We start from the raw sequence: 56,284 nt of genomic DNA, 5'->3' as shown, positions 1-56,284 counted from the left end.
TCCCGAAACTACGAACCAGACGATTGCGGCGGCGACGAGCGCCACGATGACCGCGACCGCCAGACCGCTGCACCCGAGGATGCACCCGAGAGGAGAGCGCCGCCGACCGTTCATGGGCACGATCGTTTCCCGCCTCACGCCACTGCCGTTCCCTGCCTCAGAACGCTGCTGATCCCTGCCTCAGAGCACTGCTGCTCCCCGCCTCAGAACAGCCCGGTGATCCGTCCGTCGTCGTCCACATCGATCCGCAGCGCCGCAGGGCTGCGCGGCAGACCCGGCATCGTCATGATCTCGCCGCAGATGACGACGACGAATCCCGCTCCGGCCGACAGCCGGACATCGCGGACGGTGAGGATGTGCCCGGTCGGTGCGCCGAGCCGCGCAGCCTCGGTCGAGAAGGAGTACTGGGTCTTCGCGATGCACACGGGAAGACCCCCGAATCCCTCCTCGGCGAACATGTCGAGCTTCCGCTGCACGGCGGCCGGGATGTCGATGCCGGCGGCACCGTAGGTGCGAACCGCGATCGACTCGATCTTCTCCGCGAGCGAACCGTCGAGGTCGTAGGCGTACCGGGGCTCGGCCGGAGCGCCTTCCGAGTCGGCCGCATCGACGGCGCCCATGACGGCTCGCGCCAGGTCGACCGCGCCCGCGCCGCCGTCGGCCCAGTGCGTCGCCGGCACTGCCGCGACCCCCTCGGCGGCGAGCAGCTCGATGAGCCGGTCGATCTCGGCATCGGTGTCGCTGGGGAAGCGGTTGATGCTCACCACGGTGGGTACGCCGAACACCTCGCGCAGGTTCTTCACGTGCTGACGGAGGTTCGGCATGCCCGCCTCCAGCGCGGTCAGATCCTCGCGCTCGAGGTCGGCGCGCGCCACCCCTCCGTGGTACTTGAGAGCGCGCACGGTCGCCACGAGCACAGCCGCGTCCGGCCACGAGTCCATCGCCCGCATGGTGATGTCGAGGAACTTCTCCGCGCCGAGGTCCGCGCCGAACCCGGCCTCGGTGACCGCCCAGTGGCCGAACCGGCGAGCGGCGGCCGTGGCGAGCACGCTGTTGCAGCCATGGGCGATGTTCGCGAAGGGTCCGCCGTGGATGAAGGCGGGCGTGTGCTCGATCGTCTGCACGAGGTTGGGCCGCAGCGCGTTGCGCAGCAGAGCGGTCATCGCCCCGGCCGCGCCGAGGTCGTCGACGGTGACGGCCTTCTTCGCACGGGTCCGGGCGACGACGATGCGGCCCAGGCGCTCCTTGAGGTCGTCGAGCGAGGTCGCCAGGCAGAAGATCGCCATGACCTCGCTCGCGACGACGATGTCGAAGGCATCCTCACGCGGGATCCCGCCGTTGTAACCGCCGAGCCCGATCGCGACCTGGCGCAGCGAGCGGTCGTTGAGATCGACCACCCGGCGGATGAGGATCCGGCGCGGGTCGATGTCGAGCTCATTGCCGAAGTGCATGTGGTTGTCGAGCATGGTGCACGCAAGATTGTTCGCGAGCGCGATCGCGGCGAAATCACCCGTGAAGTGGAGGTTGATGTCCTCCATCGGCAGCACCTGCGCCCAGCCGCCGCCGGCCGCCCCGCCCTTCATCCCGAACACCGGGCCGAGGCTCGGTTCGCGCAGCGCGAGCACTGCGGGCGCCTTGCCCTCGACCGCCGGCCAGTTCTCCTCGCGCGCAAGGTGTCCGAACGCATCGGCAAGCCCGATGCTCGTCGTCGTCTTGCCCTCACCGGCAGGCGTCGGGCTCATCGCGGTGACGAGGACGAGCCTGCCGGGTGCGGCGACCGCCTCGGCCCCGGTCGCGAGCACGCCCAGCGGCAGCTTCGCCGCGTGGTGACCATGGGGCACGATGTCCTCATAGCTCAGCCCGATCGACGCGGCGATCTCACCGATCGGCTTGAGCTCGGCGCGGGACGCGATCTCGATATCAGTCGACATGAGCCCAGTATGCCCGGACCACCCCATCGAACACAGATGAGCGATGCGCTCGTTTCGCAGAGTGCTTCCCGGCCAGCCCGGCCACAGCGCTCCGGCGACGGGCACAGTCTCGGACGCCTCCCCTCCACCCGGCTCGACCGCGGGCACCGACGGCGGCACGGCACGTCTCAGCTCACGCGGGGCGCCTCGGACGGAGCGCGGTTCAGGCCCAGCCGAATCGGTCCTGGTAGACGTGGTCGCACACGCTGGCCTCCGGCTCCCAGGGCTCGGGCGCAGGCAGCGGCTCTCCCGATTCGGTGTCGACGAGCCAGCAGTCGCCGGCGCGGATCCGCACCCGTTGCTCCTCCTGGTCGTAGTCGAAGACGGAGATCTTCGCGCCCAGCGTGAACACGTGGGCGTGCACGTGGGCGGCGACCGACATCGCCGAGGATCCCAGGCCGTGGATGAAGATTGCGCGCCCAGCCCGGCGCAGCGCGCCCTGCTCGAGGTAGAACTTCTCCCACGCCACCGGGTCGATCTCGCGGAGGTCGTCGATGTCGGGCACGTGGTAGCTCGGGGTGAGGAGCTGGTGGCGGAGGACCTCCTGGTCGGCGAAGTGCGCGTAAGGGTAGATGTTCTCGCCGAGGATCGGCTCGCTCGGATCGGTGAGACCGGCGTCACGCGCCTTGCGGATCATCTTCCCCATCGCGCAGGGGCGCCGCTCGGGGAAGATCGCCTTCTCCTCGAGCACGTCGTGCTGGTACTGCGCCTGCACCTCGGGCCGGCGCACGCTCGTCGCCTCGAGCGTGGTCTGCGGGGTGAGGGTCTGCGAGGTGTTCACAGTGAGCGAGTATACGAGCGGCGATGACCGGCAGCAGTCGCCGAGGTGAATGGCGCGCGAGCCTGCCCGAGGCCGAACGGCACCGCCGCTGACCGGACTCTTCCCCGGATTCCGGACCGGCACCGGCGTCACTCTGGCCCAGCGCCCCGACCACGGCTGAGGCCCGGCACCCTTTCCGCGGTGCCGTCGCCTCGGTAGGCTCGCACATGGCACGCATGCGCTCGCGCACCCGTGAGCACCCACCCTCACCAGCAGGAGGAACACATGGAATTCCGGTATCTCGGCAACAGCGGTCTCAAGATCTCGGAGATCACCTACGGCAACTGGCTCACCCACGGCTCCCAGGTGGAGAACGACATCGCCACGCAGTGCGTGCACGCCGCGCTCGACGCCGGCATCACCACCTTCGACACCGCCGACGTCTACGCCAACACCCGCGCCGAGCAGGTGCTCGGCGACGCGCTCGCCGGGCAGCGGCGCGAGTCCCTGGAGATCTTCACCAAGGTCTACTGGCCCACCGGGCCGCGCGGCCACAACGACTCCGGCCTGTCGCGCAAGCACATCCTCGAGTCGATCAACGGCTCGCTCAGGCGGCTGGGCACCGACTACGTCGACCTCTACCAGGCGCACCGCTTCGACTACGAGACCCCGCTCGAGGAGACCATGCAGGCCTTCGCCGACGTGGTCCGGCAGGGCAAGGCCCTCTACATCGGGGTGAGCGAGTGGACGGCGGACCAGATCCGCGCCGGCCACGCGCTGGCGAAGGACCTCGGCGTGCAGCTGATCTCCTCGCAGCCGCAGTACAACATGCTGTGGCGCGTCATCGAGGCCGAGGTCATCCCCGCCTGCGAGGAGCTCGGCATCTCCCAGATCGTGTGGTCGCCGATCGCGCAGGGCGTGCTCACCGGCAAGTACGCCGCCGGCGCGGAGCTGCCCGCCGGATCACGGGCGACCGACGAGAAGGGCGGCGGCGCGGAGACGATCAAGCGCTACCTCACCGACGAGGTGCTCGCCGGGGTCGAGGAGCTCAAGCCGATCGCCAGCGACCTCGGTCTGTCGATGGCGCAGCTCGCCGTCGCCTGGGTGCTGGCGAACGACAACGTCGCCAGCGCTCTCGTGGGCGCATCGAAGCCCGAGCAGGTTATCGACAACGTCGGTGCCGCCGGGGTGAAGCTCGAGCCCGAGGTGCTCTCCCGTATCGACGAGGTCGTCGGACACCTCGCGGTCACCGATCCGAAGAAGACGGTCTCCCCCGACACCCGCCCGAGCTGAGAGGCGGCGCCTTCTCGCTCTCTTCCCGGGATGCGGGTTCTGGGCGATCGGGTTGTCCTCGGGCTCGAGTGGTCAGCGGGTTCGGGTGGTCAGCGGGTTCGGGTGGTCGGGCGGGTTCGAGTCGTCAGCCGGGTCGGGCGGTCCGCCACGCTCGAGCAGTCAGCCGAGCTCGAGTCGTCAGCTGAAGCCGTGCAGCCGGGCAGGTTCGAGCGGTCACCCACGGTCGAGTCGTCAGTCGGGCTCGAAAAGCGAGCCACGCTCGAGTCGTCAGCCGGGCCAGGGTTGTCTGCTGGGCTCGAAAGGCAAGCCAGGTTCGAGTGATCAGCCGGGCTCGGGCTGTCAGTCAGGCCCGAATCGTCAGCCAAGCTTCGAGTAGTCAGCCAGGTTCGAGAGGCCAGCCAGGATCGAGGGGTCGGCCGAAGCCGTGCAGCTCGAGAGGCCAAACGGGTCGGATGGTCAGCCACGGCCGTACAGCCGGGCGGGGTCGAGACGCCAAACGGATCGAGTGGTCAGTTGACGTCGCGAGTGGTCAGTTTCGGTCGATTTCTGCTCGGATTTCGACCGAAGCTGACCACTCGACGTCCTTCTCGACCAGAAGTGACCACTCGACCGGACCCCCGACCGGGCATGCGAACCAGAACTGACCGCTCGACGCCAGGGCGATGTGTCGGAACCGGTACAACTCCGCCACGCGGGATGCACGGTTGAGGACTTGACTGGTGTGCAGCATCAGAACGCACCCTGAAGGAGTTCCTGTGCAGCGCTTCCAGCACTCCGCATCCCCCGGCGACATCCCCCGCGATCTCTACGGGATCCCCGTCATCCCCCGGTCCTCGGCCGTGCCCACCCCGGCGAGCGTCGCACCCCGGCGCACTCGCCAGGATGCACCCGGACGACGCGGGGTCAGGACCTTCCTCATCGTGAGCCTCCTCGGCGGCCTCGTCCTCACAACTTCCGCCGTGGCATCAGCATTCGGGATCATCTGACTCGCACCGCCACGAGCCCCTTCACCCGAGGTGACGCGCGAGTAGACTTGATCCATGGCTGAAGAATCCGCGTCATCGAAGACGTCGACCACGAATGCTCCCACGAAGTCGTCGAAGGCGAAGCGCTCGTCGTCAGCGAAAGCCGGATCCGGAGGCGTACCAGCGAAGGGTTCGGCCGCTGCGACCACAGCGAAGAAGAACGCTGGGAAGAAGTCCGCGAAGACGGCACCTGCGAAGAAGTCCGGCACCAAGGAGTCCACCGCAAAGGCGGCCACGTCGATGAAGGCCGGCTCATCGGCGAAGGCGGGCTCGTCGTCGAAGACGAAGACGTCGTCCTCGAAGACGTCGGCGAAGAAGGACGCTACGAAGGCCGGAGCGAAGAAGTCGAGCCCGAAGACCGCTGACGCGAAGAAGACGAGCGCAAAGGCCACGGCTGCGAAGAAGGACACTGCGAAGGCACAGGCCGCGAAGAAGTCCGACGCCAAGAAGACGGCTGAGGCGGCCACGGATCTATCGTCCGCGAAGAAGTCCACCTCATCTGCGAAGGCGCCATCTGCGAAGACGACGACTGCGCAGGCGTCGGGCGGGGCGAAGACAGCAGCCGCGCAGAAGTCGGGGACGACGACGCCAGCGAAGGCGAGCGACGCGAAGACTGCGGCGTCGAAGGCGGCCGACGCCACGACGACTCCGTCTCAGACATCCGCGCCGGCGGCAGAGAAGACCGCTGAGAAGACGGCGGAGAAGTCACCCGCCGCGGAGAAGACCGACACCCCGCAGTCGTCCCCCGCGAAGACCTCCGCACCGGAGTCGACAGCTGCGCCGTCGACCACCTCAGCGCAGTCGGTGAAGACGGAAGAAACGTCGCCGTCCTCATCGGCGGCCTCGCCGCAGTCATCGACCGCGGCGGCCCCGGCATCCCGGACTTCCCCGGTCATCGACCGGACCTTCGTCGAGACCTATGCACCGCGCTACGAGGTCACCGACCTCGAGAAGCGCGTCCTGACCAAGGACGGCCCCAAGGCCCGCAAGAAGGGGAAGACGAAGCGCAAGAGCTTCCTCCGGGTCGGCGAGTGGAAGGGCCTCGCGGTCCTCAACCGCCTCGAGCTCCACCCCAAGGACGACGTCGCGTTCATCACCGAGATCGCGATCGATTCGGACACCCCGGACCGGTTCCGCGTGGATATCCTCCGCACCCTCGACGGAGTGGGGGTGCCGCTCGCGAGCTCGCTGCTCTCCGCGGTGTACCCCGATCGCTTCGCGATCCTCGACGCCCGCGCGGTGAGCGCACTGCACGCCGCCGGCCACCTGAGCTCGGAGAACCCCGCCAGGATCGAGTACCGCGACTACCTCGCCGTCATCACCGAACTGGCCGACAGCACCGGGTGCTCTCCGCAGGAGATCTACCGCGCGCTCTACGCCTGGTCCGACGCGAAGTAGGCTGCCCGTTCCACGAGCTCCTGCTCCCTCGGCAGGGTTCTGGCGCGCCCGGTCGATCACCGGCGGGCGGACCAGTCACCGGTACCGCCCCGCTGCTCGCCCAGCCTCGTGCGCAGATGCGGGATGACGCGATCCCGGGTGAGCGGGGCGAACTGCCGCTCATCCGTGTCCGCCGGCAGGTCGTCCCACGGGAACCAGCCGGCCGCGTCGATCTCCTCGGCCACCTGCGGCGATCCGACGTCGAGCCCGCGCGGAACCCCCGCATGGAGGAACACCGTTCCGGTCACGGTGAAGCCCGATTCGTTCGCCGCCCGCGCGGTCCAGGTGCCGAGCTCCTCGAGGTCCGCGTGCTCGATGACGAGTCCGAGCTCCTCGGCGATCTCGCGGATGATCGTGTCGGTCCCGGACTCTCCCGGTTCCGGCTTGCCGCCGGGCAGCATGAACGACGTCGTTCCCGCCTTCCGCACCATCAGGAGGTGCTTTCCGTCCGGATGCACGACGACGAGCGCGAACACGACGATATTCACGTCATTCACTTCGCCATTCACCTCGCGCACCGCCCCGGATGATCCCCGGCGTCGTCCGGCTCGCACCCCGAGCCGGACGACGCCGGGGCCGCCCTCGGTCGCCCTCCGGTCAACCCCGTCACCTCGGCCACCGGCCCGAAGCTCCGCGCATGTGCGAGCCGAGCACGTGAGTGTCGACGATCCCCACCGCTTCGAAGAGCGCGTACATCGTCGTCGGGCCGACGAATCCGAAACCGCGCTTCTTGAGCGCCTTCGACAGCGCGACCGATTCGGGGCTCGAGGTCGGCACCTCGGCGAGAGCCCGGGGCTCGGGGGTGGTCTCCGGGGCGAAGCCCTCGATGAACGCGACGAGCCCGCCGTCCTCCCGCAGGTCGACCGCGGCGCGGGCGTTGCGAATGCACGCCTCGATCTTCCCGCGGTGACGGATGATGCCGGGGTCGGCGAGCAGCCGGTCGACGTCGGACCCGTCGAAGGCCGCGACCGCATCGACATCGAAGTCCGCGAAGACCTCCCGGAACCGCGGCCGCTTCCGGAGGATGGTGAGCCACGACAGACCCGCTTGGAAGCCCTCAAGGCTGAGGCGCTCGAACATCCCCGATTCCGTGGTGACCGGCAGGCCCCATTCGGTGTCGTAGTAGTCGAGGAGGAGCGGGTGCCCGTAGGCCCACGGGGTGCGCGCCCGGCCGTCCTCGCCGACGACCGGTCCGCCGCCGCTCTCCGGCACTCCGGCCATCCCACCTGCCGGCGCTCCGGCTGCCGGAGCGACTGCCGTCGAACGCGCCGAAGCACCCTCTTCCCCACCTGCCGTCGCCCCGGCGGCCAGCCCGTCAGTACCCGTCGGGTCGTCCGCCGCACCGGCCCCGAGGTCCTGCTCCCCGGCCACGAGGTCCTGCTCCGCACTCATGCGGACGAGTCTACGGGCGCGCACGCGAAGGCGCCCGCCGGCGGATGCCGACGGGCGCCTCGGGTGCGGGGAGACCCCGCGTGCGTCACTTCTGCTTGTAGAACAGCTGCTTGTTGCAGAACTCGTCCATCGCGAGCGGGCCAAGCTCACGTCCCACGCCGGAGCGCTTGACGCCGCCGAACGGCAGGAACTCGCGCGACTGCTCGGGGCTGTTGATGAACACCATGCCCGCGTCGATCTGCGAGCCCACCTTCGCCGCCTTGTCCGCGTCAGAGGAGAACACGGCCGAACCGAGCCCGAACGGGGTGTCGTTCGCGAGCTCGACGGCCTCCTCCTCGGTGGAGACCTTGAACACCATGAACGCCGGACCGAACAGCTCCTCGTGGTAACCGCGCTTGCCCGGCTTGACGTCGGTGAGCACGACGGGCTTCACGAAGGCGCCCGGGGTGTCGTAGTCGCCCTCGCCGGCGTGGATCGTCGCGCCGTCGGCGACGGTCGCGTTGACCTGCTCCATGAACCGCTCCTTGGCCGCCAGGCTGGACAGCGGGGAGAGCTTCGAGCCTTCGGCCGCCGGATCCTCCGGCGTGGCCTCCTTCGCCGCAGCGGTGAGCTTGGCGAGGAACTCGTCGTACATGTCCTCCATGACGATCATGCGCTTGGGCGAGTTGCAGGCCTGCCCGGTGTTGCCCATCCGGGTGCCGAAGAACGTCTTGACCGTCGCATCGAGATCCGGGGTGTCGAGCAGGATGTACGGATCGGAGCCGCCGAGCTCGAGCACGACCTTCTTGAGGTTCTTGCCCGCGGCCGCGGCGACCGCAGAGCCGGCGCGCTCGGAGCCGGTGAGCGACACGCCCTGGTTGCGCGGGTCGGGCAGGATGACGTCGGAGACCTGCTCGTTGGTCGCGTACACGTTGATGTACGCGTCCTTCGGCAGCCCGGCGTCCTGGAAGATCTGCTCCATGACCTCGGCCGACTTGGGGCACTGCGGAGCATGCTTGAGGATGATCGTGTTGCCCAGCGCCAGGTTCGGCGCTGCGAAGCGGGCGACCTGGTAGTACGGGAAGTTCCACGGCATGATGCCGAGCAGCGAGCCGACCGGACGGCGGAGAATGTAGGCCTCGGCATTCTTCGGGCCGCGCAGCTGCTCCTCCTCGATGAAGGCCTTCGCGTTGTCGGCGAAGTAGTTGTAAATCAGACCGCAGAGCGCGATCTCGCCCTGGCCCTCCGGCACCGCCTTGCCCATCTCGAGCTGGATGATCTTCGCGAGCTCCTCGGAGCGCTCGTTGTAGATCTCCGCAACCCGCGACAGCACAGCGGTGCGCTCCTCGATCGGCGTGTCCCGCCACGACTTGTACTGCTGGTGCGAGCGCTCGAGCGCATCGGTGATCTGCTCGTCGGTGGCAGTGGGATACTCCTCGACCACTTCACCGGTAGCGGGATTGACGACCTGGTACTGCGACATGTGGACGCTCCTCTTCGTTGAAGGTACTGGTCCCACGGTATGCCCGCGATTCCGGGCCTGGCAACCAGAACGGCCCTCGGGACCGCCAGGTGAGACAGGTCACACCCGAGCCTGGCGAAAGACTGTGATCCGGCGGCGAGGGGACCGTGAGTAGACTGCGAGGGACCGGCATCCGCCGCCGTCGACGCACCCCCGGACGAAGGAGTTCCCATGGCCGCCGCCGAGGCGCTCGCCCGCACCTACTACACAACCGTCGACGCCGGGGACCCGGCCGCCACCGCGGCGCTGTTCGCCCCCGAGGGCACATACGACCGGCCGGGCTACGACACGCTCGTCGGCGAGCAGATCAGCGAGTTCTACCACGGCGCCCGGGTCATCGAGTCCGGCGCTCACACCCTCGACGAGATCATCACCGACGGGAACCGGGCTGCCGTGCGCGGGCGGTTCGACGGGGTGCTCAAGTCCGGCGCCGAGGCGCACGAGGGCTTCGCCGACTTCTTCGTCTTCGACGACGCCGGGCTCATCACCCAGCGCACGAGCTACTTCTTCCGCGCCGCCGTCTGAGCGTGCGCGGTCTGAGCGTGCGCGTGGGCTGAGCGGGTGCGCGGAGCGTCCCACGGCGACCGCCGACGACTCAGCCGAGTTCGCCCCGCAGACGGAGGACCCCGTCCTGGACCGCGTCCCGGCGGCGGATCGCCTCGGGCGCGGCCTGCTCGCCGTAGGCCTCCTCGACCTGCGCGATGACCGGTTCCATCCTCTCGTCCGACATGTCCGGATCGGCGGGATCGATCGCCGCGAACGAGGGGCCGATGTGCTCCATGAATCCGCGGAACCCTCGCGCGCCGCCTCCCATGTGCATGCCCTCGAACGGCCCCACTGCGGCCCAGCGCAGTCCGAGCGAGTTCCGCACCACCGCGTCGACATCCGCCGGTGACACGACGCCGCGCTGGACGAGGGCGACCGCCTCCTGCAGGACCGCGTTCTGCAGCCGGTTGCCGACGAAGCCCGCGGCCTCGGCCCGGAGCACCACCGGCTCCTGTCCGCAGCGGCGGTAGATCCCGACCGCGCGCTCGACCGACTCCGGCGCCGTCCGCTCCCCCGGCACGACCTCGACGAGCGGCATGACGTGCGGCGGGTTGAAGGGGTGGCCGATGAAGACGCGAGCGGCGTCCTCGTCGGTCATCCGGGCGGCGATGGTGCTCGCGGTGATCGCCGAGGAAGACGAGACCAGGAGCGCGTCGACCGGCGCGTACTGGGCGAGGTCGGCGAACATCTGGACCTTGACGCCCGGGTCCTCCGGGCCGCTCTCCTGGACGAGGCGCACCCCGTCGACCGCCTCGTCGAGCGAACGGGCCACGGTGAGCAGCGCCTCGGCCTCGGGCACCTCGGCCACGAGCGCGGCGCAGACCTCGACGAGATCGGGCCGCGGATCGAAGATCCGCACCGGTGCCCCGTGCGCTGCGAACCGCCGCGCCCACGACAGCCCGATGGTGCCGGCACCCACCACGGCCACCGGGGCGAGACGCTGCGGTTCGGCAGTGCCGGAAGCGGTGTCCTGGGTGTCGGCTTCGGGGCCGGCGGCCGCGCGGGAGTCCGCTGCGGGGTCGGCGGCCTGGGAGGAGCGTGCGGGGTCGGCGGCCTGGGCGGATCGTGCGGTCCGATCCGTCCCGGTCGATGCCCCGGCCTGCTCGTCCGCTTCCGGTGCCGCGTCCGTGCGCGGCACGCTCACCGTGCTGAGATCGAGTTCCGAATCGCTCATGCGAGAAGGCTACTCCCCCGCGGAGGGCACCGCCGAGGTCGATGGCGGCTGTCGACCAACGCCTGTTGCGCGCTGACGGTGGCTGCACCGAGGCGGCGCGACCCACGGTGCGGGACTGCGCGACCACGGTGTGAGACCGCTGGGCACCTGTGCAGAGACAGCGGGCGCGAACGGTATCTGCGCACGGGCTCAAGTGGCAGAATGAGCGCATGAGCTCAGTTGATTCGAAGATCCTCGCGATCGCCGAGGACGAACTTGCCGCAGCCCAGGAATCCGCGCGGATCACCATGCGCGCGCTCCACTCCGCGCAGGAAGCGGCCGAGGCCTCGCTCCTGCTCGACGAGGTGTGGAACGTCGGCCGCGCCGGCACCACGCAGCTCGAGCCCGGGCTGATCGTCGCACTCGCCCACGCGGGCAACTACGTGGCCGGCGCATTCGACTCCGAGGACGACTCGCTCATCGGCGTCACGATCGGGTTCTTCGGCGAGCCGCTCGGCAAGATGATGCACTCGCACATCGCCGGGGTCCGCCATGAGCAGGTGGGCCGCGGCACCGGCGCGGCGATGAAGCTCCACCAGCGACTGTGGTGCCTCAACCGCGGCATCCGCCAGATGACCTGGACCTTCGACCCGCTCATCGCTCGGAACGCCTACTTCAACTTCAACCGCCTGGGCGTCAACGCCCTCGAATACTTCGAGGACTTCTACGGGCAGATGCGCGACGGCGTCAACGAAGGGCAGGCCTCCGACCGGCTTCTCGTGTCCTGGCGCCTCGACCTCCCGGCCAAGCGGACGCTACTCGGCGAGGACGCCCTCGGCCGCGCGGTCCATGCCCTCGACCTCGGCGAGCACGGTGAGCCGGTGCTGAGCGAGGTGCCCCGGAGCACCGAGGTCGCCGCCGTGCGGATCCCGGCGGACATGGAGACTCTGCGCGGTGACGACGCCGAGCTCGCCACCCGGTGGCGGATGGCCCAGCGCGATGCGATGGCCGGGCTGCTCGCCGACGGGTGGGAGGTCAACGGCTTCCTCAAGCAGGGCGTCTATCTCTTCACCCACCCCGACGACGGCGACTTCGCCGAGGACGAGATCAGCACCGCCGAGGAGGCCGGCCCCCGCGACTGAGCCGGGCCCGAGGCGGTTGGGAGCTGACGTGGGGCTCCCCGGCTGGCTGAGGGCGGGGCAGTGGACGTCCCTCCCTACCGGCCGGCACCGCCCCCGGGAGCGGACGCGCGGACGCCCCGGCCGATGCCGCCGGTCGTCCCGGAGTTGACTCACACGCAGAATCTGCCGCTGCGCGCGGATCCTGTACAGGATCTGCGTGCAGCTGCAGTTCTCGTTGACATCTCACCTGTAAAGCGCATCGAGAGGTCGGTTCGGGTCGCTCGGCGCCGACAGGCAGGCCTCGGCCCGAACTGGCGCGAAGATCCGTACACCGCGCGGCCGCGCGCCGAGCGGGGAACCGCTCTGTGCAACGGAAACTGCGGTGGCGGCCGGAGCCTTCACAGTTTCCGCCCGCCACCGCAGTTTCCGTCGCACTCTCCGTCACGACCGGGTTGAGGCTCTCGCCGGGCCGCCAGACCGTCGACCTCGGGCGAGCAGAACCACCGAACCGTCGAATTCAGGCGGGCAGCCGCCGACCTCAGACGAGCACACCCACCGGGCCGCCCACTCCACGCAGAACCGTCTACTCCACGAGGGTGACGAGGTCCGTGCGGAGGGTGGCCGGATCGACGTCCGGGCCGGGCTCGGTGACGTAGACCTCCCAGAAGGGCAGCCGCACCTCCGCTCCGCGGCTCCGGAGCTCCCCGAGGAACGCCTCCCACGCCTGCCCCAATCCGTCGTACCCGCCGAAGTGCGAGAGCACTGCGGTGCGCCCGCCAGGAATCCGCGACTGCTCGACCACGAGCCCGCCGTCGAGCTCTGCGGGCTCGCCGAGATCGGCATCGATCGGCACCCCGACCTCGATGTCGACGGTGTCATCCGGCTGCCGGTGATGGAGCGCGAAGGCCGGCCCGGCCGGAGAGATCCCCCGCAGTCCGAGCACCGCGAACAGCCCGGAGAACGCCGCATCGAAGAGCGTGCGGAGCTCGGCCATCGGGTACCGCTCGGCGCGGATCACCGCAGTGGTGACCTCCGCGGCGTCGATGATCGCGAGCTCGCGGCGGGGCTCATCCACGGAGCCTCCGGTCATGTCGATCACTCCGGCCCGGCGCCGCGTGCTGCAATGCCGCACGCCGAGGTTCCGGTCGCCGAGGTGCTCCGATGCACCGCCGCAGCGTCACGCACCTTCGCCCCTCCGCACTCCGGCCCGGCGCCGCGCACCATCGTGTTCATTCGCTCCACTGCGAGCGCAGGAGCTTCTTGTCGAGCTTGCCCACCGAGGTGCGCGGCAGCTCGTCGACGATGATGACCTGGTCGGGCAGCTGCCACTTGGCGAAGCGCTCGCCGAGCACCTCGGCGATGTCCTCGCGGGTGACGTCCCGGCCGTCGCGCGGGACGACGTAGGCGACCGGGCGCTCCTGGTACTTCTCGTCCGGCACGCCGATGACCGCGGCCTCGAGCACGTTCGGGTGGTCGAGGATCCCGTTCTCCATGTCGATCGAGGAGATCCACTCGCCGCCGGACTTGATGACGTCCTTGAGCCGGTCGGTGAGCTTGAGGTAGCCGGCCGGGGTGATGACGCCGACGTCGCCGGAGCGCCACCAGCCGTCGTGGAAGCGCTCGTCGTTGTCGGCGAGCTGGTGGTAGCTCGTGGTGATCCACGGTCCGCGGAGGAACACCTCGCCCACGCTCTTGCCGTCGCGCGGCAGCTCGACGCCGGTGGGGTCGGCGATCTTCATCTCGACGCCGGCGACCGGCAGTCCCTGCGAGCGCTTGAGGTCCCAGCGCTCCGCCTCGGACAGCTCGCCGAGGTCGGGCTTGATCTGCCAGTTCACGGACACCACGGGGCTCGTCTCGCTCGCCCCGTAGGCGTGGATGATCTGCGCGCCGGTGAGGTCGGAGAAGCCCTTCATGAGCGACAGCGGCGGCTCGGTGGCCCCGGACACCAGGCGGGCGCGGGACAGATCGGGGGTCTCCGGCAACGCCTTGATGTACTCGAGGATCGGTGCGAACAGGGACGGCGCGCCATTGGCGACGGTCACGCCCTCGCTGATGAGCGCCTCGGCGACGTCGCCGATGTTGTCGGCGGTGAAGCGGCCGGGCAGCACGACGCGGGCCCCGGCGGCGACCGCAGCCTGCGGGATGCCCCAGGACACCACGTGGAACATCGGGGTGACCGGCATGACGGTGTCGGTGTAGCCCATCTTCAGGGCGTTCATGATGCCGAAGGTGTGGAGGTACATCGAGCGGTGGGAGTAGTAGATGCCCTTGGGGCGACCGGTGGTGCCGGTGGTGTATCCGGCGTAGCTGGCGGTCGTCTCCTCGATGAACTGCCAGTCGTACTCCTCCGGCCGGCCGGCGAGCAGGTCCTCGTAGAAGTGGACGTTGTCCAGGGTGGTCGAGATCTCCGACGACGGTTTGTCCGTCATCACCACCCAGCCCTTGACGGTGGAGCGGACCTCCTCCTTCTGCGCGAGCTGCTCGGCGATCGGCAGGAGCGATTCGTCGACGAACACCCATTCCGCCTGCGAGTGCTCGACGACGTAGACGAGGTCGGCCGGGGCCAGGCGGAGGTTCATCTGGAGCATCGTCGCGCCCACCGAGGGGACGGCGAAGTAGAGCTCGAAGTGGCGCAGCTGGTTCCAGTCGAGCACGCCGGCCATGGTGCCGGCGCCGATCCCGAGCTCGTCGAAGGCGTGGGCGAGCTGCGCGACGCGGCGGCGCATGTGCCCGTAGTCGGTGCGGTGCCAGGCGCCGTCGATGCTCCGGTGGACGATCTCCGTGTCCGGGAACACGGTCGCCGCGTGCGTGAGCAGGGAGCTGATGTTCAATGGGTAGTTGTCGCCCATGGTCGACGGGATTCCTCTGAGCATCGGAGCTCCTTCTCACTTCGCTGTGGCCGGATGGTGCGGTGCTGGTGGTGCGGTGCTGGTGGTGCGAGTGAAATCATATCGCGTGATCGGCGTCACGCTCGCATTCCGGACTAAAGGCTAACATTTCTTCGTCGACCGCCGCCGAGGCGCCCGCCGGCAGGGCTGGTCACGTTCCGGGCCACGTACCCGGACCGCCGCCGACATGCCCGCCGGCAGGGCTGGTCACGTACCCGGGCGCGCACCCGGACCGCCGCCGAGGCGCCCGCCGGCAGGGCCGGTCACGTTCCCGATCACATCACGCACCCGGGCACGTGCCGTGGGGACGAGAACGGGCCGGGGACCGCTGCTGCGATCCCCGGCCCGCTGCTCGAACCGTGCCGGCACCTCGATCTCGACTCACACCTCGGCACCGGCCCGCACCTCGGCACCGGCCTGCACCTCGGCGGCGTGCGTCACTCCACCGGCTGGGGTCCCGGGAAGTCGGGCAGCCATTCGGGGTAGTCCGCGGGGATGCGGGCGGGGAACTCCGGCGGGCGCTTCTCGAGGAACGAGGTCACGCCCTCCTTCGCGTCCGACATCCGGCCGAGCTCGTAGATCCCGCGCGAGTCGAGGCGGTGCGCCTCCCACGGCGAGTCCGCGCCGAGCATCCCCCACAGCATCTTCCGGCCGGCGGCCATGGTGAGCGCCGAGGAGCCCTCGACGAGCTCCCGCGCCACCGCGTAGGTCGTGTCCATGAGGTCGCCGGCGGGCACCACGCGGGACACGAGCCCCGCCTCGAGCGCCTCCTGCGGGCCGAACACGCGCCCGGTGTAGACCCATTCGAGCGCCCGGTTGATGCCGACGACGCGCGGCAGGAACCACGTCGAGGCCGCCTCGGGCATGATCCCGCGCTTGGCGAACACGAAGCCGAACTTCGCGTCCTCGCTCGCGATCCGGATGTCGCACGGCAGCGTCATCGTCGAGCCGACGCCCACGCCGGCACCGTTGAACGCGACGATCACCGGCTTGCGCATCGCCGCGATCGCGAGCGACACCCGGCCGCCGCCGTCACGGCGCACGCCCTCGATGGTCTCCCCGCCGTCCCCGGCGACGTCGACGGCCGCGGATTCGCGCGCGTCGTAGTCGAAGGTGTTCGCACCTCCGGACAGGTCCGCGCCGGGGCAGAAGAACCGCCCCTTGCCGGTGAACACGACGACCTTGACGCCGTCATCGGCATCCGCGGTGCGGAACGCCGCGATGAGCTCCTGGCCCATGAGCGCGGTGAACGCGTTCTTGGTCTGCGGGGAGTCGATGGTGACGGTGGCGATCTGCTCGCTCACCTCGTAGGTGATGTGGGTGTACTCGGACATCCTCGTCCTCTCGCTCGGGTGGGGTGGTGCTCAGGCGCTGGGGCGCGGGTGCTCGCTCAGAAGACCGAGTACCCGCCGTCGATGACGATCTGCTGGCCGTTGGTGTAGGCGCTGCCGGGCCCGGCGAGGTACACCGCGGCGGCGGCGAAGTCCTCGGGGGTGCCCCAGCGTCGGATCGGCACGCGCTTGATGACCTTCTCGGTGAAGGTGTCGTTGCCGACCGCCGCGGACGTCATGTCGGTGTCGATCCACCCCGGCAGGATCGCGTTCGTGCGGATGCCGTAGCGGGCGTACTCGGTGGCGAGTCCGCGCATGATCGCGAGCACCGCGCCCTTCGTGGCGCCGTAGTGGACGTTCGTCGCCGCGCCCTCGATGCCGGCGAGCGAGCTCACGACGACGAGCGAGCCGCCCGACTCCTGCTTGATCATCTGCTTGATCGCGGCCTGGAAGCTCAGCACCACGCCGTCGACGTTGACCGCCGCGATGTCGTGGAACTCGTCGAGCGTCATCTCGTGGAACGGCCCCTTCTTCCCGCCGATCCCGGCGTTGGCGATGAGGCTGTCGACCCGGCCGAACTCCTCGATCGTGCCCGCCATCGCGGCCTCGACCTGGGCGGGGTCGGAGACGTCGCACGCGAAGGGCTTCACCGGCGCGAGCGCGGAGAGCTCCTTCTCCGCCGCCTGGTTCCGCTCGGTGTTCCGGCCCCAGATCGCGACCGAGGCGCCCGCCTGCGCGAGCCCGCGGGCCATCCCGAGCCCGATGCCGTTGTTGCCGCCGGTGACCACGGCCACGTGGCCGTCGAGATCGAGGAAATCACTCATCGTCGTTCACTTCCCTTCGAACTTCGCGGCGCGCTTCTCGCGGAAGGCGGCCACGCCCTCGGCGAAGTCGCCGCTGGACTGGAGACGGGACTGCCCCTCGGCCTCGCGGTCGAGTGCGGCGTCGAGTTCGGACAGCGTCGCCTGGTTGACCGCGTACTCGGTCTCGCCGAGCGACAGGGTGGGCCCGGAGGCGAACTGCGCGGCGAGCTCCTGCGCCCGCTCGAGGTAGGTCTCCCCCGGGGTGACCTCGGTGGCCAGCCCCCACTCGAGCGCGGTCTTCGCCTTGACCTTCTCCGCGGTGAGCGCCATCCGCAGAGCGCGGTGACGACCGGCCGAGGCGGCGACGAGCGCGGTGGCGCCGCCGTCGGGCATGAGTCCGATCTTGGTGAACGCGAGCATGAGATACGCATCCTCGCTGAGCACGACGTAGTCGCAGATGAGGGCGAAGGAGCAGCCCACACCGGCGGCGGGGCCGGACACCGCGGAGATCGTCGGGACCTTGAGGTCGCGGATCTTGCGGATGATGCGGTTGATGACGTCGAGGCCGACGCCCTTGCGCTCGCCGCCGGCCGCGGAATCGCCGCCGAGGTCCGCGCCGGAGCAGAAGGAGCGCTCGTCACCGGTGATGATGACCGCGCGGGCCTCGGACGCGGCGCGGTCGACGGCCGCCTCGAGCGCCGCGGCGACCTCGCGGGTCACGGCGTTGAGCGCCTGCGGACGGATGAACTGGATCGTCATGACACCGTCGTCGACGGTGACCTTGAGGTGCTGATCGTGCTGATCGGCCATGATCGGACCTTTCGTCTGTGGAGTGCGGGGTGAGGGCTCGGCCGGGCCGGGCCGGGAGGACCCGCCCGGTGGCCGGAATGCCGGCGCCGAGCGGGTCGCCGGCTCAGGCCTCGGGCTTGACCTCGAGGAGGACCTTGCCGAGCACGGCGCGGTTGTCGAGCTCGGAGATCGCGGCGGCGGCCTGCTCGAGCGGGTAGGTGGCGTGGATGTGCGGGTTGAGGCGGCCGGCGGCGACGTGCTCGGAGATCACGTCCCACTGCTCGGCGATGAGGTTCGGGTTGCCGCGGGTCGCCTCGCCCCAGGCCACGCCCACCACGGAGATGTTCTTCAGCAGCAGGCGGTTGACCTTGACGGTGGGGATCTCGCCGGCGGTGAAGCCGAGCACCTGGAGGTGCCCGAAGCGCTTGAGGCAGCGCAGCGAGTCGGTGAAGCGGTCGCCGCCCACCGGGTCGTAGACGACGTCGACGCCGTCGGGGAAGATCTCGAGGACGGCATCCTTGAAGCCCTCGGCCTTGACGACGTGGTGCGCGCCGAGGTCCTTGACCATCGCGGCCTTGTCGTCGGTCGACACGACGGCGACGACCTCGAGGCCCATCGCGAGCGCGAGCTGCACGCCGGCCGAGCCGAGCCCGCCGGCGGCGCCGTGGACGAGCACCGTCTGGCCGGGCTGCACATTGCCGCGCACGCGCAGCGAGAAGTCGGCGGTGAGGAGGTTCATCGGCATCCCGGCCGCGTGCGCGAGGCTCACCGAGTCGGGGACCTTGACCGTCTGCTGATCGGCGGCGACGAGGTACTCGGCGAAGGTGCCCTTGCCGGTGATCGCGGCGACGCGGTCGCCGACGGCGAAGCGGGAGCCCTCGCCGACCTCGACGACGGTGCCCGCGGCCTCGGAGCCGAGCACGAACGGCAGCTCGTGGCGCACCTGGTACATGCCGCGGGTCTGGAGGAGTTCGGGGAAGGTGACGCCGGCGACGGCGACCTCGATGAGGACCTCGCCGGGGCCGGGGGCGGGACGCTCGGCGTCGACGAACTCGACGGCCTCGGGTCCGTCGAGGCGGGTGACGTGGATGGCCTTCATGTGTCTGTCTTCTCTCTGTGTGGGTGCCTCGGGCCGGGCGGCCGGCGCCGAGGTGCCCGCCGGTGCTGCTAGGCGGACGCCTGCTCGGTGAGCTTGCGTTTGACGAGCTTGCCGGTGGGGGTGCGCGGCATCTCGTCGATGAAGTAGAACTTCCGCGGGATCTTGTAGCGGGCGACGTGGTCGGCCAGCCAGGTCCGGATCTGCTCGGCGAGCTCCTCGCCGGGGCGCACGTGGTCCTCGGCCTCGATGTACGCCACGGCGATCTCGCCGAGCTCCTCGTCGGGCTCGGCGACGACGGCGACGTCCTTGACGTCGGGATGGAGCGCGAGCTCGCTCTCGACCTCCTGCGGGTAGATGTTCACCCCGCCGGTGATGATGAGGAAGCTCTTGCGCTCGGCCATGAAGAGGAACCGGTCCTCGTCGAGGTACCCGAGGTCGCCGATCGTCGTCCAGCGCTCGTGGACGGGGTGCCGGGTGCCGGCGGTCTTGGCCTCGTCCTTGTAGTAGACGAAGAGATCCTTGTCCGGGTCGGCCTCGAAATAGATCGTGCCGACCTCGCCGGGAGGCAGCTCCTCACCGTCGGGGCCGCAGATGTGGGCGATCCCCATGAGGCCGTCGCGGCCCACCGAGCCGGGCTTGCGCAGGGCCTCCTCGCTGTTGATCACGGTGATGCCGTTGGCCTCGGTCGCGGCGTAGTACTCGTAGATCACCGGACCCCACCACTCGATCATCCCGCGCTTGACCTCGATCGGGCAGGGTGCGGCGGCATGGATGGCGGCCCGCATGCTCGACACGTCGTACTTCTCCCGCACCTCGGCGGGCAGCTTGAGCATCCGGACGAACATCGTCGGCACCCACTGCGAGTGCGTCACCCGGTGCTTCTCGATGAGGCCGAGCGCGGTCTCCGCGTCGAACTTCGGCATGACGATCACGGTGCCGCCGCGGGCGTGGGTGGTCATGACGAAGCGGATCGGGGCCGCATGGTAGAGCGGTGCCGGGGACAGGTAGACGGTGTCCTCGCCGAACCCGTAGAGGGCGGTGAAGAGCTGGATGAGCGGGACGTTCTCGTCCTCGACGGACTGGTCCTTGAGCGTCGGCAGGATCCCCTTGGGCCGGCCGGTGGTGCCCGAGGAGTAGAGCATGTCGTCGCCGCGCGGCTCGTGGTCCGGACGCTCGGGGCTCGCGGCGGCGAGCACCGCTTCGTAGTCCTCGGCTCCCGGGAGCGATCCCCCGACGGCGACCCGGTGGGGGATGTCCGCGCAGGCCTCGTTGAGCTCAGCGGCGGACTTCAGCCCGGTGGAGATGAGGACGACGGAGGCGTCGCAGTCGTGGATGATGTAGGAGCTCTCCGCGGGCGTGAGGTGCTGGTTCACGACGGTGATGAACGTGCCGCTGCGCAGGGCCGCCCAGTACGCCTCGATGATCTCCATCCGGTTCTCCGCGATCATCGCGACGTGGCCCCCGGGCTGCAGGCCGAGGCCACGGAAGTGGTTGGCGAGCCGCAGGGAGCGGTCCTCGAGCTCGGCGTAGGTGAGGGTCTCACCGGTGTCGGCCATGATCACGGCCGGCTTGTCGGGGGTCGTCGCCGCCCACTTGCCTGGGTACATGCACATCACTTCCTCGTGATCGGAGAACTGCCGCGTCGGCCGGGCGTCCGGACGGACCGACCGGCCGCGTCGCCGGCACACCCTTGTGAACCGGCGGTTGAGGACTACAATCAATCTTACCGAACGCTTGTTCAGAAACGTTAGTGGGAAACCCCGCAACGCACAAGACCCGACACGGCATCGGTCCGGGGACCGGCCGCCGCAGAACTGGAAGACGACCATGACCACGACGCCCTTCGCCGAACACCCCGCCCGCCTCACCCGCGAGCTCATCCACACGCTCGTCTCCGAGAAGGACGACGGGCCTCTCGCCGAGCACGTCGCGTTCATCGCGGAGAAGCTCGCCGCCGCAGCCGCGGACCCGGCGAAGATCGTCCTCGACGACCCCCACCCGCAGCGCAGCCACATCGCGCACGACATCACTCCGGCCTCCTCGGCGCGGAACCCGATCGCCCCGCCGATGGACATCCGCTGGAACGGCGACGAGTCGCGGTGCTCCCTCACCCTGCCGCTCCAGTACCAGGGCCCTCCCGGCCGGGTGCACGGCGGGATCGTCGCGCTCATGCTCGACCACGTCCTCGGCAACGCCGCGAACTCCGGCGGCGTCCCGCGCGCCTTCACCCGCTATCTCAACGTGCTCTACGACGCGGCGACCCCGGTGGGCGAGCCGCTCGTCATCACCGGCCGGGTGACGAAGGAGGAGGGCCGCAAGCGCTTCCTCGAGGGCGAGGTCACGTGCCACGGCGAGGTGCGGGTCAAGGCGGAGGGCCTCTGGATCCAGGCGAAGGATTCGTGATGGAAGGTTCGGTGGGTTCGGAGGACTCGGTGGGTTCGGAGCGCTCGGTGCCTGCGGAGCCCGGGCCGGACCGGGCGGGCGGGGCTGCCGGCGTGCCGGGTTCGGCCGCGGGCCTGGCGGGTGCGGGCCCGGCGGGTGTGGGCGCAGGCCGGACGGGTGCGGGCGCAGACCGATCCGGCGCGACCGCTGACCGGCCGGGTCCGGCCGCGGACCGGCCGGCTGCGACGATGCGGGCGGTGCGCCTCGGGCCGGGGATGGACTATGCGGTCGCGGAGTTCCCCGTCCCCGAACCGGCCCCCGGCCAGGTGCTCGTCGAGATGGCCTATGCCTCGGTGTGCGGGTCCGACGTCCACCTCGTCGACCCCGACTTCCACCGGCCCGAGATGGTCGGCTCCCCGGGGTATCCCGGGCACGAGGGCGTGGGGCGCGTCGTGGCCTCGCGCGCGGACGGGATCGAGCCCGGCGCGGTCGTGCTCACCGTGCCGAGCGGGCGGTTCGGCGGGTGCTTCGCCGAGTACCAGGCGCTCGATGCCGGCAGTGTGATCCCGCTGCGCGAGGGCGACGACCTGCCGCATGTGCTCATGGCCCAGCAGCTCGGCTGCACGATCGCCGCGCTCGCCAAGTACTGGCGCGAGGGCATGCGGAGCGCTGCGGTCATCGGCCTCGGGTCGGCGGGACAGTTCTTCGTCCAGCTGCTCCGCGCCCGTGGCGTCGAGGTCTTCGCCTCCGACGTCGACGCGGCGCGGATCGCGTTCGGCCGGGAGGCGGGGGCCCGGGCAGTGCACGCCGACGAGCTCGCGGCCACCGTCGCGCAGGCGCATCCGGAGGGCGTTGACCTCGTCATCGAGGCCGCCGGGCTCGATGCGACCCGGGCGCTGGCGATCGAGCTCGTGCGGGTGCGCGGGGTGGTGGGCAACTTCGGCTACCCCGAGTTCCAGGTCGGGACGTTCCCGACGATGGCGGCGTTCCGCAAGGCGGCGACCGTCGAGTGGTTCTCGAACGCGCAGGGCGAGCCCGGTCAGTGGTGCTTCCACGAAGCGCTCGATGCGATCCGCACGGGCGCGATCGAGGTCGGGCACATGACGGAGGTGCGAATGGGGCTCGAGGACGTCCCCCGGGCGCTCGCGATCACCGCGGCCCACGGCGAGGGCGCCGCCAAGATCACCATCGCCATCCGCCCCGAGAGTGCAATTTTCGAAGGTTCCTGAGAGCGAATCCGCACGATTTCGCAATCTCACGGCGCTTCCGGGTACCCCCGAGGCGCCTCCGGCCCTCTCCGGAAGGCCCCACGCTGCGCCTCCCACTGCGGGGGTGCATGGGTGCCTCCCGTTTCGGGGATCCGTGGGCGCCGAGGGGCAGGGCCGGGTACCCGGAAAGCGGCTGGAGGCAGCCACCGGGCGACTCCGGGAACGCTCCGGTGGTTGCCGGGAGCGTCCGGGTGGCCGCGGGGAGCTCACCTGCCCCCAGCGATGGCCTCCGCACTCCCATCAGATCCGGTCTAGTAACGCATCGATCGTGCGCAGGTTCCGCGCGGTGCCGCCGAGGCGCCGGAGGATCGCGGCCGCCGGCCTCGACGCCGACAGCCCGCCCGGGGTGAGGAGGTATGCGGTAGCCCCTTCAACCGCCACCTCCGTGTCCGTGCCCGAAGTCAGCCCCCGGATCTCGTCGAGCACACCGGCGGGCGGCGACGCGGCGAGGAGGATCAGGTGGCAGAATCGCGGATCGTCCGGCGCGAACGGGCACGCGCTGCGGGCCGCCGTGAGGTCTGCGGCGGCGAGGACCGTCGTCGGCACCGGGAAGCCGGCGTGCTCCTCGAGCGCGGCGGCGATGCGAGCCGCCCACACCTCGGCCTCGGAGGCACCCGTCCCGGTCCCGTCCGCCCTGGCCCCGGAGGCACCGGCCCCGGTCCCGTCCGCCTCGACCCCGTTGCCATCCGCTCTCCCGGTGAACACGATGTTCCCGGACTGGATGTAGGTGGCCACGTCCGAGGCGCCGAGCGCGTTGAGCACGGCCCGCACCTCGGCCATGGGCAGACGATGCGCGCCGCCGACGTTGATCGCCCGGAGGAATGCCGCGAATCTCTGCGGCGTCTGCTGTTCGGTCATCCGATCCTCCTGTCAGCGCGGAACTGCCACCGGATCCCCCTGCCGGAGCGACGGTGAGCCTCCGGATCCACCCTTCCGCGTCGCTGGGGTGAGTGTGCAATTTCCGAAGGTTCCGTTCACAGGAACCTTCGGAAATTGCACACTGCGGGTCAGTCGCCGGTGACCTGGTCGCGCAGCGCGCGCTTGTTGACCTTGCCGACCGCGGTCTGGGGCAGGGAGTCGACGATGAGGACCTGCTTGGGAGCCTGCACCGCACCCTTGAGCTCCTTGACCACGGCGATGAGCTCCTCCTCGCTCGCCGTCGCGCCGGACTTGAGGATGACCGCCGCGGTGACCTGCTCGCCCCACTTCTCGTCGGGAATGCCGAAGACCGCGCACTGCGACACTGCGGGGTGGGTGCCGAGCGCGTCCTCGACCTCGCGCGGGTAGACGTTGAACCCGCCGGAGATGATCATGTCCTTCTTGCGATCGACGATGAACAGGTAGCCCTGCTCGTCCATCCGCGCGATGTCGCCGGTGTGGAGCCAGCCGTCGACGATCGTCTCCGCGGTGAGATCGTCGCGGCGCCAGTAACCGGTCATCGCGCCGCGGCCGCGCACGCACAGCTCGCCCGACTCGCCGACCGGCACGTCCTCCCCCATCGGGTCGAGGATCCGCACGTCGACGGACTCGACCGGCTTGCCGCACGACAGCAGCAGCGCGGGATCCTCGTGGTCCTCCTTCGACAGGATCGACACCGGGTAGCACTCGGTCTGACCGTAGAGCTGCCCGAACACCGGGCCGATCCGCTCGATGCCCTCGCGCAGCCGGCTCTCCGACATCGGCGAGGCGCCGTAGAGGATGTACTCGAGGCTCGAGCTGTCGCGGGTGTCGAGGTCCGGATGGTCGAGGAGGGCGTAGACCATTGTCGGCACGAAGAGCGTGAAGTTGATCTTCTCCCGCTCGATCGTCTCGAGCACCGCCGCCGGATCGAATCCGGCCATGAGGTGGACAGTGCCGCCCTTGACGAGCGTCGGGAGCACGTTCGTCCCGGCCACGTGGCTCATCGGCGGGATGAGCAGGTAGCGCGGGGTCTCCGGGAGCTCGAAGTCGGCGAGGATGTCCGCCGTCGACGGCCCGAGGTTGAACTGGTGCCGGTAGGCGCCCTTGGGGCGTCCCGTGGTGCCGCCGGTGTAGTTGATGATGCTGAGGTCCTCGTGGTTCCCGATGACCTGCATGTCCTGCGGGCCCACCGAGGCGGCGGCGGATTCGAGGTCGGCGGCGAAGTCGGCGGGGCTCATCGTCCACATGTGCAGTCCGCCGTCCGCAGCGACCTTCTGGAGCTCGCGCCCGCGCTCCCCGTAGGTGGACTCATCGACGACGAGGGCCTTGACCTGGGCGTCGCCGATCTGGAACGTCTGGTCGGCGAGCGAGCCCATGGGATGGAGCCACGTGATGTAGAGCCCGAGGGACTGCACGGCGGCGCCGAGCACCCAGACCTCGTAGCGGTTGGCGCCGAGGGCCGCGACTCCGTCGCCGCGCTGCAGACCGGCGGCGGTGAGCACGGCCTGGTAGCGGCCGATGAGGTCGAGCACCTCGGCGTAGGTCTGCTGACCGCGGACGTCCTTGAACGCGATGCGCTCGGGATAGCGCTCGAGCGTGCGCTTGACGGTGGTGCCGTAGGCGGGTCCGGTCAGGTGGGCGGCGATCTCCATCGATGCTCCTCGTGGGTGATGGAACCCGGTGCGGGTCCGGTGGCTGTGGCTGACGGATTCGGCGGCGGGTGCTCTCGGGCTGGTCTGGGCTGGTCTGGGCTGGTCTGGTGTGGTCTGGTCTGGATTGAGCTGGTCTGGGCCGGTCAGGTGGGGCAGGCCGGTCAGGTGGGGAGTGCCGGGCTGGTCGGACAGACCGGGCCGAGTCGGGCCGGGTCGGGTCAGATGGGACGGTCGCGGGCCGCTGCATACTCCTCGGCGAACCGGGCGACGAGCGCCTCGACGCTCATCACGCTCCTCACGCCGGCCACGGAGTGCCCGGCCGAGTGGATGTCCGCCCAGCGCCGGGGGCCGAGGCCGCGGGCCCGGTTGCCGAACAGCTCGGCGGCGGCCTCGGGCCGGATCTCCTCGTCGAGCGCCGCCGGGTCGAGGCCGGCCGCGCGGATCGAGGGCAGCAGCATGTTCGTCGGCAGACCGGTGAACGCCGAGGTGAGGAGGATGTCATCGGAAGTGGCGGCGGTGATCTCCGCGGAGTAGTCACTGCTCGCCGGACTCTCCTCGGTCGCGATGAAGGGGGTCCCGGCATAGGCGAGGTCGTACCCGGCCACGCGGGCCGCGGCGAGGCTGCGTCCACCGGTCATCCCGCCGGCGAGCACGACCGGGCCGGAGAAGAACTCCCGGACGGCGGTGATGAACGCGAAGGGATTGAGCCACCCGGTCTGGCCGCCGGCACCCGCGGTGAGGAGGATGAGGCCGGTCGCGCCCGCGGCGACCGCCTTCCGGGCGTGGGCCACCGTGGCGACGTCGGCGAGCACCGCGATCCCCGCCTCGGCGAACAGTCCGGTGACCGGCGCCGGGGAGCCGACCGAGGTGATGACGAGCCGGGCGGAGGACTCGGCGACGAGCGCGGCGTGCTCGGCGGCGTGCGCATCGGCCATGACGAGGTTGGGGCAGAACAGGCCCGAGGCGCTGGCCTGGATCGCGTCGAGCTCGGTGAGCCAGTCGCGCAGGCCCGCGCTCGAGCGCGCGTTGAGCGTGGGGAAGGCGCCGACGATGCCGGCGCGCATCGCCGCCGAGGTCAGCGCGACATCGGAGATCCGCAGCATGGGGGCGGCGATGAGCGGAATCCTGAGTCCGGAGAGGTCCGAGGTGAGGCCCGTGGCGAGTCGGGCGGCGGGATCCGAGGTGGGACCCGAGGCGAGGCGCGTGCCGTGGCCCGAACCGAGACCCGTGGCATCTCCCGGAGCGCGGTCCGCGCCCGACCCCGCGCCGAGATTGCGAATTCCTGCGGAATCGCTCTCAGGAACCTTCGGAAATTGCGGTTTCGAGGGGGAGGTCATGGCGAGGTCACTGTTCGTGCTCGAGGAGGGCGAGGGCGGTGCGCACCCAGGTCTCGATCATCGGCTCGGTGTCCGGATCGCGGCCGGAGAAGGTATAGGTCAGGGCCATGCCGCGCATGCTCGTGAACACGACGTCGAGCATCGCCGGGAAGGCGGGGTCGGCGCACACGGTCTCCCCGAAGATCCGGTGCGTGTTCTCGCGGACGCGCGCGAGCACCTGCTTCTCGTGGTCGATGAGCTCTGCGGCGAGCTCGGAATCGGTGCGGGCGGCGATCCAGGTCTCGAGCGCGGCCCAGAAGTTCGGGTGGAAGAAGGTGAGCCAGATCGTCCCGATCGCCCAGCGGACTCGCGCGGGGACGTCGGACTCCGGCGGCGCGGCGGAGTAGTCCGAGGTGCGGGTGTCGAGCCGGTCGGCGGCGAGCCGGCTGATCGAGGCGGTGATGAGGGCGCGCTTCGACGGGAAGTGGTGGAGGAGCTTGCCGCGGGACACTCCCGCCCGCTCCTGCACCCGCATCGTCGTCGTCGCCGCATAGCCGTCCTCGAGCAGACACGCGATCGCCGCGGACAGGATCTCCTCGCGGGCGACTCTGCCGCGCTCCTGTCCGCCCGGCTGCTCGACTGGTCGTCCGGCGATCCCGGGGCCCAGGGTGTCCGCGACCGGCGACCCGGCGAGACGCAGGCGAGCGGGCGCGCCGCCCGGGCCCTCGGGAGCTTCCCCCGAGGGCCCGGCCGACAGCGCCTGCTCACTCGTCATCGGTCGATGGCCCGGATCACTTCGGCGCCATGCGGATGGCGCCGTCGAGCCGGATGGTCTCGCCGTTGAGCATCGGGTTCTCGATGATGTGCTGGGCGAGAGCGCCGTACTCGGAGGGCTGGCCCAGTCGCGAGGGGTGCGGGATCTGCTGGCCGAGCGAGGCCTTGGTCTCCTCGGAGGCGCCGGCCATGAGCGGCGTCTCGAAGATGCCCGGAGCGATGGTGTTGACCCGAATGAGGGTCGAGGCGAGGTCGCGGGCGATCGGCAGGGTCATGCCGACGACGCCGGCCTTGGACGCCGAGTACGCGGCCTGTCCGATCTGTCCGTCGAACGCCGCCACCGAGGCGGTGTTGATGATGACGCCGCGCTCACCGTCGATCGGCTCGGCCTGCTGCATCTGCGCCGCCGCGAGCCGGATGACGTTGAAGGTGCCGACGAGGTTGACCTGGATGACGAAGTTGAACTTGTCGAGCGGGAACGGACCCTTCTTGCCCGACACGCGGATGGCGTTGCCGAGGCCGGCGCAGTTGACGGCGATGCGGAGGTCACCCAGCTCCTTGGCCTTGGCCAGGCCGGCGAGCACCTGCTCCTCGTTCGTCACGTCGCCCTGGACGAACTCGATGCCGTCGATGTCGGCGACGGCCTCCCCGCCCTTGAGGTCGTAGGCGACGACCTTGCCGCCGGCGGCGACGATCGCCTTCGCGGTGGCCAGTCCGAGGCCCGAGGTCCCACCGGTGACGAACGCCACCTGATCCTTGATCTGCATATCGTTGACTCCTCATCGAATGAACGCGTGTGAACGCAGCGGAAATGCTTACCAGTCCATATTGACTGTTTTTCCCGGATATGTGAAGCTGATCGTACGTTTAGTCTGTTTTTTACCGATCGCATCCCGCACGAACAGAGGAGTTCCCATGACCGATGCAGTGATCGTCGCAGCCCGCCGCACCCCGACCGGAAAGCGCGAGGGCGTGCTCTCGGGCATCCACCCCGCCGACCTCTCCGCCCTCGTCCTCGAGGACCTCGTGAAGACCGCCGGCGTCGACCCCGAGCTCATCGACGACGTCGTCTGGGGCTGCGTCACCCAGGCCGGTGAGCAGACCGGCGACATCGGCCGCACCGCCGCACTGTCCGCCGGATTCCCCGAGACCGTCACCGGCGTCACCGTCGACCGCCAGTGCGGGTCCTCGCAGCAGGCCGTGCACTTCGCGGCCGCCGGCATCATCGCCGGCCAGTACGACATCGTCGTCGCCGGCGGCGTCGAGTCGATGTCGCGCAACCCCATGGGCTCGTCCTCGATGGGCAAGGTCCCCTACGGCGAGAAGTTCCTCGCCCGCTACGACAACACCAAGCCCAACCAGGGCGTCGGCGCGGAGATGATCGCCGAGCGCTGGGGCTTCGACCGCGAGGCGATGGACAGCTTCGCCCTCCTCTCCCACGAACGCGCGGCCGCCGCCACCGACTCCGGCGCCTTCGAGTCCCAGATCGTCCCGGTCGAGACCGAGCACGGCCTCATCACCGCCGACGAGGGCATCCGCCGCGGCGGCACCCTGGAGAAGCTCGGCAAGCTCAGCACCGTGTTCAAGGAGGACGGCGTCGTCACCGCCGGCAACGCCTCGCAGATCTCCGACGGCTCGGCCGCCCTCCTCATGATGAGCTCGGATCGCGCCAAGCAGCTCGGCCTCAAGCCGCTCGTCCGCGTCCACACCGCCGTCCTCGCCGGCTCGGATCCGGTGATCATGCTCACCGCCCCGATCCCGGCCACCCAGAAGGCCCTCAAGAAGTCGGGCCTCAAGGTCGACGACATCGGCACCTTCGAGGTCAACGAGGCCTTCGCCTCGGTCCCGCTCGCCTGGCTCAAGGACATCGGCGCGGACCCGGAGAAGCTCAACCCGCACGGCGGAGCGATCGCGATGGGCCACCCCCTCGGCGGTTCGGGTGCGCGCCTCATGACGACCATGGTCCACAACATGGTCAACAACGACATCAAGTACGGCCTGCAGACGATGTGCGAGGGCGGCGGCCAGGCCAACGCCACCATCCTCGAGCTGCTCTGAGCCGCTCGTCCACGACCGGCGAATCCGCCGCTACCACACCCAGGAGAGTGCGATGAAGCGCAATCTGTACACCGCCGACCACGAGGACTTCCGCAGGACCGTCGCGGCGTTCCTCGAGAAAGAGGTCGCACCCCACTTCGACGAGTGGGAGAAGAACAAGATCGTCGACCGCTCGATGTGGAAGGCCGCCGCCGACGCCGGCGTCATCGGCTTCTCCCTGCCGGAGGAGTACGGCGGCTCGGGTATCAAGGACTACCGCTTCGAGATGGTCCGCGGCGAGGAGGTCGCCAAGCGCGGCTTCGGCTCGGCCACCTCGGGCTGGGGCGTGTCCGACGGCATCGTCCCCGGCTACTTCGAGTCCTTCGCCAACGACGAGCAGCGGCAGCGCTACCTGCCGGGCCTCGCCGCCGGTGAGAAGATCGCGGCGATCGCGATGACCGAGCCGGGCGCCGGCTCCGACCTCCAGAACATCACGACGCGCGCCGTCCGCGACGGCGACGAGTGGGTCATCAACGGGGCCAAGACCTTCATCACCAACGGTCAGAACTGCGACTGGGTCGTCGTCGTGGCCCGGTCCAACCCGGACGTCCCGGCCTCGAAGGGCGTCTCGCTCTTCATCGTCGACTGCGACACCCCCGGGTTCGAGCGCGGCCGCAACCTCAACAAGGTCGGCCTCGCCGCGCAGGACACCTCGGAGATGTCCTTCACCGATGTCCGCGTGCCGCACGCGAACCTCCTCGGCGAGGAGGGCAAGGGATTCATCCACCTCATGACGAACCTGCCCTACGAGCGCATGGGGATCGCGACCGGCGGGCTCGCCGGCGCCCGCGCCGCGCTCGAGTGGACCTCGAAGTACGTCTTCGAGCGGGAGATGTTCGGCGGGACGCTCGGCGACCTGCAGAACACCCAGTTCGAGCTCGCCGAGCTCGAGGCCCGGGTCGATGCGTTCGAGGCCTACGTCGACCGCTGCGCGCTCGCGCTCAACGACGACGAGCTCACCGCGGTCGAGGCGTCGAAAGCCAAGCTCGTCGGCGCGGAGCTCCAGCTCGAGGTCGTCACCCGCTGCCTCCAGCTCCACGGCGGCTACGGCTTCATGCTCGAGTACCCGATCGGTCGGGCGTTCCGCGACAGCCGGATCCAGACGATCTACGGCGGCACGTCCGAGGTGATGAAGTACATCATCGGCAAGGACATCAAGAAGCGCTACGCCCCCAAGAAGTAGGCCCGAGGAGGCGGCGTCCGAGCCGCCTTCTCACCCTCCGCGGGACGCCCGCAGGAGAAACTTGATAACGGTTTCAGGTTTTTCCTGGGGCGTCTTGTATTTCTAATGAGCAATCGTTAAGTTGATCCAAGCGAGTCGGCATCATGCCGCAGCTCACACCGGCATCACCGCCGGTCCATCGTCGAATCAAAGGTGACTCCGATGTTGAAACTCAACCAGGGCGCGGACAAGGTCCTCTCCGTCCTCACCGCGATCGCGCTCATCGTCATGATGCTCCACGTCGTCGCGCACGCTCTCCTCCGGTACTTCTTCAACGCGCCGATCTACGGCACCAACGAGATCGTCGCGTACTGGTACCTGCCGATGATCGCGCTCCTCGGCATCCCGGCCGCGCAGCTCCAGAAGGAGCACATCACCGTCTCCCTCGTCATCGAGCGGATGAGCCACCGCACCGCGGCCATTTTCAAGATCTTCGCCTTCGCCCTGTCCGCCCTCGTGAGCATCGGCTTCGCATGGTTCGGATTCCACGAGGCGATGGAGAACATGGAGATGGGCTCGACCGCCGGCGTCACCGACATCATCACCTGGCCGGTCTACTTCCTCGTGCCGCTCGTGTTCGTCGTGCTGGCGATCCTCTTCGTCGTCGACATCATCGTCACGCTCCGCACCGGCGACCCTGAGGTCGACCTGCTCACCGGCGAGCATGCCCAGCACGACATCGAAGAAACCGTCATCTGACGGGCTCCCAGACAGGAATCGCACTTATGTCTACCTCCGCTGACACCAACCTGGGGACGATCCCCAGCGTCCTGCCCTCGGACTCCCGTCGCAAGAAGCCCGGGATCATCTCGCTCATCGTCGGATTCGCTCTCGTGGCGATCTGCCTCGTCGGCCTGTTCACCAGCCCGTCGGGCGCGGTCGCCGGCATGTGGTGCATCGCGATGATGATCATCCTGATGTTCCTCAGCGTGCCCGTCGCGATCGCCCTCGCAGTCCCGAGCCTCATCGGCGTGTACGCCCTCTCGGGCATCCCGGCCACGATCAATATCCTCTCGACCTCGCCGTTCCACGGCGTGTCGAAGTGGTCGTACTCCGTGCTCCCGATGTTCATCTTCATGGGCATGCTGCTCACCCAGTCGGGCATGACGACGAAGATCTACCGCGCCACCGACCGCTGGTTCTCCTGGCTGCCCGGCGGCATCGGCATCGGCACCACCGCCGCCGGCGCCGGCCTCGCCTCGGTGTCCGGCTCGACGATCGGCATGACCTACGCGCTCGGCCGCGCCGGCATCCCCGAGATGCTCCGCGCCGGCTACGACAAGCGCCTGGCCGTCGGCACCGTGATCGTCGCCGGCCTGCCCGGCAACCTCATCCCGCCGTCGATCCTCCTCGTCGTCTACGCCGGCATCGCCAGCGTGCCGGTCGGCCCGCAGCTCGTCGCCGGCGCCGTCCCGGGCATCCTCATCGCGGTGACCTTCGCGCTCTTCATCCTCGTCCTCGGAATCATCGCCCCCAAGCTCGTGGGCCGCGGCAAGGACGCCACCGGCGAGGTGCACCGGGTCACCTGGGGCGAGCGCTTCCAGTCCCTCGGTGAGATCTGGGGCTTCCCGGTCATCATGATCGTCCTGTTCGGCGGCATGTTCTCCGGCGTCTTCACCCCGACCGAGGCCGGCGCGGCCGCCGCACTCACCGCGCTTCTCCTCACGCTGTTCTACACCCGCAAGGACAAGCCGTTCCAGAAGGTCACCCACGCCGCGTTCTCCACGGTGAGCGCGACCGCCGCGATCTTCTTCATCATGATCGGCGCGGAGATGCTCACCAAGCTCCTCGCGATCACCGGCCTGGCACCGATGATGACCGACTTCATCCTCGGCTTCGGACTCAACCGGGTGGGCTTCCTCCTCGTCCTCGTCGTGCTCTACATCGTCATGGGCATGTTCTTCGACACCCTGTCGATGATGCTGCTGACCATCCCGATCCTGCTGCCCACCCTCGAGGCGATGGAGGTCAGCCCGCTGTGGTTCGGCGTGTTCGTCGTCCTCCTCGGAGAGCTCGGCATGATCACCCCGCCGGTCGGCATCCTGTCCTACATCGTCCACAACATCTGCAAGAGCCCCGAGGTCAACCTCGGCCAGACCGTCACCCTCAAGGACGTGTTCGTGTCCCTGGCCTGGTTCCTCCCCATCGCGATCCTGTTCCTGGGGATCATGATCGCGGTCCCGCAGATGACCGAATGGCTGCCCGACCTCCTCGAGCGCACGAGCGGCGGCACAGCCACCCAGTAGCCGGACACCGGCACCGGTCGTGCCGGGAACCCCGTTCCCGGCACGACCGCCCGGCCCGCACCGCACCACGGTGCGGGCCGCCTTTCACCCGTTCAACGGAGAACGACCACAAAGGAGACACCAGTGAAAGCACTCACCACGTTCCGGCCGTCCCGCCGGGCGCTGAGTATCTGCGCGATGGCCGCAGGACTGACCTTCGCACTGAGCTCGTGCGCCGGCAGCGCCGGCTCGGGCGGCGGAGGAGGCGGCGGAGGCGATGCCGGCTCCGGCTTCGAGTACGGCGCCTCGCAGGAGGACGTCAACGCCGCGATCGAGGGCCTCGACCCGATCACCATCACCTTCCAGCCCTCGGCCGCCTCGCAGAACTCCGTCATGGCCCCGGCCGGCACGGTGTTCAAGGAGCTCGTCGAGGAGCGCTCGAACGGCCAGATCGAGGTCGAGATCGTCTGGGGCCAGGCGATCGCCGGCTACGCCGAGGTCCACGACGCGCTCGCCGACGGCCGGATCGATGTCGCCTACACCCTCCCGGTGTACCAGCCCACCGAGTTCCCCGCGGTCAACGACCTCGGCACCGCGATGGCCGGCCTGCCGGCCTCGCCGTTCCAGGGCGAGCTCGTCGCGAACGCGGTCGGCAAGGAGATCGCCTGGGCCAATGAGAACGTCCTCACCCAGTACGAGGAGAAGGGCCTCGTGCCCCTCACCCCGCTCGCGGCGTCCGGCGGCAACTACACGGTGTGCGCCGATCCGGTGGAGTCCGCGGACGACTGGAAGGGCCTCCAGGTCCGCATCGCGTCCACCGCCCAGTCGGCGCAGGTCCAGCACCTCGGCGGCTCCCCGGTGTCGATGGAGTACACCGAGACCTTCGAGGCGCTCCAGCGCGGCACCGTCGACTGCACGCTCGGCCAGCTCGTGCCGAGCGCGGAGGCCGGGATCTTCGAGGTCGCCCCGCACCTCGGTTACACCACCGAGGCGAGCTTCTCCCGCTCCCCGGGGGCGTACCTCGCCGGATCGAGCTTCCCGGACATGCCGCTGGCCTACCAGCAGATCATTTTCGACAGCAACGCGCTCGCCTCCTCCGGCGGCATGAAGGCGGTCATCGACGGCAACGCGGCCGCGGTTCAGCAGGCCAAGGACAACGGCGGCGAGGTCAACCCCTTCGCCGACGACATCCAGCAGGAGATCATGGCCTACTCCGAGACCCTCACCGAGGACGCGATCGGCAACGGCCAGATCGGGGAGGACATCTCGACCGTCATCCAGGAAGCGGAGGAGAAGTGGACCCAGGAGTTCGAGGCCCTCGGCTACACCGACGAGGGTGAGACCAAGGACTTCAACGACTGGTACGACACCGAGACCGACTACATGGACTACGCCCGCACCTCCTACGAGAAGGGCGCGGACATGGAGCACCGTCCGAGCTGACGAGCGAGTATCATGCCCTAGGGTGGCGGGGACCGGCTCCGGTCCCCGCCACCGGCGAGTCCGGGGCGGGAGCGCCGCCGGGCCGCAGCCTTCCCCGGGCCGGAGCGACACCCGCCGGCCGCATCGCCGGCACGGACCCCACAGATCCGGACGCCCCACCGGGGCATCCACCCGAATGACCGAAGGAGTCATGATGAAGAACCAGCGCATCCTCTTCACGCGCACCCGCACCATCGGGGTCCTGTCCGCAGCCACCGCGCTCACCCTCGGGCTGAGCGCCTGCGCCGGCAGCGCCGGCGGAGGAGGCGGCGGCGGGGAGGCCGGCGGCGGCGAGGGCTACGAGCTCGGCGCCTCGCAGGAGGACATCGATGCGGCGGGGCTACGAGCTCGGCGCCTCGCAGGAGGACATCGATGCGGCGATCGCCGATCTCGACCCGGTGACGATCACCTACCAGCCCTCCGCCGCGTCCGAGGCCTCCATCCAGTCGCCCTCGGGCACGCAGCTAGCGAAGGCGATCGAGGAGAAGTCCGGCGGCAAGATCACCGTCGACGTCGTGTGGGGTCAGGCCATCGCGGGCTACGGCGAGGTGCACGACGCGCTGGCCGACGGCCGCGTCGATCTCGCGTACACCCTCCCGGTGTACCAGCCCACCGAGTTCCCCGCGGTCAACGCGCTCGGCGACATGCTCGCCGGCATCTCCCCCTCGCCGTTCACCGGTGAGATGGTCGCCAACGCGGTCGCCGCGGACGTCTCCTGGGACTCCCCGGAGATCGTCGAGGAGTACACCTCGAAGGGCATCACCCCGCTCGTGCCGGTGGTCGCCTCCGGCGGCTACTACTCGGTGTGTAGCGACCCGGGGATGGAGAAGGACGATTGGCAGGGCCGGCAGGTCCGCATCGCCTCGGCGACCCAGAACGATCTCATGGCCTCGATCGGCGCCTCGCCGGTGTCCATCGAGTACGTCGAGACCTTCGAGGCTCTCCAGCGCGGCACCGTCGACTGCACCCTCGCCCAGCTCGTACCGAGCGCCGAGGGCGGGATCTTCGAGGTCGCTCCGCACGTCGGCTACATGACGGAGACGAGCTACACCCGCTCCCCCGGCGCGATCCTCGCCGGCACGAAGTACGAGCAGCTGCCGCTCGCCTACCAGCAGATCCTGTTCGACGTCTACGCCGACTACTACCAGGGCCAGATGATGACGACGATCGGCGGCAACGCCGAGGGCATCAAGCAGGCCAAGGAGGCCGACGGCGAGATCGTCGAGTTCCCCGCCGACCTGCAGACGGAAATCGGCGAGTTCAACGACGCGAAGAAGGAGGAGATCCAGTCCTCCGGCATCCTCGGTGACGACATCACCAGCCGCGTCGAGGAATCCGAGCAGCAGTGGACCGAGAAGATCGAGGAGCTCGGTTTCACCGACGGCGGCTCCACCGCGGACTTCGACGAGTGGTACGACACCGAGACCGACTACCGCGAGGTCGGCCAGGCCGTCTACGACGACGCGTTCGTCGATCACCGTCCGGGCGCCGAGGGCTGATCGGGCTCACGCACCGATCGGGCCCATGTGCTGACCCGACTCATGCACTGACCTGGCACGCTCATCGGGTACACGCACGTCCACCCACAACGGCGCCGCCGGCAGGGGATCTCCCCTCCGGCGGCGCTGTCGTGCGTCCTGGAGGGTCCGCGGGCGCGCGTCCAGGGACCCCATCATCCGGGAACGGCCCACCGTCGTGCGCGCTGGACCACGGCACCGCCCTGGCGAGCCGGAGACGGGACTGTGGCGATCGTCATACCGCAGGCCCGATCGGATCGCCCACCTGCGGAATAGGGTGGGTGCACGCCCGCCAAACGCCCTAGGAGAACCATGCACCGCACCCCGGCCACCATCGCCCCACCCCTCGCCCGCCGCGGAGCCGGCCCGGGGATCGCACTCCTCGCCGCCGCCGGCCTGCTCGCCGGGTGCGCCGGCGGCGCGGGAGGCGCCGCGGACCAGGGGTCCGCCGAGGCGGGCGCCGGGTTCGCGTTCGGGGCCGCGCAGTCCGAGGTGGATGCCGCACTCGCCGAGCTCGACCCGGTGACGATCACCTACCAGCCCTCCGCGACCTCGGCGGAGTCGATCCTCGGCCCCAACGGCACCGACATCGCGGAAGCGATCGAGACGCGCTCCGGCGGGAAGATCACCGTCGACGTCGTGTGGGGGCAGGCGATCGCCTCGTACGCGGAGATCGACGACGCGCTCGCCGACGGCCGGGTCGACCTCGCCTACACCCTGCCGTCCTACGCCCCGACCGAGTACCCGGCCTTCGACGCGATCGGCACCGCGATGTCGACGCTGCCGTCCTCCCCGGTCTCCGGGGACCTCACGACGAACGCCGCCGGGGTGCAGGCCGGGTGGGACACGCCCGAGGTGCTCGCGGAGTTCGCAGACAAGGACCTCGTCCCTCTCATCCCGCTGCTCGCCTCCGGCGGGTACTCGACGATGTGCTCCGAGGCGCTCACCGGGCGCGCCGACTGGCAGGGCACGCAGATGCGGATCGGTTCCGCGGCCGCCGGCGAGCAGGTCACGGAGCTCGGCGCCTCACCGGTGTCGCTGTCGTTCCCCGAGACCTACGAGGCGCTCCAGCGCGGCACCGTCGACTGCGACCTCGGACAGCTCGCCCCCAACGTCGAGGCCGGCACCTTCGAGGTCGCCCCGCACATCGGCTACACGACGGAGGCCGGGTTCTCCCGCGCCGCCGGCGCCTATGTCGCGGGGAAGACCTACTCCGAGCTGCCGCTGGCCTACCAGCAGGTGATCTTCGATTCCATGGCGACGGCGTTCAGCACGATGACCGAGCTCGTCATCGGGGCGAAGGCCGTGGCGGTCGAGCAGGCCCTAACCGCCGGCGGTTCGGTCCGACCCTTCGATGCGGACGTGCAGTCGGCGATCGCCGAGCACGCCGGCCAGCTCAGCACCCGCACCGCGGAGGACGCCAGAGTACCCGAGGTCCCGGCGCGGCTCGACCAGGCCGCGCGGGCATGGGCCGAGCAGATCGAGGAGCTCGGCCACACCGACGGCGGGGAGTTCACCCGGATGCCCGAATGGTACCCGGAGGATGCGAGCTACGACGACCTCGGCGCGGTGCTGTTCGAGCAGACCATGCTCCCCCACCGCCCCCACTGAGACCTCAATTTTCGAAGGTTCCTGAGCGCGAAACCTTCCGAAATTGCACTCTCACCCGGGCGGATGCCCCGCTTCACACCTCGTCGCGGAGCACGGTCTTCTGGATCTTCCCGGTGCCGGAGCGCGGGAAGGCGTCCTTGACGACGATGTCCTTGGGCAGCTTGTAGCGGGCGAGCTTCCCGTCGCAGAACTCCCGGATCTCCTCGAGCGTCGGCGCATCGTCATCGGATCGCGGCACGATCATCGCCACCGGCACCTCGCCCCACTTCTCGTCGGCCCGGCCGACGACCGCGACCTCGGCGACCTTCGGATGCCAGGCGATGACGTTCTCGAGCTCCGCGCAGTAGATGTTCTCCCCGCCGGAGATGATCATGTCCTTGACCCGGTCGACGACATAGAGGAACCCCTCCTCGTCCTGCCGCACGAGGTCCCCCGAATGGAACCAGCCGCCGGCGAACGCCTCGGCCGTAGCCGCCTCGTTGTTCCAGAAGCGGCTCATCACGCCCGGCCCGCGGTAGACGATCTCACCGACCTCCCCGCGCGGCACGTCATTCATCTCCGGATCGACCACCCGGATCGAGTAGTTGCGGTCCGGCAGACCCACCGAGCCGAGCTTGCGCAGCGAGTCCTCGTGCGAGAGCGAGACCCCGCAGGCCGTGGTCTCGGTCTGCCCGAACGCAGCCTGGGAGCTCGCCTCGGGGAAGGTCTCCCCCATCGCGGTGAGCAGCGCCTCGGTGGCCGGGGCCGCACCCCAGCTGTAGAAGCGGAGGTCGACCTGCCGGGGGTTGCGGCGCTGCTCGTCGACGATGAGCTGCCACTGCGCCGGGACCATGAAGGTCCGGGTCACGTGGTGCTCGGCCATGACGTCGAGGAGGTGGCCGGCGTCGAAGCCCGTCGACGGGGTGATGACCGAGGTGGCGCCGTTGGCGATGTTCGTCGTGAGCACGTTGAAGGCGGCGATGTGGAACATCGGCGACGCGATGAGGACCGCGTCCGCTCCGGGCACGTATTGCCACGAGGCGGAGGAGCGCATGGTCGTGGCGAGGAAGTTCGAATAGGTGAGCACCGCCCCCTTCGGGCGTCCCGTGGTGCCCGAGGTGTACATGATCGCCTGGTCGTCGTCGATCGAGCACACCACGGGGTCGGGCGCGGTGAGCGACTCGTCTGCGGGAGCGGTGATCTCGAGCAGGTCGATGAGCTCCGGGGCCGGTCCGCCCGCGCGCCCGACGACGGGTGCGCCGAGCGCGGTCCGGGTGACCTCGGCGCGCTCCGCGTCGGCGACGACGACCGAGGGCTCGCAGTTGTCGAGGATGTAGGCGATCTCCCCGGCAGCGAGGCGGAAGTTCACCGGCACGATGATCGCGCCGATGAGGTAGGCGGCATAGGGCACGACAGCGAACTCGGCGGCGTTGCCGGCGACGAGCGCGACGCGGTCGCCCCGGCCCACCCCGGCGGCGGTGAGCCGCGCGGCGGTCGCCTGCACCCGCTCGAGCAGCTCGCCGTAGGAGATGACCGTGTCGCCGGCGACGAGCGCGGTGCGCTCGGGCATCTCATGGGCGTGGCGGTAGACGCCGGCGATCGGCAGGTGGGTGCGGGCGAGCTCGAATTCCAGGTCCACGGCAACTCCTCTGTTGCGCACCGGCGGCGCCCCGACCTCTGCGTCGGCGTTCCATCGCCCGGCACTGATCAAACGTTCACTATGGCGAGTCTAATGAACCGGCCGGGCCGGGTAAAGGCCCGCCCCGGGGTCACCGACCGCACAGGCGTACCGCACGAGGAAGATCCCGCCTGCCGCAGGCGAGCCGCGGGGGGTGGCTGCCGCCGCCCCCGCGTCAGCCGAGGGCGACGTCGAGCGCACCCGAGAGGTCGGCCCACAGATCGTCGACGTGCTCGATCCCGACGCTGAGCCGCAACAGCCCCTCGGGCACCGAATGCGGCTCCTGCGCGTGCCGCCGGCGGCGCTCGAGCAGGCTCTCGACCCCACCGAGCGAGGTCGCTGGGGTCCACAGCCGCACGGATTCCGCGACGGCGGTCGCCGCCCGGGCGGTGGGGAGCACGATGCAGAGGATCGAGCCGAACCCGGACATCTGGGCGGCCGCGCGGGCATGCCCGGGATCGTCGGGCAGGCCGGGGAACCGGACCTCGATGCCGGGGCGCGCACTCAGGCGGCGCGCGAGCTCGAGCGCGTTCTTTTGGGACCGCTCGACGCGCAGGGCGAGCGTCCGCAGCCCGCGCAGGGCGAGCCACACCTCGAACGGTCCGGCGATCCCGCCGGTCACCGAGCGGTGGTGATGGAGGGTCTCGCGGAGCACTGGGTCGGAGGTGGCGACGGCTCCGAGCACGACATCGGAGTGTCCGGAGAGCGACTTCGTCACCGAATGGAGGACGACATCGGCACCGAGCTCGAGGGGGCGCTGCACGAGCGGGGTGGCGAAGGTGTTGTCGACGACGGTGGGGACGCCGGCCCCGCGGGCGTGCTCGATGAGCGCAGGGAGGTCCGCGACCTCGAGCATGGGATTCGTCGGGCTCTCGAGCCAGAGGAGCACCGGGCGGCGCCCGGTCGCCGGTGCGTCCGAGCCCGCGCTCTCCGCAGCGTCCCCAGGCGCGGCGCCGCCGGCCCGGGCACCGGCGGCACCGGCGGGCGCATCCGCGACGGCGCGCGTCATCGCGGCCTGCACCGCCGCGCTGTCCGCGATGTCGACGGTGACGATGCGGAACCGTCCGGTCGCGGCGGCCTCCTGGGCCCCGGACAGGGCTCCGAGGTAGCAGTGGCGGGGCATGATCACCGTGCCGCCGGGCTCCACCAGGGTGAGCGCGGCGGTGACGGCGGCGAGGCCCGAGGCGAACACGAGTCCGGGGAGCGCCGCGCCTTCGAGCTCCGCGAGCGCCTGCTCGAAGGGCTCCCACGTCGGATTGCCGTAGCGGCCGTACTGGCGGCCGCCCTGCTCGATGCCGGCGGTGCCGATGAAAGTCGAGGTGAGCGTGATCGGCGGATTGAGAGCGGCATCGTGCTCACGCGGCGGCCGGCCGGTCTCGACGACGACGGTCTCGGGAGCCCAGTGGTGTGTCATGGGGCCACTGTAGACCGGTGCGGCGCACGTGATCCGGAGCGTCCGCGCACCGGACGGAGCAGCGATCCGAGCGGGGCGACGCTCGCGCCCCGGGGACCCGCCCGGCACCGTCGGCTCAGGCATCCCGGCCCCGCCGGCTCAGGCCTCGGCGGCACCTCGGCGGAGGTGAGGGATCGCACGGATGCCGAACACGACGGAGATGGCGAGGACGAAGGTCGCCATGAGGTTGATCCACAGGAACCCGCCGAGCCCGAGCACGGTGCCGGCCGTCGCCGCCATGAGCGCCCCGCCGAGGTTCATCGCGGAGTCGGACACCCCCTGGAGGGTGACCTTCGCCTCCGGCGGCACCGCGCGGGTGAGGAGCGCGGAGCCGCCGATGAGGTACATCGACCAGCCCACGCCGAGGAGCAGGAGCGCGGTGCTCAGCAGCGGCATCGAGGAGCGCTCGGCGAGCGCATCGACGACGCCGAGGACGATCGTCACTGCGAACACGACGGTGCCCGCTCCGATGACCGATCCCGGACCCCAGCGGTCGGACATCCAGCCGAACAGCGGGGACAGCGCGTACATGCCGGCGATGTGGATGCTCACGACGATGCCGACCGCGCCGAGGCTGAAGCCCTGATGGTCCATGTGCACCGGCGTCATCACCATGACATTCGTCATCATCATCTGCCCGGTGATGATCGTGACGATCGCGAACGCCGGCACCGGACGGGCGAGCGCGTACCGCAGCGCCTCGCCGAGCCCGAGGCGACCGGCAGCGGCGGCCGACGGCGCGGCCGCGGTGGGGGCGCCGTCGGCGGAGTCGTCGCCGACGGGAGCATCCGAGGCCGGGGCGCCGGAGGTGCTCACCCCCCGGGCGAGCGTCGAGGCGGAGAAGGCCGCGATCGCGAAGGCGAGCATCGAGATGAGGTAGGGGCCGGCGAGCGGATCCATGCCGAGCGCCTCGCCCAGCCGGGCACCGGGCGCGGTGAAGTTCGGACCGAGCACGGAGCCGACCGTCGTCGCCCAGACGACGAGCGACATCGCGCGACCGGTGGACCGCGGGTCGGCGAAATCGACGGCGGCGTAGCGCGCCTGGAGGCCGGCGGCGGTGGAGGACCCGCACATCATCATCCCGAGCATGAAGAGCGGCAGGAAACTCAGGGCGACGCCGAGGAGGACGACGAGCGCGCCGAGGGTGCCGATGCCGAAGCCCAGGGTGAGCGCGGTCCGCCGTCCGGCACGGGCGGCGAGCGCGGCGAGCGGGTAGGCGACGACGCCGGCGCCGAAGATCACGCTCATCTGCGCGAAGCCGGCCATCGCGGTCCGCCCGGTGATCTGCTCGGCGAGGAGACCTCCCACCGCGTACCCGGAGGCGATGCCGGCCCCGGAGAACAGCTGGGCGGCGATGAGCTTGGCCTGCTGGGCAGCGAGCGGCGACGGCACGGACGACTCCTTCGGTGAACGGACCGGTGGGGGCGGACCGGGAGCGCTGGGCACCGGGCCCGTTCGCATCATCGCACACCGGGCGGCGACGCCGGAGTCCGCCCTACCGGCGGGTCGGGGTGTAGCGTCGAGGAGTCAGCTCATCGTCGAGTCGTCATCCGGAGGCCCGAGTGCTCGCACAGATCGCCGCCATCGTCATCTTCATCGCCCTGTTCGCGCTCGGCGCGATCCGCGGGGTCCACATCGGCGTCCTCATGGTCGCGGGCGCCGCCGGCACCGCGCTCCTCCTCACCGACCTTCCGATGGACGAGGTCGTCGCCGGGTTCCCGCTGTCGATCATGGTGCTCCTCGTCGGCGTCACGTACTTCTTCGCGATCGCGCAGACGAACGGGACGGTCGACCGCATCATCGACGCGGCGCTCAGCCGCATCGGGTCGAAGGCCGCGCTCATCCCGGTCGTGTTCTTCGTCCTCACCTCCGGGATCGCCGCGATGGGCGCTCCCCTGGCCGGGCTCGTCATGATGCCGGTGGGCATGCAGGTCGCCCGCCGCTACGGCGTCGACTACGCCCTCATGGGCCTGTCGATCTGCTTCGGCATCGGCGCCGGCGGGTTCGCTCCGACGAGCCTCTACGGCATCGTCACCTACGGCACCGCCCACGACGCCGGGATCGGCCTCAACCCCCTGCTCCTGTTCGGGATCACCGTCCTCGTCTACCTGATTCTGCTCCTCGCCGCCTATGCGATGTTCGGCCGCGGGTTCTTCTCCCGCCGCGGCCGCGGCAACGGATCCGCGGATCGGCTCGACGTGCCCGATCTCGCGCCGATCAGCGGCCCGCCCGGCAACCATCCGTTCGAGCGCGAGACCGCGCTCCGACGGGGCTCGGCCTCGACCGCGGGGATCGCGTTCGGCGAGGGCGACGAGGACGATGCGGCCTTCGATGCCGCCCATGCGGACGACCACGACGCACCGCTGCCCCCGTTCACCCCGATCCAGATCCTCACCGTGATCTGCATGATCGGGCTCATCGCGGCCGTCGTCGCCATCGCCGCCTTCGGCCTCGAACCCGACATCGGTCTGCTGTGCTTCGCGTTCGCCGCGCTACTCACCGTCGTCGACCCGGGTACGGGGAAGAACGCCGTCGGCAAGATCGACTGGTCGACCGTGCTGCTCGTCGGCGGCATCATCATGTTCGTCGGCGTCCTCGAGACGATGGGAGCGGTCGATCTGCTCGGCGAGGGAGCGAAGGCCATCGGATCGCCGATCATCGCCGCGCTCGTCCTCTGCGCGGTCGGCGGTCTCGTGTCCGCGTTCGCCTCGACGACCGGGATCCTCGCCGCACTCGTGCCGCTCGCGCTCCCGCTCGTCGCCGACGGCAGCCTGCCGGGCTGGGCGCTCATCACCGCGCTCGGCATCTGCTCCGCGGTCGTCGACGTGTCCCCATTCTCCACCCTCGGTGCCACGGTGGTCGCCACGGCGCCCGGGGAGGACAAGGAGCGGCTCACGCGGATCCTGCTGCGGTTCGGCCTGTCGATGGTCGTCGTCGGGCCGGTCCTCCTCGTCGGCGGCCTCGTCGTCCCCGCGATGCTGTTCTGAGGCGGGGCGGCGTCACGCCGCGCGCGGGTCGATCTCAGCCGGCCTGCGGATCGAGCTCAGCCAGCCTGCGGGTCGGGCTCCTACCGTCTGCGGGTCGCGCTCACACCGCCTGCGGATCGAACTCCTTGACGAGGACGACGAACTCGAGATCATCGGTGCGCGGTTCGCCGAACCGCACATCGCCGTACGGGAAGGGCTCGCGCTCGCCGGTCCGCACGTAGCCGCGGCGCTCGTAGAAGGCGATGAGCTCGGCGCGCTGATCGATGACGGTCATCCGCATCCGCTCGGCGGCGAAGCGATCGCGGGCGAAGGCCTCGGCGGCGTCCATGAGCGCACTGCCCACCCCGCGCCCCTGCCCGCGCGGTGACACCGCGAAGGAGCCGAAGTACACCGTGCCGCCGGCGAGGTCGCGGAGGTTGACGGTGGCGAGCGCGGCGCCCGCCTCGTCCCGGAGCAGGAGCACGACGCTGCCGGGCAGGGCCATCATCTCGGCGACCATGTCCGCGTCGGTGCGCTGGCCGTCGAGCAGGTCGGCCTCGGTGGTCCAGCCGGCGCGCGAGGCGTCGCCCCGGTACGCCGACTCGATGAGCGCGACGAGGTCGTCGACATCGGCGGCGCCGGCCACCTGCGGCACGAGGCCGGTCACGACGCCTTCTCGTAGACCGCGGTGGACACGACGAGGTCCTCCCACGACATGCCCGAGGTCTTGAACACCACGGGGCGGTCGCCTGCGAGGACGGCGCCGCCGCTCGTGACGACCTCCTTGAAGGTCACGGTGTCCTCGATGGTGAGAGCGCCGTCGGCGATCGCGAGGACGACGTCGCCGCATTCGTCGAGCGCCGTGTGTCGGCTCTCGACGATCACCGTGCTGCGGCCGAGCAGAGCCGCGGGCAGTTCGCGCGCCTCGGGGCTGTGGGAGCCCATGGCGATGACGACGGCGTCGTCGCGGATCGCCGCGTCGTCGAACAGCGGCTCAGCGGCCGAGGTCGCTGTGACGACGAGGTCGGAGGCCGCGAGCGCCGCGGTGAGGTCGGCGGAGTCGGCACCCGAGTCGTCGGCGCCGACGACCTCGGTCCCGGGGATCCCGAGGGCGGCGAGACCGCGGAGGAAGTCGGCCCCGCGCCCGGCGGAGCGGACGACCACGGTCGCCTCCTTCACCGGGACGACGGCGCGCGCCGCGTGGACATGGAGGAGACCCTGCACCCCAGCGCCGAACACGGTCATCCGGACACCGTCGGGGAACCGCGCGGTGAGCGCGTCGGACACTCCGGCCAGCGACACCGCCGGGGTCCGCAGGTTGGTGATCGCCGGGCCGTCGAGGATCGCGAGCGTGCAGTGGGTCCGCGAATCGAGGAGCAGGCAGCTGCCCTGGATCCGCGGGTGGCCCGCCGCGGGGTTGTCCGGGGTCACGGTGAGGACCTTGACCGCGGCGTAGGCGCCGATCTCCGCGGGCATGAAGAGGAACTCGCCCCGACTCAGCGGGGCCGACAGCCGGGTGGCGTCGTCGGCGGGATCGAAGTCCGAGGTGAGCGCGGTGCGTAGCGCCTCGATCGCTCCGGCGTAGTCGAGCGCCGCGGTGACGGTGTTCTCGTCCAGAATCCTCATGAAGTCCTCCTCGACCGGATGGGCGCGAATCGCCGCACGCGGATCATCGTGCGGTCCGCAGACGTAGTCCACGGGTGCGCCGTCTGCACCCCACTGTACTGGCGCCCTCGGACGGCGCCGCGGCTGCGAGCTCCCCTTCCGCGGCGGAGGCGAACTCCCCCTCCGCCGTGGCCGCGGACTCCCCTTCCGCAGCGGACGCCCCCTCCGACGCGGCCACCCCAGCTCGCTCGGACGTGAGACGACGACGGAAACTGCGGTGGCCGACGGATCCTGTCGAGGTTTCCGTCGGCCAGTGCAGTTTCCGTTGCGCTGTCGGCCTCAGGACCGGGAACGGCGACCGGAACTGCGTTGCGCTCCGCCCCCTGGTCACCAGGAACCGCCGGGGCGGCCGGCGCCCGGCCCGGCGGCATCCGGAATACCGCCGCGCACCTCGGCGTTGATCCGGTCAGCCGCGGCGCGCGGCCCGCCGAGGGCCCGGTCAGCGCCGCGGGCGTCGATTCCGCATCGAGGAGGACTCATGAGCCAGGACGCCCGCACCATCGAGATCGACGGCGAGACCTTCGAGCTCCGCCACAGCACCGAGGCCTCGGAGTTCGCCGCCTGGCACGGCGACACCCGGGTGAGCCTCGCGGCATACCGCGACCGGGGCGAGCAGCGCCTGTTCCCGCACACCGAGACCCTGCCCGCCTGGGGCGGGCGCGGACTCGCGGGTGCCGTCGTCCGATACGCCCTCGACTCCACCGTCGCCGAGGGGCTGACGATCGTCCCGGCATGCTCGTTCGTCGCCGACTTCGTCCGCGAGCACGACGATTGGGACGAGCACATCGCCCGCCGCTGAACGGGGAGTCCCGCGACCCGGAGCGGAAGGCTCGACGTCACCCCTCGCATCGGATCCCGAGGACCCGGATCATGCGCGGTCCGGCTGTCCGGTCACCGTGGTGAGGAGGAGCACGCAGTCGGTGAGCGCGCGCACCCCGTGGCGCTCGTGCGCGATGAGCGTGAGATCGCCGCCGGCGAGCTCGACGTCCGCGGTCTCCGACCCCTCGGCGTAGGACAGCCGGGCGCTCCCGGAGAGCACCTGGAGGCTCGCCGCCGCGGGTGCGTTGTGCTCGGCGAGCTCCGCGCCCTCGCGGAGGGCGAGGACGAGCTGGCGCAGCACTCCGTCGTGGGCGACGAGGTGGGCGGCCCGACCGTGGGCGTCCGTCCGGGCGGATTCGAGGAGCTCGGCGGCGGTGGAGGTGAGATCGATCATGCCCCCATCCAACCAGCGGACACCGACCCCGTCCAGGTCCGCTCCCCGCGTCCCGCACGGTGCGCGGGCGCCGTCCACGAACCGAACAGAGCGCTGGAACGAGCGCCGCGACACACTAGACTGACCCCAGCCCCTGCGAGCCAGGACCACCCAACGGAAGGGAACCATCGCAATGGATGTCCAGCCCATCATCGACCGCATGCAGACCGGCCTGTTCATCAACGGACAGTGGCGCGATGCCGAAGGCGGCAAGACCATCGATGTGATCAACCCGGCCACCGGGAAGGTCCTCACCGCGGTGGCCGACGGCTCCGCGGCCGACGCCGAGGAGGCCATCCGGGTCGCCGGCGAGACCCAGGACTCCTGGGGCCGCACCGCTCCCCGCGAGCGCGCCGAGATCCTGCGCCGCGCCTACGAACTCCTCATCGAGCGCGCCGACGACATCGCTGCGGTGATGACCGCGGAGATGGGCAAGCCGCTGTCCGAGGCCAAGGGCGAGGTGACCTACGGCGCCGAGTTCTTCCGCTGGTTCTCCGAGGAGGCCGTCCGCATCGACGGCGACTTCACCCAGTCCCCCGACGGCAAGACCCGGATCATGGTCTCCCGTGAGCCGGTGGGTCCGAGCGTGCTCATCACGCCGTGGAACTTCCCCCTCGCGATGGGCACCCGGAAGATCGGCCCGGCGATCGCCGCCGGCTGCACGATGGTATTCAAGCCCGCGAAGCTCACCCCGCTCACCTCCCTCCTCCTCGTCGAGGCGCTCGTCGACGCGGGCCTCCCGGCCGGCGTGCTCAACGTCGTCACCTCGAACTCCGCAGGCCGGGTCGTCACCCCCTGGATGGAGTCGGGGATCGCCCGCAAGGTCACCTTCACCGGGTCGACCGAGGTGGGCGTGGGCCTGCTCGAGCAGGCGGCGAAGAACGTCATGAAGACCTCGATGGAGCTCGGCGGCAACGCCCCGTTCGTCGTGTGCGAGGACGCCGATCTCGACAAGGCCGTCGACGGCGCGATGGTCGCCAAGATGCGCAACATCGGCGAGGCCTGCACCGCCGCCAACCGCTTCTTCGTCCACCGGTCGGTGGCCGACGACTTCTCCGCGCGCCTCGCCGAGCGGATGGGCGCGATGAAGGTCGGCAACGGACTCGACGAGGGCGTCGAGGTGGGCCCGCTCGTCGAGGAGAAGGCCCGGGACAAGGTCGCCGAGCTCGTCGACGACGCGGTCTCCAAGGGTGCGAAGGTCCTCACCGGCGGTCAGAAGATCGACGGTGACGGGTTCTTCTACGCCCCGACCGTCATCACCGACGTCCCGGAGGACTCCGACATCCGCGTCGAGGAGATCTTCGGACCGGTCGCCGCGATCACCCCCTTCGACACCGATGAGGAGGCGATCGCGCTCGCCAACGAGACCGAGTACGGCCTCGCCGGCTACCTCTACAGCGAGAACATCGGCCGCGCCATGCGGCTGGCCGAGGAGCTCGAGTGCGGCATGATCGGGCTCAACACCGGCCTGATCTCCAACCCGGGCGCCCCGTTCGGCGGCTACAAGCAGTCGGGCCTGGGCCGCGAGGGCGGACGCGTCGGCATCGACGAGTTCCTCGAGGTCAAGTACGTGGCGCTGCCGCGCGGCTGATCCCCCGGCCCGTCAGCGCGAACGGCCCCCGATCCCTGCGGATCGGGGGCCGTTCGCAGGTCCGGGGCCGGTACCGCGCGAACGCGGTGCGGACGGTGGCGGCGGGACTCAGGCGCGGCGGCGGGCGAGCACCTCGTCGACGCGGGCGACCCCGCGGGTGCGGGCTCCGCCGATCGCGGTGCGCCCGTGGGCGAGCGGTCCGTCCGCGCGGGCCGGCGCGGCGTCCTCCTCGCGAGCGGCGTCCTCGAGCTCGGGACGGTAGCCGAGCTCGGCGGCGAAGCGCTCGGCGAGGCTCTCCTTGGACTGCGGCTCGAGGTGGAACGACGAGGCGTCGGGGACGACCGGCTCGGGGCGGGCCCGGTCGACGACGGGGGCGTCGACGTACGTCGGGGCCGGCACCGGCGACGGGGTCCAGCCGGTCGCGGCGAAGCGCGTGGCGAGCAGGTCGCCGCCCGGGGCCGCGGCGGAGCGGTCCGGGGTGCGGTGCTCCGCGGCACCCTCCGCCGCGTCGTCGACGGCGAGGTCGGCGCCGAGTCCGGTGGGCGTCACTGCGGCGGAGGTCTGCGGGGCGGGCGCGGGCTGCTCGGCAGGAGCCGGGGTCGCGTCCTCCTCGGCACCGAGGCTGAGCACGACGCGCTCACGGGCACGGGAGACCCGGAGCCCGCGCCGCGAGCTCCGGCGCTCGGCGTCAGCACCCGGCTCCGCGTTCCGGCCCTCAGCGTCCTCGGAGGCCTCGGAATCGTCGGCGACGGCCTGGTCGCTCGCGCCGACCCCTCCGTCGCGGTGCGCATCGGCGGTGCCGTGCGACTCCTCGTCGGCGGAGGCCTCGGCGGCGGGAGCAGCGTCGTCCGCACGAGCGGCGAACACCGCACGGATGGCCGACAGGTCGACGGTCGAATCCCGGTCCTCCGACCCGATGCGATCAGCGGAGTCGGAACCGCCGGTCCGGGCGTTCGTCGACGCCGTCCGGCTCCGGACCGGATCGCCGGCACCAGCGGCGTACTCGTCCGCGGCGGAGCGGACCTCGGGAGATGCGAGACCGTCGCGGCGAAGACGGCGGATGGTGAGGTTGATCGAGCGCACCATGGCGAGGCTGCCGACGGCGAGCACGAGAGCGAGCACCGGAACCGCCCATGGGAGCACGCCGAACGGGACGAGGATCCCGGTGACGAGCGCGGCGAGCGCGGTCACGAGGAAGCCGAGGCCGACGAACGGGAGAGCGGAGCGGAGGCGGGCGATCCGCTCCTCGGCCTCGGGACCGACGGACGGGGCAGCGGGCTCAGCGGTTCCGTGCGCACGGGCCTCGCCCGCGGGCCGCGGCCCGCGGTGGGACCCCTGCGGTGCCGGCCGTGACGCACCGCGCACCGGGCGACCCGCTCCGGGCGTCGGACCGCCTGCGGTGCCCGAGGTGTGCCGCGCCTCGGCGATCCGGGCCCGCAGGTGCGCCGGCAGGTCCCGGTTCGAGCGCTGCTGCATCGAGGCGCCCGCGGTGGGAGGCGTGTGGGAAGAAGTCATGGGAGAGTCCATCGGGTCGTGGTGTGCGGTGAGCGGGAGGAATGCGGACTGGCCGACCGCCAGGGGCAGGACCGCCTCCTCCGGTTCGATGTCGCGCGGCGCGGCGGTCCGGTCCCGGCCCGCCGCGGAGCCGACCGCGCCGTCGATGACCGCGAGCTGCGGAACGGGCCGGGACAGGTGGAGCTCCGGTGCCGCGCCCGCCGCGGGGTGAACGATCTGCGGCGGGGTGAACTCGGACGCCGCGCGGTCGGCGGCGTAGAGGCGCGGGCCGTCCGCCGGACGGAGGCACGAGCGCGGTCCGACCTCGGCGCAGGCGCGGGCGGTGGCGGGGACCTCGTCGATGTGGCCGTGGGTGATCGTGCGGTCGATGCGCCGCAGGAAAGCGGGCAACAGGAATACGAACAGCACTCCGATGACGAGGGCGATGGTGATGCTGGTATCCACAGTCCAACTGTAGAAGGGAGAGCGAGGTCACGATCGGATCACGAGGGGTGTGTCGGGATCGGGCTGGCGCCGGAACCGAGCCGCCGGACCGGCGGCTCAGCCGAAGTCGCGCTCCGACCGGTTGCGGGTCCGCTGCCATGCATCGAGCAGCCCGAACGGCACGTCCTCGGCGACGAGGGCGAACGTGCGGTGGTCGCACCACTTCCCGTCGATATGCATGTACCGCTCTCGGATCCCCTCGTCGCGGAAGCCGAGCTTCTCGACCACGCGGAGGCTCGCGGCGTTCTCCGGCCGGATGTTGATCTCCATCCGGTGCAGGCCGAGACCGGAGAAGCAGTAGTCGGTGGCGAGCGCGACCGCAGTGGGCACGATTCCGCGGCCGGCGACCCGCTCGTCGATCCAGTAGCCCGCGGTGGCGCTCATGAGCGACCCCCATTGGAACGAGCTCACGGTGAGCTGGCCACGGAAGCGCCCGTCGACCTCGATCGCGAACGGCAGGAGCAGGCCCTGGCGCGCCTGCCCGTTGAGGAGGCGGCGGAGCGTGGGGAAGGCCGGCAGCGAGTACCCGGGGTCGGGATTCGTCGCCTCCCACGGCAGCAGCCACTCCGCGTTGTGGCGGCGCACCTCGACATACTCCTTGGCGTCCTGGCGCCGCAGCGGCCGGAGGACGAGCCCGCCCTCGGACAGCACCACCGGCCAGAAACCGCTCATCGCTCAGTCCGTCCCGACGGGGTCGGCGTCCGGGTCGTGCGGTTCGGCACCGGGCCGGCGGCGCGATCCCCACATGTGGAGGATCGTCGCGTCGGGGTGCGGCTCGTCGACGACGACCGGCCACGGCACTGCGTCGCCGCCCTCGGCGTCGAGATCGAACTCGATGCCGTCGACGGGCGGCAGGTCGCGCTCGGCGAGGAGCTCCGCAGCGAGGCCGGCGAGCAGCGGTGCGCTCGCCTCCACCGCCCCGGGATCATCGGGCAGGGTGACGACGAGGGTGTCCTCGAGGCGCCCGGCCAGCGGGGTCTCGAACACGCTCCGGCGGTGCCCGGCGGCGAACTGCTCGCGCCGGAGGAGCTCCGCGAGGCCGGGGAGCTCGACCTCGACCTCGCCCCGGAGGATGTCGGCGATATCGGGATCGCCGTTGACGCGCAGCCCCCCGAGGGTGACGAGCACGTCGAATCCGCCGGCCGCCTCATCGCAGATCGCCTGGATCCGCTCCCCCGACCCGAGGATCGATTCGACGGCGGAGAAGCCGGCCTCCTCGAACGCGGTCGCGACCGTCCGGCCGAGGCCGCTGTCGACCGCCGCGGACACCGGCGCGATGAGGACGGCGAACGTCTGCATCGACCGGTCGTCGACCCACGGCCGGGGGATCTCGGTCATCGGGCGGCGTCGCCGCCGACCTGCGGGGCGTCGAGAGCCGCCACGTACTCACGCAGCCAGGTGTGGAGCTCCTCGGCGAGGTCCTCCCGGCGGCCGGCGAGCTGGACGACCGCCTTGAGGTAGCTGATCTTGTCACCGGTGTCGTAGCGGTCGCCCTCGAGCACGACCCCGTAGACACCGGCGGACTGCGGGTCCGCCGCGAGGGTCTCGAGCGCGTCGGTGAGCTGGATCTCGTTGCCCCGGCCGGGAGGGGTGCTGCGCAGGACGTCGAAGATCTCCGGCGCGAGGACGTAGCGGCCGATGATCGCGAGGTTCGAGGGAGCGTCCGCCGGGTCCGGCTTCTCGACGAGACCGGTGATCCGGACGACCCCGTCCTCCCCCGTCTGCTCGACTGCGGCACAGCCATAGAGGTTGATCGTGTCGTGCGGGACCTCCATGAGTGCGACGACGCAGCCGCCGGTGCGCTCCTGCACCTCGATCATCCTCGGCAGGACGGGATTCGACTCGTCGATGAGGTCATCGCCGAGGAGGACCGCGAAGGGCTCGTGCCCGACGTGCTGATGTCCCTTGAGCACCGCGTGGCCGAGTCCGAGCGGGTCGCCCTGGCGCACGTAGTGGATGTCGGCGAGGTCGGAGGCGTACTGCACCGCGGCGAGCTTGGCGTCGTCGCCCTTGTCCTTGAGCGCGCTCTCGAGCCCGTCGACGCGGTCGAAGTGGTCCTCAAGCGGCCGCTTGTTCCGGCCGGTGACCATGAGCACGTCGGAGAGCCCGGCGGCGACGGCCTCCTCGACGACGTACTGGATCGCCGGCTTGTCCACGACCGGGAGCATCTCCTTGGGCGTGGCCTTGGTGGCGGGGAGGAACCGGGTGCCGAGTCCGGCGACGGGGATCACGGCCTTGCGCACGGGTGCGGGTGTCTTCTCAGGCATGTCCGTCAGTCTACGCTGTGACCGTGGAGTCGCAGCCGAACAAGGTCGAGTGCCGCGCCGCAGTGCGCGCCCGGCGCCGTGCCCGCGCGGGATCCGCGGAGGCCGCAGGGACGGCGAGCGCGTTCGCCGCGGTCCTCGCGGAGGTCCTCGCCGGCGCCCGCACCGTCATCGGCTACGCCGCGCTCCCCGGCGAACCGGATCTCGACCTCGCCCTCGACCGGGCGCACGCCGCCGGGACGCAGGTCCTGCTGCCGGTCACCTCGCCGGACCGCCCCCTCGATTTCGGACGGCTCGCCGGGCCGATGGCCGACCTCCCCCGCCGGGGCCGCTGGCGGATCCGCGAGCCCGAGCGCACGGTCGACGCCGCAGGGGCGCTCGCGGCGGCCGACCTCCTCCTGGTCCCCGGCCTCGCCTTCTCCCGGACGGGGGCCCGCCTGGGCAACGGCGGCGGGTTCTACGACCGCACCTTCGGACCGGCCGGCGTCGCGCCGCTCGCGCGCGGATCCGGTCGCCTGCTCGGCGTGTGCTTCGCCGAGGAGATCGTCGACCGGCTGCCGGCCGAGCCCTGGGACCTCCTCGTCGACGCCGTCGTCACCGAGAGCGGGGTCGCCGACCCGGACCGCGGCACCCTCCCCCGGGGCCGCCCTGCGGGGAACGGCTGATCTATACTGCTTCGGGACTCTGACGAGAAAGGCCGACCATGCCCACCTACTCCTACGCCTGCAAGTCGTGCGGGCACGCGTTCGACATCCACCAGGCGTTCACCGAGGACGCGCTCACGGTGTGCCCGTCGTGCGAGGGTCCGCTGCGCAAGGTGTTCGGCAATGTCGGCGTGACGTTCAAGGGCTCGGGCTTCTACGCGACCGATTCGCGGTCGGCCGGGCGATCGACGAGCGGCCGCTCCTCCTCCGGGTCCGGGAGCTCCGAGTCGACCTCCTCCTCGTCCGCGGAATCGTCGTCCGGCGGCTCCGCCTCCGGATCGTCCGGTGACTCCGGGAAGTCCGCCGCCGGCACCTCGACCTCCGCGCAGGCGGGCACCGCGTCCTCGTCCTGAGGCGCGGCGGGCGCACGCAGTGCTGATGCGGGCAGCTCCGCACGCACCGTCCTCGGGTCACAGACGAGCCGGCACGAGGTCGGCCGTCCACAGATCACCGCACCCTCTCGCACCGAAGGCCCGGTCCGGCGCAGAGTCGGAGCATGCCTCTCCTCCGACTCGCGCCCCGGTTCCGTCCGGACCTCTCCCTCACCGACCGCCGGCGCCTCCGGCGGCTCCTCGCGGCGCTCGCCCTCGGCCTCGCGACCGCGCTCATCGTCTGGACTCTCACTCCGCGCGCATCCGGGACGACCGTGATCGTCGCCGCCGCCGACATCGCTCCGGGCACGACGCTCGCCGCTGGTGACCTCGCGACCCGGACGTACCCCGCGGAGCTCGTCCCCGAGGGCGCCCTCGGATCCGCCGCCGCCGCTGTGGGAAGCACGGCGGCGGTGCATCTGAGCCGGGGCAGCCCGCTCACCGCGGCGGGCCTGCTCGCACCGGACGCCGGACCCGCCGAACCCGGGCGCCTCCGCATGCCGGTGACCGTGACCGATGAGGCGGCCGCGGCGACCCTCCAGCCGGGCCACCGGGTCCGGGTGTTCGCCGCCGGAGCAGGAGGGGACGGGGCGGACGACCCCGACGGCATCCCCGGAGCAGCGGGCGGCGCGACCGGTGCGGTCGTCGACGAGGCAGTGGTCGCAGCGGTCAGCCGCACAGCGGGTACGGCGGTGAGCGGATCGACGACCGTCGTCACCCTCGATCTCAGCGAGGCGGAGGCCGCGGCGCTCGCCGCGGTCTCCGGCACCGCCCTGAGCTTCGCGCTCCTCAACTGAGCCGCATCACCCCGGCCGGGCCGGGCCGAGGATGGCCGAACCGTGCGCGCCGACGGCCCGCTGACCAGCGAATCCGCCCGAAGAACCCCTTAGTCTTTCCCCTTCCGAACGAGAAGTGTGACGCGTATCAAACTCTGAGACGGCGCAGAAGCTCCCTCCGTCGCGGATCGCCGCTACCATGGGCTGGGCGCACACGTGCGCACGGGAGCTGAGCTCCTGACCTCTCGTGAAAGGAACAGCACTATGCTCAAGGGCTTCCGGGACTTCATCCTCCGCGGCAATGTCATCGAGCTGGCGACTGCAGTCATCATCGGCAGCGCCTTCACCGCGATCGTCACCGCGATCACCGACAACATCATCAATCCCCTCATCGCAGCCGTCGGATCGCCGGAGGTCGGAGGCCTCGGCTTCCGCATCCGTCCGGAGGTCGAGGCGACCTTCGTCGACTTCGGCGCCGTCATCACCGCCGCGATCAACTTTCTCATCGTCGCGGCCGTCGTCTACTTCATCATCATCATGCCGATGAACAAGCTCAACGAGCTCCGCAAGCGCGGCGCCGCGGAAGAGGACGTGCCCCCCACCCAGGAGGAGCTCCTCGCCGAGATCCGCGACCTGCTCGCCAAGGGTGCGCAGGACGTCGTCCCCGACCAGCGCGTCGAGGGCGGACCGGCAGCCGGGATCGACCCGAACGTCCCCCCGCGCCACTGAGCCCCGGAGGCAGGCCTCGTCGAACCGAGGCGCCTCGCTCAGCGCACGACAGTGCCCCCGGACCCCGGTCCGGGGGCACTGTCGTGTTCTCGGGTCCCGTGCACGAGGCGGCCCTCGCCTCACGCGCCAGCGCTCAGGTCCGCCGTCGGGTCTGCCAATGGGGCGGGCGCTCGGCGAGAAGCCGCTCATCGGCCGCGAGGCCGCGCGCGGCCTCGCCCGGGTCGGGGTCCGGCCCGTCGGGGCCCGATTCGTTGCGCAGGGTCCGGCGGTAGGCCTCGATCGCCGCGCGGGTGCGCGCATCGCGGACGGCGCGGTCGTCGCCGTGGCCAGCGTGGTCGCCACCGTCGCCGGGGCGGGATCCGATCACCGGCTGCTCAGCTCCGCGGCTCGTCGCCGGTCCGGTCGTCACCGGCCTGCACGTCGCGGTCGGCAGCGTTCGCGCCGGTGCGCTCGACGCCACCCGCCTCCGCATCGCCGTCCTCTGCGGACCCGGCGGACCGGTCCGACCGCTCCGGCCCTCGCAGGCCGGCATCGATCATGTCCTGGTCGCGGAGCTTCCCGGTGTCGTAGAGGGGCATGACCGCGCCCTCGTCCACCGCGTCGTCCGCGGCAGGGAGGAACACCTCGTCCTCGGTGCGGCCTGCGTCTCCCGCCGCTCCCGCACCTGCCGCGGACCCTGCGGGCTGCTCGGCGGCGGAGCGCTTGGCCTCGGCGTAGCGGGCCCGGTAGCGGGCGACCGCGGCGGCGAGCCCGGTCTCGACCCGGCGGGCACGGCTCTTGAGCGCGAGGGCGGCCCGGAGCTGGACCGTGAGCTCCTCGTCGCTGCGCGACACCCGGTCCGACTGGATCCAGTCGACCATCGCATCGATCTCGTCGTCCGAGTACGTGTGGAGCGGCAGACCCGGGGTGAGCTTGGGTCGGTTGCCCTGCCGGCCGACGACGACCGCGGCCGCCCGAGCGGCATCGAGCACCGCCTGCGGCGAGCGGTCCTCGACCGTCTCCTTCCAGATCTCGAAGATCCGGTCGGTCTCGGCCTGCGGATCGACGAAGGCATCGGTCGACCAGACGCGCAGATAGCGCCAGCCGCGCCGCGACAGCGCCTCGGCCCGGAGCCGCTCGCGCTGCCGGATGCTCGCCGTGGCGGCGTAGTCGGCGTCATCGGTCTCGACCGCGAGCGCCATGCCCTGGGCAGGGTCGGCGGACACCGACACCGCGAGAGCGATCCCGTCGTGGTCCTCCATCGACGACACCCCGCTGCGGAGCAGGCGGTCGGCGATGTCGGACATGAGCGGATCGCGCTCGCG

The 56,284-nt window shown here is 70.7% G+C and carries 52 protein-coding genes (1 of these 52 cut by a window edge); 20 read left to right on the top strand and 32 right to left on the bottom strand.

The genetic code is table 11. The features are described from left to right. Positions 1-203 precede the first annotated feature (203 nt). Together C1A17_RS12990 and C1A17_RS12985 are read right to left on the bottom strand one after the other, a co-directional pair. On the bottom strand, positions 204-1,931 hold the full coding sequence (locus C1A17_RS12990) for a formate--tetrahydrofolate ligase (RefSeq protein WP_101653371.1): 1,728 nt from the start codon (positions 1,929-1,931) through the stop codon (positions 204-206). A gap of 202 nt (positions 1,932-2,133) precedes the next feature. Then, a complete protein-coding gene (locus C1A17_RS12985; RefSeq protein ID WP_101653370.1) occupies positions 2,134-2,751 on the bottom strand; it encodes an HIT family protein in 618 nt (205 codons plus the stop codon). 264 nt (positions 2,752-3,015) lie between these two features. Between C1A17_RS12985 and C1A17_RS12980 the strand changes: the two genes are divergently transcribed. Continuing rightward, positions 3,016-4,023 (top strand): aldo/keto reductase family protein, encoded by a 1,008-nt coding sequence (locus tag C1A17_RS12980; RefSeq protein WP_101653369.1) that lies wholly within the window; start codon positions 3,016-3,018, stop codon positions 4,021-4,023. An 805-nt stretch (positions 4,024-4,828) separates the two neighbouring features. Here the strand turns inward: C1A17_RS12980 and C1A17_RS12975 are convergent. After that, on the bottom strand, positions 4,829-5,689 hold the full coding sequence (locus C1A17_RS12975; RefSeq protein ID WP_101653368.1) for a hypothetical protein: 861 nt from the start codon (positions 5,687-5,689) through the stop codon (positions 4,829-4,831). 12 nt (positions 5,690-5,701) lie between these two features. Continuing rightward, on the bottom strand, positions 5,702-5,839 hold the full coding sequence (locus tag C1A17_RS14280; protein ID WP_180953330.1) for a hypothetical protein: 138 nt from the start codon (positions 5,837-5,839) through the stop codon (positions 5,702-5,704). A 13-nt stretch (positions 5,840-5,852) separates the two neighbouring features. On the opposite strand from C1A17_RS14280, the gene C1A17_RS12970 reads away from it, so the two are divergent. After that, positions 5,853-6,446 (top strand): hypothetical protein, encoded by a 594-nt coding sequence (locus tag C1A17_RS12970; RefSeq protein ID WP_101653367.1) that lies wholly within the window; start codon positions 5,853-5,855, stop codon positions 6,444-6,446. A gap of 56 nt (positions 6,447-6,502) precedes the next feature. Here C1A17_RS12970 and C1A17_RS12965 read toward each other — a convergent pair whose 3' ends face one another. The 3 genes from C1A17_RS12965 to C1A17_RS12955 all read right to left on the bottom strand — a co-directional run bounded on the left by C1A17_RS12965 (position 6,503) and on the right by C1A17_RS12955 (position 9,339). Then, entirely contained in the window at positions 6,503-6,982 is a 480-nt protein-coding gene (locus C1A17_RS12965; protein WP_101653366.1) for an NUDIX hydrolase, read from the bottom strand. Positions 6,983-7,091: 109 nt separating this feature from the next. After that, positions 7,092-7,706 carry a DNA-3-methyladenine glycosylase I gene (locus C1A17_RS12960; RefSeq protein WP_101653365.1) on the bottom strand — a complete coding sequence of 205 codons (615 nt, stop codon included), beginning with the start codon at positions 7,704-7,706 and terminating at the stop codon, positions 7,092-7,094. A 256-nt stretch (positions 7,707-7,962) separates the two neighbouring features. Then, the gene (locus C1A17_RS12955) at positions 7,963-9,339 is read right to left on the bottom strand and encodes an NAD-dependent succinate-semialdehyde dehydrogenase (protein ID WP_101653364.1); all 1,377 of its coding nucleotides are present in this window, start codon (positions 9,337-9,339) and stop codon (positions 7,963-7,965) included. 210 nt (positions 9,340-9,549) lie between these two features. On the opposite strand from C1A17_RS12955, the gene C1A17_RS12950 reads away from it, so the two are divergent. Beyond that, entirely contained in the window at positions 9,550-9,903 is a 354-nt protein-coding gene (locus C1A17_RS12950) for a nuclear transport factor 2 family protein (RefSeq protein ID WP_101653363.1), read from the top strand. A 70-nt stretch (positions 9,904-9,973) separates the two neighbouring features. Here C1A17_RS12950 and C1A17_RS12945 read toward each other — a convergent pair whose 3' ends face one another. Beyond that, a complete protein-coding gene (locus tag C1A17_RS12945; RefSeq protein ID WP_101653362.1) occupies positions 9,974-11,098 on the bottom strand; it encodes a 3-hydroxyacyl-CoA dehydrogenase NAD-binding domain-containing protein in 1,125 nt (374 codons plus the stop codon). 209 nt (positions 11,099-11,307) lie between these two features. Here C1A17_RS12945 and C1A17_RS12940 point away from each other — a divergent pair, with 209 nt between their 5' ends. Beyond that, positions 11,308-12,219: a hypothetical protein gene (locus tag C1A17_RS12940; RefSeq protein ID WP_245873754.1), complete on the top strand. Its 912-nt coding sequence runs from the start codon at positions 11,308-11,310 to the stop codon at positions 12,217-12,219. Between the two features lie 562 nt (positions 12,220-12,781). On the opposite strand, the gene C1A17_RS12935 is transcribed toward C1A17_RS12940, so the two are convergent. The 7 genes from C1A17_RS12935 to C1A17_RS12905 form a co-directional block, all read right to left on the bottom strand. Beyond that, entirely contained in the window at positions 12,782-13,273 is a 492-nt protein-coding gene (locus C1A17_RS12935; protein WP_245873753.1) for a GyrI-like domain-containing protein, read from the bottom strand. Between the two features lie 154 nt (positions 13,274-13,427). Beyond that, the gene (locus C1A17_RS12930) at positions 13,428-15,071 is read right to left on the bottom strand and encodes a long-chain-fatty-acid--CoA ligase (RefSeq protein WP_101653360.1); all 1,644 of its coding nucleotides are present in this window, start codon (positions 15,069-15,071) and stop codon (positions 13,428-13,430) included. A gap of 452 nt (positions 15,072-15,523) precedes the next feature. After that, positions 15,524-16,420, bottom strand: a complete 897-nt coding sequence (locus C1A17_RS12925) for a crotonase/enoyl-CoA hydratase family protein (protein ID WP_101653359.1) — start codon at positions 16,418-16,420, stop codon at positions 15,524-15,526. A 56-nt stretch (positions 16,421-16,476) separates the two neighbouring features. Next, on the bottom strand, positions 16,477-17,241 hold the full coding sequence (locus C1A17_RS12920; protein ID WP_101653358.1) for an SDR family NAD(P)-dependent oxidoreductase: 765 nt from the start codon (positions 17,239-17,241) through the stop codon (positions 16,477-16,479). A gap of 6 nt (positions 17,242-17,247) precedes the next feature. Then, positions 17,248-18,030, bottom strand: coding sequence for an enoyl-CoA hydratase-related protein (locus tag C1A17_RS12915; RefSeq protein ID WP_101653357.1), 783 nt, complete (start codon positions 18,028-18,030; stop codon positions 17,248-17,250). 103 nt (positions 18,031-18,133) lie between these two features. Then, positions 18,134-19,108 carry an NADPH:quinone oxidoreductase family protein gene (locus C1A17_RS12910; protein WP_101653356.1) on the bottom strand — a complete coding sequence of 325 codons (975 nt, stop codon included), beginning with the start codon at positions 19,106-19,108 and terminating at the stop codon, positions 18,134-18,136. Positions 19,109-19,176: 68 nt separating this feature from the next. Continuing rightward, positions 19,177-20,721, bottom strand: coding sequence for an acyl-CoA synthetase (locus tag C1A17_RS12905; RefSeq protein ID WP_245873751.1), 1,545 nt, complete (start codon positions 20,719-20,721; stop codon positions 19,177-19,179). Positions 20,722-20,935: 214 nt separating this feature from the next. Between C1A17_RS12905 and C1A17_RS12900 the strand changes: the two genes are divergently transcribed. After that, positions 20,936-21,511, top strand: coding sequence for a PaaI family thioesterase (locus C1A17_RS12900; RefSeq protein ID WP_101653355.1), 576 nt, complete (start codon positions 20,936-20,938; stop codon positions 21,509-21,511). Between the two features lie 236 nt (positions 21,512-21,747). After that, the gene (locus C1A17_RS12895; RefSeq protein WP_180953329.1) at positions 21,748-22,719 is read left to right on the top strand and encodes a zinc-binding dehydrogenase; all 972 of its coding nucleotides are present in this window, start codon (positions 21,748-21,750) and stop codon (positions 22,717-22,719) included. Positions 22,720-22,998: 279 nt separating this feature from the next. On the opposite strand, the gene C1A17_RS12890 is transcribed toward C1A17_RS12895, so the two are convergent. The 5 genes from C1A17_RS12890 to C1A17_RS12870 form a co-directional block, all read right to left on the bottom strand. After that, a complete protein-coding gene (locus C1A17_RS12890) occupies positions 22,999-23,616 on the bottom strand; it encodes a DUF1697 domain-containing protein (protein ID WP_101653353.1) in 618 nt (205 codons plus the stop codon). A 149-nt stretch (positions 23,617-23,765) separates the two neighbouring features. Continuing rightward, positions 23,766-25,310, bottom strand: a complete 1,545-nt coding sequence (locus C1A17_RS12885; RefSeq protein ID WP_101653352.1) for an AMP-binding protein — start codon at positions 25,308-25,310, stop codon at positions 23,766-23,768. Positions 25,311-25,528: 218 nt separating this feature from the next. Then, positions 25,529-26,647, bottom strand: coding sequence for an NAD(P)H-dependent flavin oxidoreductase (locus tag C1A17_RS12880; RefSeq protein ID WP_219618282.1), 1,119 nt, complete (start codon positions 26,645-26,647; stop codon positions 25,529-25,531). Between the two features lie 7 nt (positions 26,648-26,654). Continuing rightward, complete coding sequence (locus C1A17_RS12875; RefSeq protein ID WP_101653351.1) at positions 26,655-27,401, bottom strand: TetR/AcrR family transcriptional regulator; 747 nt, start codon at positions 27,399-27,401, stop codon at positions 26,655-26,657. Positions 27,402-27,417: 16 nt separating this feature from the next. Further along, positions 27,418-28,167 carry a 3-hydroxyacyl-CoA dehydrogenase gene (locus tag C1A17_RS12870; RefSeq protein ID WP_101653350.1) on the bottom strand — a complete coding sequence of 250 codons (750 nt, stop codon included), beginning with the start codon at positions 28,165-28,167 and terminating at the stop codon, positions 27,418-27,420. 148 nt (positions 28,168-28,315) lie between these two features. Here C1A17_RS12870 and C1A17_RS12865 point away from each other — a divergent pair, with 148 nt between their 5' ends. From C1A17_RS12865 to C1A17_RS12835, 7 genes are all read left to right on the top strand, one after another. Next, a complete protein-coding gene (locus tag C1A17_RS12865; protein WP_101653349.1) occupies positions 28,316-29,458 on the top strand; it encodes a thiolase family protein in 1,143 nt (380 codons plus the stop codon). A gap of 52 nt (positions 29,459-29,510) precedes the next feature. Continuing rightward, a complete protein-coding gene (locus C1A17_RS12860) occupies positions 29,511-30,680 on the top strand; it encodes an acyl-CoA dehydrogenase family protein (RefSeq protein WP_101653348.1) in 1,170 nt (389 codons plus the stop codon). 201 nt (positions 30,681-30,881) lie between these two features. Continuing rightward, positions 30,882-31,418, top strand: a complete 537-nt coding sequence (locus C1A17_RS12855; protein WP_101653347.1) for a TRAP transporter small permease — start codon at positions 30,882-30,884, stop codon at positions 31,416-31,418. A 26-nt stretch (positions 31,419-31,444) separates the two neighbouring features. Continuing rightward, positions 31,445-32,965: a TRAP transporter large permease gene (locus C1A17_RS12850; protein WP_101653346.1), complete on the top strand. Its 1,521-nt coding sequence runs from the start codon at positions 31,445-31,447 to the stop codon at positions 32,963-32,965. Positions 32,966-33,088: 123 nt separating this feature from the next. Continuing rightward, a complete protein-coding gene (gene dctP / locus C1A17_RS12845) occupies positions 33,089-34,387 on the top strand; it encodes a TRAP transporter substrate-binding protein DctP (protein ID WP_245873750.1) in 1,299 nt (432 codons plus the stop codon). Between the two features lie 368 nt (positions 34,388-34,755). Continuing rightward, a complete protein-coding gene (gene dctP / locus C1A17_RS12840) occupies positions 34,756-35,925 on the top strand; it encodes a TRAP transporter substrate-binding protein DctP (protein WP_245873748.1) in 1,170 nt (389 codons plus the stop codon). 330 nt (positions 35,926-36,255) lie between these two features. Next, entirely contained in the window at positions 36,256-37,554 is a 1,299-nt protein-coding gene (locus C1A17_RS12835; protein WP_101653344.1) for a type 2 periplasmic-binding domain-containing protein, read from the top strand. A gap of 73 nt (positions 37,555-37,627) precedes the next feature. On the opposite strand, the gene C1A17_RS12830 is transcribed toward C1A17_RS12835, so the two are convergent. The 3 genes from C1A17_RS12830 to C1A17_RS12820 form a co-directional block, all read right to left on the bottom strand. After that, positions 37,628-39,172, bottom strand: a complete 1,545-nt coding sequence (locus C1A17_RS12830) for an AMP-binding protein (protein WP_101653343.1) — start codon at positions 39,170-39,172, stop codon at positions 37,628-37,630. 214 nt (positions 39,173-39,386) lie between these two features. Further along, positions 39,387-40,625 carry a trans-sulfuration enzyme family protein gene (locus C1A17_RS12825; RefSeq protein ID WP_101653342.1) on the bottom strand — a complete coding sequence of 413 codons (1,239 nt, stop codon included), beginning with the start codon at positions 40,623-40,625 and terminating at the stop codon, positions 39,387-39,389. A 138-nt stretch (positions 40,626-40,763) separates the two neighbouring features. Then, on the bottom strand, positions 40,764-42,056 hold the full coding sequence (locus C1A17_RS12820) for an MFS transporter (RefSeq protein WP_245873746.1): 1,293 nt from the start codon (positions 42,054-42,056) through the stop codon (positions 40,764-40,766). Positions 42,057-42,226: 170 nt separating this feature from the next. Between C1A17_RS12820 and C1A17_RS12815 the strand changes: the two genes are divergently transcribed. Beyond that, positions 42,227-43,651, top strand: coding sequence for an SLC13 family permease (locus tag C1A17_RS12815; RefSeq protein ID WP_101653341.1), 1,425 nt, complete (start codon positions 42,227-42,229; stop codon positions 43,649-43,651). A gap of 100 nt (positions 43,652-43,751) precedes the next feature. Here the strand turns inward: C1A17_RS12815 and C1A17_RS12810 are convergent, their stop codons facing one another. Further along, positions 43,752-44,297 carry a GNAT family N-acetyltransferase gene (locus C1A17_RS12810; protein WP_101653340.1) on the bottom strand — a complete coding sequence of 182 codons (546 nt, stop codon included), beginning with the start codon at positions 44,295-44,297 and terminating at the stop codon, positions 43,752-43,754. Beyond that, a complete protein-coding gene (locus C1A17_RS12805) occupies positions 44,294-45,256 on the bottom strand; it encodes an ornithine cyclodeaminase family protein (protein ID WP_101653684.1) in 963 nt (320 codons plus the stop codon). Before C1A17_RS12805 ends, C1A17_RS12810 begins: the two co-directional genes overlap by 4 nt. Positions 45,257-45,773: 517 nt before the next feature. On the opposite strand from C1A17_RS12805, the gene C1A17_RS12800 reads away from it, so the two are divergent. Then, positions 45,774-46,094 (top strand): GNAT family N-acetyltransferase, encoded by a 321-nt coding sequence (locus C1A17_RS12800; RefSeq protein WP_101653339.1) that lies wholly within the window; start codon positions 45,774-45,776, stop codon positions 46,092-46,094. A 69-nt stretch (positions 46,095-46,163) separates the two neighbouring features. Here the strand turns inward: C1A17_RS12800 and C1A17_RS12795 are convergent, their stop codons facing one another. Then, on the bottom strand, positions 46,164-46,508 hold the full coding sequence (locus C1A17_RS12795; protein ID WP_101653338.1) for a cupin domain-containing protein: 345 nt from the start codon (positions 46,506-46,508) through the stop codon (positions 46,164-46,166). A 172-nt stretch (positions 46,509-46,680) separates the two neighbouring features. On the opposite strand from C1A17_RS12795, the gene C1A17_RS12790 reads away from it, so the two are divergent. Next, on the top strand, positions 46,681-48,138 hold the full coding sequence (locus C1A17_RS12790) for an NAD-dependent succinate-semialdehyde dehydrogenase (protein ID WP_101653337.1): 1,458 nt from the start codon (positions 46,681-46,683) through the stop codon (positions 48,136-48,138). A gap of 108 nt (positions 48,139-48,246) precedes the next feature. Here the strand turns inward: C1A17_RS12790 and C1A17_RS12785 are convergent, their stop codons facing one another. The 4 genes from C1A17_RS12785 to galU all read right to left on the bottom strand — a co-directional run bounded on the left by C1A17_RS12785 (position 48,247) and on the right by galU (position 52,403). Further along, positions 48,247-50,097, bottom strand: coding sequence for a hypothetical protein (locus C1A17_RS12785; RefSeq protein WP_101653336.1), 1,851 nt, complete (start codon positions 50,095-50,097; stop codon positions 48,247-48,249). 96 nt (positions 50,098-50,193) lie between these two features. Then, positions 50,194-50,808: a GNAT family N-acetyltransferase gene (locus C1A17_RS12780; RefSeq protein WP_101653335.1), complete on the bottom strand. Its 615-nt coding sequence runs from the start codon at positions 50,806-50,808 to the stop codon at positions 50,194-50,196. Positions 50,809-50,811: 3 nt separating this feature from the next. Continuing rightward, positions 50,812-51,474, bottom strand: coding sequence for a hypothetical protein (locus C1A17_RS12775; RefSeq protein ID WP_101653334.1), 663 nt, complete (start codon positions 51,472-51,474; stop codon positions 50,812-50,814). Further along, the gene (galU, locus tag C1A17_RS12770) at positions 51,471-52,403 is read right to left on the bottom strand and encodes a UTP--glucose-1-phosphate uridylyltransferase GalU (RefSeq protein WP_101653333.1); all 933 of its coding nucleotides are present in this window, start codon (positions 52,401-52,403) and stop codon (positions 51,471-51,473) included. The genes C1A17_RS12775 and galU overlap by 4 nt, the downstream gene beginning before the upstream one ends. Positions 52,404-52,426: 23 nt before the next feature. Between galU and C1A17_RS12765 the strand changes: the two genes are divergently transcribed. The 4 genes from C1A17_RS12765 to mscL all read left to right on the top strand — a co-directional run bounded on the left by C1A17_RS12765 (position 52,427) and on the right by mscL (position 54,980). Continuing rightward, complete coding sequence (locus C1A17_RS12765) at positions 52,427-53,065, top strand: 5-formyltetrahydrofolate cyclo-ligase (RefSeq protein WP_245873744.1); 639 nt, start codon at positions 52,427-52,429, stop codon at positions 53,063-53,065. Positions 53,066-53,103: 38 nt separating this feature from the next. Continuing rightward, positions 53,104-53,457 carry an FmdB family zinc ribbon protein gene (locus C1A17_RS12760; RefSeq protein ID WP_101653331.1) on the top strand — a complete coding sequence of 118 codons (354 nt, stop codon included), beginning with the start codon at positions 53,104-53,106 and terminating at the stop codon, positions 53,455-53,457. Between the two features lie 143 nt (positions 53,458-53,600). After that, the gene (locus C1A17_RS12755; RefSeq protein ID WP_101653330.1) at positions 53,601-54,272 is read left to right on the top strand and encodes an SAF domain-containing protein; all 672 of its coding nucleotides are present in this window, start codon (positions 53,601-53,603) and stop codon (positions 54,270-54,272) included. 243 nt (positions 54,273-54,515) lie between these two features. Continuing rightward, the gene (gene mscL, locus C1A17_RS12750) at positions 54,516-54,980 is read left to right on the top strand and encodes a large conductance mechanosensitive channel protein MscL (RefSeq protein ID WP_101653329.1); all 465 of its coding nucleotides are present in this window, start codon (positions 54,516-54,518) and stop codon (positions 54,978-54,980) included. Positions 54,981-55,113: 133 nt separating this feature from the next. On the opposite strand, the gene C1A17_RS12745 is transcribed toward mscL, so the two are convergent. Both C1A17_RS12745 and C1A17_RS12740 read right to left on the bottom strand, forming a co-directional pair. After that, positions 55,114-55,347 carry a hypothetical protein gene (locus tag C1A17_RS12745; RefSeq protein ID WP_146000639.1) on the bottom strand — a complete coding sequence of 78 codons (234 nt, stop codon included), beginning with the start codon at positions 55,345-55,347 and terminating at the stop codon, positions 55,114-55,116. 7 nt (positions 55,348-55,354) lie between these two features. Next, positions 55,355-56,284, bottom strand: partial view of a DUF4011 domain-containing protein gene (locus C1A17_RS12740; protein ID WP_146000638.1) — the 3' end only. 4,065 nt of this gene lie beyond the right edge of the window; only the last 930 of its 4,995 coding nucleotides appear in the window; its start codon lies beyond the right edge, outside the window; its stop codon occupies positions 55,355-55,357.

Source organism: Brevibacterium ihuae (genome assembly GCF_900184225.1).
Taxonomy (GTDB): domain Bacteria; phylum Actinomycetota; class Actinomycetes; order Actinomycetales; family Brevibacteriaceae; genus Brevibacterium; species Brevibacterium ihuae.
This window is presented reverse-complemented; position numbering and strand designations above follow the sequence as displayed.

Coding starts and splice junctions, on each gene's coding strand:
- C1A17_RS12990 (WP_101653371.1), bottom strand. CDS start 1,931: ATGTCGACTGATATCGAGATCGCGTCCCGCGCCGAGCTCAAGCCGATC.
- C1A17_RS12980 (WP_101653369.1), top strand. CDS start 3,016: ATGGAATTCCGGTATCTCGGCAACAGCGGTCTCAAGATCTCGGAGATC.
- C1A17_RS12960 (WP_101653365.1), bottom strand. CDS start 7,706: ATGGCCGGAGTGCCGGAGAGCGGCGGCGGACCGGTCGTCGGCGAGGAC.
- C1A17_RS12955 (WP_101653364.1), bottom strand. CDS start 9,339: ATGTCGCAGTACCAGGTCGTCAATCCCGCTACCGGTGAAGTGGTCGAG.
- C1A17_RS12950 (WP_101653363.1), top strand. CDS start 9,550: ATGGCCGCCGCCGAGGCGCTCGCCCGCACCTACTACACAACCGTCGAC.
- C1A17_RS12945 (WP_101653362.1), bottom strand. CDS start 11,098: ATGAGCGATTCGGAACTCGATCTCAGCACGGTGAGCGTGCCGCGCACG.
- C1A17_RS12940 (WP_245873754.1), top strand. CDS start 11,308: ATGAGCTCAGTTGATTCGAAGATCCTCGCGATCGCCGAGGACGAACTT.
- C1A17_RS12930 (WP_101653360.1), bottom strand. CDS start 15,071: ATGCTCAGAGGAATCCCGTCGACCATGGGCGACAACTACCCATTGAAC.
- C1A17_RS12925 (WP_101653359.1), bottom strand. CDS start 16,420: ATGTCCGAGTACACCCACATCACCTACGAGGTGAGCGAGCAGATCGCC.
- C1A17_RS12920 (WP_101653358.1), bottom strand. CDS start 17,241: ATGAGTGATTTCCTCGATCTCGACGGCCACGTGGCCGTGGTCACCGGC.
- C1A17_RS12915 (WP_101653357.1), bottom strand. CDS start 18,030: ATGGCCGATCAGCACGATCAGCACCTCAAGGTCACCGTCGACGACGGT.
- C1A17_RS12910 (WP_101653356.1), bottom strand. CDS start 19,108: ATGAAGGCCATCCACGTCACCCGCCTCGACGGACCCGAGGCCGTCGAG.
- C1A17_RS12905 (WP_245873751.1), bottom strand. CDS start 20,721: ATGTGCATGTACCCAGGCAAGTGGGCGGCGACGACCCCCGACAAGCCG.
- C1A17_RS12900 (WP_101653355.1), top strand. CDS start 20,936: ATGACCACGACGCCCTTCGCCGAACACCCCGCCCGCCTCACCCGCGAG.
- C1A17_RS12890 (WP_101653353.1), bottom strand. CDS start 23,616: ATGACCGAACAGCAGACGCCGCAGAGATTCGCGGCATTCCTCCGGGCG.
- C1A17_RS12885 (WP_101653352.1), bottom strand. CDS start 25,310: ATGGAGATCGCCGCCCACCTGACCGGACCCGCCTACGGCACCACCGTC.
- C1A17_RS12880 (WP_219618282.1), bottom strand. CDS start 26,647: ATGACCTCCCCCTCGAAACCGCAATTTCCGAAGGTTCCTGAGAGCGAT.
- C1A17_RS12875 (WP_101653351.1), bottom strand. CDS start 27,401: ATGACGAGTGAGCAGGCGCTGTCGGCCGGGCCCTCGGGGGAAGCTCCC.
- C1A17_RS12870 (WP_101653350.1), bottom strand. CDS start 28,167: ATGCAGATCAAGGATCAGGTGGCGTTCGTCACCGGTGGGACCTCGGGC.
- C1A17_RS12865 (WP_101653349.1), top strand. CDS start 28,316: ATGACCGATGCAGTGATCGTCGCAGCCCGCCGCACCCCGACCGGAAAG.
- C1A17_RS12860 (WP_101653348.1), top strand. CDS start 29,511: ATGAAGCGCAATCTGTACACCGCCGACCACGAGGACTTCCGCAGGACC.
- C1A17_RS12855 (WP_101653347.1), top strand. CDS start 30,882: ATGTTGAAACTCAACCAGGGCGCGGACAAGGTCCTCTCCGTCCTCACC.
- C1A17_RS12850 (WP_101653346.1), top strand. CDS start 31,445: ATGTCTACCTCCGCTGACACCAACCTGGGGACGATCCCCAGCGTCCTG.
- dctP (WP_245873748.1), top strand. CDS start 34,756: ATGCGGCGGGGCTACGAGCTCGGCGCCTCGCAGGAGGACATCGATGCG.
- C1A17_RS12835 (WP_101653344.1), top strand. CDS start 36,256: ATGCACCGCACCCCGGCCACCATCGCCCCACCCCTCGCCCGCCGCGGA.
- C1A17_RS12825 (WP_101653342.1), bottom strand. CDS start 40,625: ATGACACACCACTGGGCTCCCGAGACCGTCGTCGTCGAGACCGGCCGG.
- C1A17_RS12805 (WP_101653684.1), bottom strand. CDS start 45,256: ATGAGGATTCTGGACGAGAACACCGTCACCGCGGCGCTCGACTACGCC.
- C1A17_RS12800 (WP_101653339.1), top strand. CDS start 45,774: ATGAGCCAGGACGCCCGCACCATCGAGATCGACGGCGAGACCTTCGAG.
- C1A17_RS12795 (WP_101653338.1), bottom strand. CDS start 46,508: ATGATCGATCTCACCTCCACCGCCGCCGAGCTCCTCGAATCCGCCCGG.
- C1A17_RS12790 (WP_101653337.1), top strand. CDS start 46,681: ATGGATGTCCAGCCCATCATCGACCGCATGCAGACCGGCCTGTTCATC.
- C1A17_RS12780 (WP_101653335.1), bottom strand. CDS start 50,808: ATGAGCGGTTTCTGGCCGGTGGTGCTGTCCGAGGGCGGGCTCGTCCTC.
- C1A17_RS12775 (WP_101653334.1), bottom strand. CDS start 51,474: ATGACCGAGATCCCCCGGCCGTGGGTCGACGACCGGTCGATGCAGACG.
- galU (WP_101653333.1), bottom strand. CDS start 52,403: ATGCCTGAGAAGACACCCGCACCCGTGCGCAAGGCCGTGATCCCCGTC.
- C1A17_RS12760 (WP_101653331.1), top strand. CDS start 53,104: ATGCCCACCTACTCCTACGCCTGCAAGTCGTGCGGGCACGCGTTCGAC.
- C1A17_RS12755 (WP_101653330.1), top strand. CDS start 53,601: ATGCCTCTCCTCCGACTCGCGCCCCGGTTCCGTCCGGACCTCTCCCTC.
- mscL (WP_101653329.1), top strand. CDS start 54,516: ATGCTCAAGGGCTTCCGGGACTTCATCCTCCGCGGCAATGTCATCGAG.